The sequence below is a fragment of the Mycobacterium cookii genome (assembly GCF_010727945.1).
In the GTDB taxonomy this organism is placed as follows: Bacteria; Actinomycetota; Actinomycetes; order Mycobacteriales; family Mycobacteriaceae; genus Mycobacterium; species Mycobacterium cookii.
The window spans coordinates 57672-114351 of the sequence record NZ_AP022569.1 but is presented as its reverse complement, the minus strand read 5'-3'; the positions used below and the strand labels follow the sequence as shown (position 1 = coordinate 114351).

Genomic DNA, 56680 nt, shown 5'->3' with positions numbered 1-56680 from the left:
GGTCTTGATCTCAAAGAGCTGGGCGGTCAGTCAGCGCTGCCCGACATCTCGCCGCGTTGGCCGGCGATGAGCAAACCGGTGATCGGCGCCATCAACGGCGCCGCGGTCACCGGTGGCCTGGAACTCGCGCTCTACTGCGACATTTTGATCGCCTCGGAGCAGGCACGCTTTGCCGACACGCACGCTCGGGTGGGCCTGTTGCCGACCTGGGGGCTCAGTGTGCGACTACCGCAGAAAGTCGGCGTCGGCCTGGCCCGTCGGATGAGCTTGACCGGTGACTATCTGTCCGCGCAGGACGCGCTGCGGGCCGGCCTGGTCACCGAAGTGGTGCCGCACGATCAGTTGTTGTCCGCCGCACGCGGTATTGCGTCGGCCATCGTGGGCAACAACCAGGACGCGGTGCGCGCGCTGCTGAGCTCGTATCACCGCATCGACGCCGCCCACACCGACGCGGGCCTGTGGCTGGAAGCGACCGCGGCACGGGCGTTCCGGACCAGCGGCGACGACATCGCCGCCAACCGGGAGGCGGTGCTGCAGCGCGGACGGGCTCAGGTGCGCTGACGCAATCTGCCCCGTTTCCCAAAGGAAACGGGGCAGATCGTCAGTCCGTGATCGCAGATCAGGGCAGCGCGGCACGCACCGGGTGCGTCACTGTCCACACGGGGTGCAGCACGTCTGCGGCGTAGTGGCGAACGGGGTGCAGCGGGCCGCTCCACGGAACCCACGGGTCGGCGGACGCGATGGCTGGCGCAACGAAGGACAGACCGACCGCTGCCAGCATGGTGGCAGCCGCGACACGCACCTTCGAAGCTTTTGTGCTCTTCGTGCTCATGGTGGTGATTCCTTACCTGGCAGTGGTCCCAGGTCCGGTGTGATTCCATCGCTGGGGTCGGTTTCTGTTTTTCCGACAACATCAGTGTGCGACGGGTGCCTTGGCGCCTTCTGTACGGATTCTTGCGAAGTTCTTGCGCCGCAGTTCAGCAGGCAAAATTGGCTCAAGGACTGACGATTTCGAAGGTGAATTCGTGCCCGCCGATGCGGATGTGGTCGCCGTCGGTGAGGGTTGCGCTGCCCCGGATCCGACGGCCGTCGACCAGCACGCCGTTCGTCGAGCGCAGGTCGCTGATCACGAAAGTGCCACCGGTGTCGATGACCACCGCGTGGTATCGACTGACGTTGTCGTCGTCGATGACGATGTCGTTGTCGGGAAGCCGCCCGATCCGTGTCGACGCGTCCAGCTGAAAGTGCTGACCGTTCTGCCCCCGAAGCGCAGCGACGGGCGTCCGGTTGACCAGGGTGCCGGTCGCCGGGCTGAGATCGACGACGGCGTGCTGGGCGACGGTCTGCGCGGGACGCTTGGTCTCGAGAGGTTCCTGACGCAGGATTCGCTCGTGCAGGGCGGTGACGGTGGGACCCGGGTCGATGCCGAGATTTTCGGCGAGGTTGGTCTTCAGTCGCCGGAAGGCGTCGAGAGCGTCGGACTGACGCTCAGCAACGTAGTAGGCGGTGATCAGCTGGGCCCACAGTCGTTCCCGGAACGGATGTTGGGCGCTCAGCCGCTCCAGGCGGGGGATCAAGGCGTCGGCACGCCCACACGCGATCTCGGCTTCGGCGAGCGCGGTGTGGGCCACCACCCTGACCTCGTCCAACGCCGTGGCAAACGTGTCGACGAACGCGAATTCGCGAAGGTCGTCGAGCACCGGCCCGCGCCACTCCGCCAGCGCCGTTGTCAGATGCTTGCTGGCCTCCTCGAAGCGCCCCGCGACGGAGGCGTGCACGCCCGCGTTCTTCTCGGCGATGAATCGCCCGTGATCGCAGTCGGAATCGTCCACGCTGAGTTGGTATCCGGGCGGCGCGCTGGCCAGTACCTTGTTGGCGTCCACGCCGGCAGATCCGATCAGCCCGCGTAGTCGGGACACGTAGGAGTGAATACTTGTTCGCGCCGCCGGCACCGGCTCGGATTCCCACACCGCGTCGATCAAGGCATCGACCGACACCGGCCGATTCCGGTTGAGCACGAGCATGGCCAACACTGCGCGCTGCTTCGGCGCACCCAGCGGTACCGGACGGCCGTCGGCAAGCATCTGCAGCGGTCCCAGCACGCCGAAGTCGAGACCTGCATTCCGCATCGCGCAGTCAGCCTTTCCGGCGATCGTTGGTGTTGCCTCCCTATTGTGACCTCCTGGGGCCCAGTTGGTGTGTAGCGCTGGGCGCCAGTCACAGCCCAGCAGCCCACTGACCACCGTCGGGGTTCGCATGAATGCGGGGTCGCGTGCATCGCGTCGAGCGCGAAAAGTACTCCTGCACAGGGTAATTGAGCTACCGGGCAGTCGGCTAGGGCGGCCGGCTCAGCCCAGGGCGGCGCTCAGGGCCGCGACCGCCTCGTCGGCCGATCCGGTGGTCGAGTATCCCGCGGCTAATCTGTGGCCGCCTCCACCGAACGTCGAGGCGACGGCCGCCAGATCGACCGCGGCCTTGGCCCGCATCGAAACCGACCACTGCTGCGGTTCGATCTCTTTGAACACCGCGGCGACCTCTGCCTGCTGGGTGGTGCGGACGATGTCGACGATGCTTTCGACTTCTTCTGGGCGGGCGTTGACCCATTCCTGGTTTGTGACAACGGCATACACCAGACCACCACCACCGGCGGCGTCGGGCAACAGCTCCGCCGAGCCGAGCACACGGGACAGCATGGCGAGCCATGCGAACGGGTGGGTGTCCATCAGCGACCGCGTGATCGCGGCGTTGTCGATGCCGATCTCGACCAGTCGCGCCGCCAACCGGTAGGCCCGCGCGCTGGCCCACCGGAACGATCCAGTGTCGGTGGTCAGCCCCGCATACAAGCAGTACGCCACGTCAGCGTCGATCGGCTTGTCCCACGCGTCGAACAGTTCGGCAACCATCATCGTCGTCGAGTCCGCGGCCGGCTCAACGAAATTCACGGTGCCGAACAACTGATTGGAGGCATGGTGATCGATCACCAGCACTTCTTGCCCGTCGCCGGCCATCTCGCTCAGGTCGCCGAGTCGGTTGATACTCGGAATATCCACGGTCACAACCAGATCGACGTCACGACGAATGGCTTTCGGGTCGACCAGAAGCCGGCCGCCGGGCAGCAACCGCAACGACTCCGGAAGTACTGCGGGGGCCGCGAAGCTGACCTCGACGGACTTGCCGCAGCCATCCAGCACCAGGGCGAGGGCCAGACCAGCGCCGATCGTGTCGGCGTCGGGATGCACGTGGCACAAGACCGCGACGGTCGCGGCCGCGTCCAACACCGTGGCCGCGCCGATCGCGTCGACACGTGTAGCGCTGGAGTCAGTCTTCGAGTTGATCGTCGTCATCGGCGCCTTCCCCGTTAGCGGTTGGTGCCCCCGGATCGAATTGCCCGGTTCCTCCTCGGGCCGCTTCACGGCCCGCATCGTCGCCGACCGGATCAAACTCCCCTACTTCGTCGTCGTCATCATCGCCGGACGTCCGGTACGGATCGGCGTCGCCAGCGGGCGTGGCCCCCGCCCGAACTCGAGCCACGTCGGCGTCGGCCGCACGCGCACGAGCCAGCAATTCCTCCATCCGCTGCACGGAATCTGACACCGTGTCACGGGTGAACGTCAATGTCGGCGTGAAGCGCACACCGGTGCCTGCCCCAACTTTGCTGCGCAGCACGCCCTTTGCCCGCTCCAACGCCGCAGCGGCGCCGGCGTAGTCGGGCTCGTCGTCCAGCGTCGCGCCGAGCACGGTGTAGAACAGCGTCGCGTCGTGCAGATCCCCGGTCAGCTTGGCATCGATGATGGTGATGCCGGTCAGCCCCGGATCTTTGATCTCGTACTCGATCGCCGTTGCGACGATCTCGGAGATCCGCTTGGCCAGCCGGCGCGCCCGCGCCGGATCAGCCATGCCGCAGGCTCAGGGTGTCGGAGCTCATGGTCAGGAGCGTTCCTTCTCGACGAGCTCGTAGGTCTCGATGACGTCGCCCTCTTTGAGGTCGGAGTATGTCAACGTCAGACCGCATTCGTAACCGTCGCGGACCTCGGTGACATCGTCCTTCTCCCGTCGCAGCGAGGACACCGTGAGGTTCTCGGCCACCACGATGTTGTCCCGCAGCAACCGGGCCTTGGCGTTGCGGCGCATCACGCCGGAGGTGACCAGGCAACCGGCGATGATGCCGACCTTCGACGACCGGAACAGCGCGCGAATCTCGGCGAGGCCCAGCTGGTTCTCCTCGTAGATCGGCTTGAGCATGCCCTTCAGCGCACTCTGGATCTCGTCGATCGCCTGGTAGATGACCGAGTAGTAGCGGATGTCGACGCCCTCGCGGTTGGCCAGCTCGGTGGCCTTGCCCTCCGCACGGACGTTGAACCCGATGATGATCGCGTCCGATGCCGACGCCAGGTTGACGTTGGTCTCGGTGACGCCACCGACACCGCGGTCGATGACGCGCAGTTCCACCTCGTCGTCGATCTCGATACCCAGCAGGGCTTCCTCCAGAGCCTCGACGGTTCCGGAGTTGTCGCCCTTGAGGATCAGGTTCAGCTGACTGGTCTCCTTGAGCGCGGCATCCAGATCGTCCAGGCTGATGCGCTTGCGAGAACGTGCCGCCAGCGCGTTGCGCTTGCGGGCGCTGCGGCGATCGGCGATCTGGCGGGCGATCCGGTCCTCGTCGACAACGAGCAGGTTGTCACCGGCGCCGGGCACCGACGTGAAGCCGATGACCTGGACCGGCCGCGAGGGCAGGGCCTCGTGGACGTCCTCACCGTGCTCGTCGACCATCCGTCGAACGCGGCCATACGCGTCGCCTGCGACGATCGAGTCGCCGACCCGCAGCGTGCCGCGCTGGATCAGCACGGTGGCCACAGGACCGCGACCGCGGTCGAGGTGCGCTTCGATGGCCACACCCTGGGCTTCCATGTCGGGGTTGGCCCGCAGGTCCAGGGCGGCGTCGGCGGTCAGCAGCACCGCCTCTTCCAGTGCCTCGATATTGGTGCCGGCCTTCGCGGAGATGTCGACGAACATCGTGTCGCCACCGAAATCCTCTGCCACCAAACCGTATTCGGTGAGCTGAGCCCGGATCTTGGCCGGGTCGGCGCCCTCTTTGTCAATCTTGTTGACCGCCACCACAATTGGCACGTCGGCCGCTTGGGCGTGGTTGATCGCCTCCACCGTCTGCGGCATGACGCCGTCGTCGGCGGCGACCACCAGGATCGCGATGTCGGTGGCCTTGGCACCGCGGGCACGCATGGCGGTGAACGCCTCGTGACCCGGGGTGTCGATGAAGGTGATCAGCCGCTCGCTGCCCTCGAAATCGACGCCCACCTGGTAGGCACCGATGTGCTGGGTGATGCCGCCGGCCTCGCCCTCGCGGACGCTGGCATTACGGATGGTGTCCAGCAGGCGGGTTTTACCGTGGTCGACGTGACCCATCACGGTCACCACCGGCGGACGCTGTTCGAGGTCCTCCTCGCCGCCTTCGTCCTCGCCGTAGGTCAGGTCGAAGGACTCCAGCAGCTCGCGGTCCTCGTCCTCGGGGCTGACGACCTGGACGACGTAATTCATCTCGCTGCCCAGCAGTTCGAGCGTCTCGTCACCAACCGACTGAGTGGCGGTCACCATCTCGCCGAGGTTGAACAACGCCTGCACCAGCGAGGCCGGGTTGGCGTCGATCTTCTCGGCGAAGTCCGACAGCGATGCACCGCGGGCCAGCCGGATGGTCTCGCCGTTGCCGTGCGGCAACCGCACGCCACCGACGACCGGCGCCTGCATGTTCTCGTATTCAGCGCGTTTCGCCCGTTTCGACTTGCGACCACGCCGCGGTGCACCGCCGGGGCGGCCGAAGGCACCGGCAGCGCCGCCGCGCTGGCCTGGCCGTCCACCACCGCCGCCGCCGGGACGACCGCGGAAACCGCCGCCACCACCGCCGGGAGGGGCACCGACTCCGCCGCCACCGCCACCGCCACCGCCGCGGTAGTTACCGCCGCCACCGCCACCGCCCGGGCGTCCGCCCGCGGGAGCGCCGCCCGGCCGACCGCCGGGGCCACCGGGACGGGGACCACCGGGACGCGGCGGGCGACCGGCTGCGGCCGGACGCGGCGGCATGTTGCCTGGTGAGGCGCCGCCGGGACGAGGAGCACCAGGACGCGGCGCTTGCGGACGCGGCATGGCGGGGCGTTCGACGGGCTGCGCCGACGAGAACGGGTTGTTGCCCACCCGTGGGGTGCGCGCGGCCGGCTTGGGGGCCGCCGGGCGCGGGCCGGGCGTGGGTCCGGGACGTGCCGGGCTGGGTGCCGCACCGGCCTGCGGCTGTTCGGGCGCCGGGGCCGGTGGTGGAGCGGCCGGTTCGGGAGCCGGGGGTGCGGCCGGTTTGGGGGCGGCCGGCTTGGCCGCCGGGGCCGCACTCTTGGCGGCGGGCTTTGCGGCCGCCGCGCCGTTGCCGGAGGTTTTCTCCGGCGCAGGCTTGCCGCCGCCGAATGACTCACGCAGCCGACGGGCGACTGGCGCCTCTACCGTCGACGATGCGGATTTGACGAATTCGCCCTGTTCGCCTAGCCGGGCGAGAACTTCCTTGCTGGTTACACCGAGTTCCTTAGCCAACTCGTGCACGCGGGCCTTGCCTGCCACTACATCTCCTGTCTAAGAGGCGACAGCGGTGGTCGGCCGCGCCTCGGGTTTAGCTATGACGCATGGTCATCGGGACTTCACGGTGTGCTCATGTTCTTTGCTGCCTGTTCTGTCGGCTGGTGTGTCGGGCGCCCAGAGGCTCCTAGGAACTCTAAGTGCTCGACGACCGCTGTTGTATCCGGTGCACCGCTGATGCGCAGCGCTCGAGCGAATGCTCGCCGCCGGATTGCTTCTGTGGCGCACTGTGGAACGGGATGCAACCATGCACCCCGCCCCGGCAGAGTACCCGCTTGGTCAACGGTCACGGCGTGATTGCCGTTCCCGGTCGACACAGCTACCACTCGGAGCAGTTCGGCGGCCAACTCTCGCTTTCGGCATCCGACACACGTCCGCACCGGTCCTTCGGTGCGTCGATGGGCCGAGGCCGAAGTCTCGCGCTGGATCACGGCTCAGTTTACCTGCACTCAAGCGATGCTCAGAACCACCCGCACACCTAGTCCGATGGCTAGCCTTCGTGCGCCAGACCTTCAGTGGTGCCGTGCCGATGGTCATCGGTCTCCCCGTCGGGCGAATCCCCGCGAATGTCGATCCGCCATCCGGTGAGCCGGGCTGCCAGCCGCGCGTTCTGGCCCTCTTTGCCGATGGCCAGCGACAGCTGGAAATCGGGCACCACCACCCGCGCGGCGCGCGCGTTCTGGTCGATGACGGTTACCGACACCACCTTGGCCGGCGACAGCGCATTGGCGACGAAGCGGGCCGGATCCTCGTCGAAGTCGATGATGTCGATCTTCTCCCCGGACAACTCGCTCATCACGTTGCGCACCCGTTGGCCCATCGGCCCGATGCAGGCGCCCTTCGCGTTCAGCCCGGGCACTCGCGAGGCCACCGCGATCTTCGAGCGATGACCAGCCTCGCGTGCCACCGCCACGATCTCCACCGACCCGTCGGCGATCTCGGGGACTTCCAGCGAGAACAGCTTGCGCACCAGGTTGGGGTGGGTGCGCGACAGCGTGATCACCGGCTCGCGGGCACCGCGGCTCACTCCCACCACGTAGCAGCGCAGCCGGTCGCCATGTTCGTAGGCTTCGCCGGGGACCTGTTCAGCAGCGGGGATGACACCCTCGGATCCCTTGGTCTCACTGCCCATCCGCACGACGACCAAACCTCGCGAGTTGGCCCTGCTGTCGCGCTGGATCACACCGCCGACGATTTCGCCTTCATGGGTGGAGAACTCGCCGTAGGTGCGCTCGTTCTCGGCGTCGCGCAGCCGCTGCAACATCACCTGCCGAGCGGTGGTGGCGGCGATCCGGCCGAAGCCCTCCGGGGTGTCCTCCCACTCGCTGAGCACGTTGCCGTCCTCGTCGAGTTCGCGAGCCAGTACTTTGACCGAACCCGATTTGCGGTCGATGTCGATGTGAGCGTCCGGCTGGTGTCCCTCGGTGTGCCGATATGCGCTCAGCACCGCGGCCTTGACGTCCTCGAGAAGGTCGTCGAACGAGATCCCGCGTTCCGCGACGATCGTGTGCAGAGCGGCCATGTCGATGTTCATGCGCAGCCCTCCGCCTCAGCACTCCGATCAACCGTCGCCAGCTCCAGCTCCCGCTTCGGTGGATTCGAGAACTCAACCTGCACAACAGCTTTCACGATCTCACCGAGCGGTATCGTGCGCGTCGTCCAGTCCCGGGCCTTATCGTCGCGCAGCACCAGGCTCAGCGTCCCGTCGCGCGTTTCACCGACGCGACCGATGAGCTGAGTCCCGTCGGTCAAGGCCAGCTCGACCTTGCGACCCCGGGCACGACGAAAGTGCTTCTCGCTGGTCAGCGGTCGGTCCACCCCGGGCGAACTGACTTCCAGGACGTAGCGGCCCTCGATGCTGTTCACCGCGTCCAGCAAGCTCGACGCCGAACGCGAGAGCGCGGCGACGGTGTCCAGATCAAGTGCTGTGTCGCCGTCGGCGATCACCGTAATTCGCGGGGGGTCGACCCGCCCGTCGATGAGGACGCCCTCGATTTCGTAGCCCGCGCGTGCGAATTCGCCATCGAGCAGCTCGATCACCTGCGTCTGTGACGGTAGCCCGGTGGCCACGGCGAGCTCCTCATCTTGAGTTGTCCGGTCAGGCGGCCCAGCGAGTGCCGAATTCAGCGCCTCGAAAGAACCAGCTTTCAACGATACGCCAGGAAACGGCTGCAAGACGTGATCACAGCGAGGTCAGCCGCCGTTCCAGCGTGCTTCGAGCGCAATGGCAGGATGTTGCTGTGCCGCCCCCAGATCCTGGTTTCCGGACGACCGTCACCAGGCGACGTGTGTTGACCGGAGGTATCGCACTGGCCGTGTTCGGGGTCGCGGCGACGGCGTGCAGTTCCCCGCCCGCACCGCCTGGCGTCGACGAACTCGAAGGGCAATTGACGTTGGCGCAGCGCGACAGCGAACTGGCGAACGCGGCCGCGGTGGGTGCGCCGCAGCAGCTCGGCGCGGCTCTCACCGAAGTCGCCGCCGAACGTGCCAAGCACGCCCAGGCCCTGACGACCGAGATCGCACGGCTGGCCGTCAACCCGACGTCGACCTCCGCGCCGACCACGACGCCGACGACCAGCCGCGCCGCGGCGGCCCCACCGCCGCTGGCCGACGTGGTCAATTCGCTGAAAGCGTCGGCCGAAAGCGCCAGCCGGCTGGCGACCACGTCGTCGGGCTACCGAGCCGGGCTGCTCGGCTCCATCGCAGCGGCGTGCACGGCGTCGTACAGCGTCGCGCTGGCGTCCGAGGCGACGGCCTCATGACGTCCGTCGAGCCGTCACCGTCGAACACCGCGCTGTCCGCGGCGCTGAGCAACGAGCACGCCGTCATCTACGGCTACGGCATCGTTTCCGCGCACTGCCAGCCCGAGGTGAACAGCCTGGTGTCGTTCGCGCTGAATCAGCATCGGCAACGTCGCGATCAGCTCGTCGCGATGCTGTCCGGCCGCTCCGTCACGGCCCCGGTGGCCGCTGCGGGATACCAGCTGCCGATGCCGGTCAACAGTCCGACCGACGCGGGGCAACTGGCGGTGCAGATGGAGAAGGACACCGAGGTGGCCTGGCGTGCGGTCCTCGAGCAGGCGCAAAACGCCGACGACCGCACATTCGCCGTGACGGCGCTGACCCAGAGCGCGGTGTTGTGCGCTCGCTGGAAGCAGACGCTCGGCAGCTGGCCGATCACCACAGCCTTCCCCGGCGCCGACTAGCGCCGCGCTAGCCGGCGATCGCGGCGGTGATGCCGGTGGCCAGTCCGGCGCCCGTGGCGAGCTCCCGCGTCTCGCCGCTGAACCGGTCGCGCAACTCGACGGTGCCATCGGCCCAACCGCGGCCGACCACCACGATCCACGGCACACCGAGCAGCTCGGCGTCCTTGAACTTCACCCCGGGCGACGCCTGACGATCGTCGAGCAGCACCTCGATGCCCAGCCGGTCCAGATCGCCGGCCAGCGTTATGGCCCCGGCGCGCGCCTCGGCATCCTTGTTTGCGATCACCAGGTGCACGTCGAACGGCGACACCTCGGACGGCCATCGCAGCCCGAGCTCGTCGTGATGCTGCTCGGCGATGACCGCCACCAGCCGCGACACCCCGAGGCCGTAGGAACCCATGGTGAGCCGCACCGGTTTGCCGTCCTCGCCGAGCACGTCCACAGCGAAGGCATCGGTGTACTTGCGGCCGAGCTGGAAGATGTGGCCGACCTCGATTCCACGGGCGGCGACCAGTGGCCCGGCACCGTCGGGCGACGGATCTCCGTCGCGCACTTCGGCGGCCTCGATGGTGCCGTCGGCGGTGAAGTCGCGACCGGCGACCAGCCCGACGACATGCTTGCCAAGTTCGTCGGCGCCGGTGATCCAGCTGGTACCGTCCACGATCCGCGGGTCGACCAGGTAGCGAACACCGTTGTCCAGCAGAGCTTTCGGGCCGATGTACCCCTTCACCAGGAAGGGGTACTTGGCGAAGTCGGCGTCGTCGAGCAGCGCATATTCGGCCGGGTCGAGTGCGGCGCCCAGCCGCTTGTCGTCGACCTCCCGATCGCCAGGCACACCGATACCCAGCAGCTCCCAATCACCGTCCGGCTGGCGGACTTTGAGCAGGACGTTCTTCAGGGTGTCGGCGGCGGTGACGGCGCGACCCAGGTTGGCGCCGTTGGCCCACTCGACCAGCGTCGCAATCGTCGGGGTGTCCCCGGTGTCGTGCACGACGGCATCGGCCAGTCCGTCGGTGGGCAGGGTCTCCGGGCGCGCGGTGACGACGGCCTCGACGTTCGCGGCGTAGCCGGACTGCAGGCACCGGACATACGTGTCCTCGCCGACCGGGCTCTCGGCCAGAAACTCCTCGGACGCCGAGCCGCCCATCGCGCCGGATACCGCGGACACGATGACGTAGCGGACCGCCAGCCGGCTGAAGATCCGTTGGTAGGCCTCCCGGTGTGCGTGGTAGGCGCTTTTGAGCCCGGCGTCGTCGATGTCGAAGGTGTAGGAGTCCTTCATCACGAACTCGCGGACCCGCAGCAGGCCGGCCCGAGGTCGCGCCTCGTCCCGGTACTTGGTCTGGATCTGGTACAGCGCCAGCGGAAAGTCCTTATAGGAGCTGTACTCCCCCTTCACCGTCAAGGTGAAGACTTCCTCGTGGGTCGGCGCCAGTAGATAGTCGTTGTCGCGGCGATCCTTGACCCGAAAAATGCCGTCGCCGTACTCGGTCCACCGGTTGGTGGTCTCGTAGGGCGCACGCGGCAGCAGAGCCGGGAACAGGATCTCCTGTCCGCCAATGGCGTTCATCTCTTCGCGCACGACGCGCTCGATGTTGCGCAGCACCCGCAGCCCGAGCGGCAACCAGCTGTAGAGGCCCGGCGCGATCGGCCGGATGTAGCCGGCGCGGATCAACAGCTTGTGACTGGCGACTTCGGCTTCGGCTGGGTCGTCGCGCAGCGTGCGCAGGAACAGCTCGGACATCCGGGTGATCACAGCGGGCAAGCCTAACGGTGGAGGATTGTTGTCTGCCAAACAGCAACCACGGCTGCGATCCGCGAAGGATTACAGCCGTGGCTTCTGTCTGACGAGACGCGCCGAGCCTAGAGCTCGCCGGCGTCGATGGCGTCCTTGACTTCCTGGGCGTGCGCGACCTGTTCGGCGCTGTAGCCGATGAACAGCGACACCACGCCGACGAGGAGGGCGACGCCGGCCACCCACAGCAGCCCGTAGGTGTAGCCGTGATCCAGGGCGTGCAGTTGGGCCTTGCTCATGTACTTGACCGGACCGTTAGTGCCGCCCAGGTAAAGAGTGCGCGACGTGATGACGGCCTGGATGACTGCGAGCACCACCGGGCCGCCCAGGTTCTGCAGCATCAGCGCGATCGCCGATGTCGGACCGATCTGGTCGAAGCCGACACCCGCGATCGCCGACAAAGCGACCGGCACGACGATCATGCCGATGCCGATACCCGCGATGACGACCGGAACGATCAGGTTCGGGAAGTACGGCATGGCGCCGTTGAACGTCGATCCGTAGACCATTGCGCCCACCACCAGCGTTCCGCCGGCGATGACCACGACGCGGGGTTGGAAGCGCGACACCAGCTGCGAGGAGCCACCCAGGCCGATGCCCATAGCGATGGCGAACGGGATGAAGCCGAGACCGGCGCGCAGGGCGCTGTACCCCATGATGTCCTGCACGTAGATGGCGACCAGCACGGTCACGGTGAACAGCACGCCACCTGCCATGAAGATCGCCACGAAAGTGGCCAGCCGGTTGCGGTCGAAGAACAGATTGAACGGCACGACGGGGTTCTCGGCTGTACGTTCCACGACGGCGAAGGCGATGAAGGCGACGATCCCGACCGCAGCCGAGCCGATCGTTGTGAACGACACCCAGCCCGCTTCCGGCCCCACCGAGAAGGCGAACACCGCTGCGGTGCACCCCAGGGTGGCCAGCACAGCGCCGGCCGCATCCAGCTTCATCCGCTCGCGACTCGTCTCGCGCAGCGTCGTGCGGGCCAGGTAGATCATCACCAGCCCGATCGGCACGTTCACCAGGAAAGCCAGCCGCCAGGACACCTCGGTGAGCGCTCCGCCGACGACCAGGCCCATCACCGACCCGATGCCGGTCATCGCGCCGAACACCGCGGTCGCGGCGTTGCGCGCCGGCCCCTTGGCGAACGTCGTGGCGACCAGGGCCAGGCCGGTCGGCGCAGCGATGGCGGCGCCCACACCCTGCAGCAGCCGGGCGATCACCAGCGTGACCTCGTCCCAGGCGATACCGCACAGCGCCGACGCGATGGTGAAGAGCGTGACACCGACGATGAACGTCCGCTTGCGGCCGATGGTGTCGCCGAGGCGGCCACCGAGCAGCATCAGACCGCCGAAAGTAAGGACATAGGCGGTGATGACCCAGCTGCGACCGGCGTCAGAGAGGGCCAGCTCATTCTGGATCTTGGGAAGCGCGACGATCGCGATGGTTCCGTCCATCGTCGCCATCAGCTGCATGCCGGCGATAGCGATGACAGCGGCGAAGAACCGCCGCGTCGGTAGCCAAGTCGTAGCCTTGGCGGTCGTAGTTACGGCGGTCTTTTCTGGGTGCACTGGCGGCATGTGAACTTCTCGCTTTGAGGGTTCAGTTGTCCAACGTTGGACAGCCCGCTCTGCATCGTTGAGAGCCGTCATAAGAACTTACCCTACAGTAATCTTAGGGATCTTTTAAATCCCGAAAGCCGCCACTGAGCCGATCACAATGATCGCTGGAGGTCGAATACCCTCCGCACGAACTTTCTCCGGCGCGTCCGCCAACGTCGCCCGCAAACTATGTTGAGCCGCCGTAGTCCCCTGCTGAACGATTAGCACCGGCGTATCCGCAGGTCGGCCGCCTTTTAGCAGGACGTCGGCGAATAGTTCGATGCGTTCCACTGCCATCAGCAAAACAATGGTTCCGGTCATTGCTGCTAATGCATCCCAATTCACTAACGATTCGGGGTGTCCCGGCGCGACGTGGCCGCTGACCACGACAAATTCGTGGTTGATCGAGCGGTGGGTAACGGGAACGCCGGCCGACGCGGGGACCGCTATGGCGCTTGTCACACCAGGCACTACCGTCACAGGGACTCCGGCGTCGACACAGGCCGCCACCTCTTCATAGCCGCGGGCGAACACGAACGGGTCGCCACCTTTGAGGCGGACCACGAACTGTCCGGCTTTGGCCCGCTCGATCATCACCGCATTGATGGCGTCCTGGGCCATCGACCGGCCGTACGGGATCTTGGCAGCGTCGATCACCTCGACGCTCGGCGGTAATTCGGCGAGCAGTTCCGGCGGGGCCAGCCGATCAGCGACGACGACGTCGGCCTGCGCGAGCAGACGCCGGCCCCGCACGGTGATCAGTTCCGGATCGCCCGGCCCTCCCCCGACCAGCGCCACGCCGCCGCGCACCACGTCGCTGTTGTCAAACCTTTCTGAGGAGATAACCCCTCGCTGCAACGCCTCGCGGATCGCGGAGCGGATGGCCGCCGAGCGCCGATGTTCGCCGCCGGCCAGCACACCGACCGACAGCCCCGCGTATTCGAACGACGCCGGGGTCACCGCGCTGCCCTCGACGGCGATATCGGCGCGGACACAGAAGATCCGGTTTCGCTCGGCCTCGGCCACCACTGCCGCGTTCACCTGCGCGTCGTCGGTGGCGGCGATCGCATACCACGCTCCCGCCAGGTCACCGTCGCGATAGTCGCGCAGCGACAAGGTGATTTGGCTCATCGCCTCGACCGCGGGGGTCGCGCTGCGGGCGATGACGTGGATATCCGCGCCGCTGGCGATGAGTAACGGGAGCCGCCGCTGAGCAACACTGCCGCCCCCGACCATGACGACTTTCTTCCCGGTCAGCCGCAGGCCTACCAGGTAGGCGTTCTCCGGCGTGGTCATGGCTGCGGACCGTGTGAGCCGTCCGCCGACGATGCAGGCGGTGCAGCCGCCTGCGGAGGAGGCGGACCGTGCGACCGAAGCATCGGCACGTGCGGCACGCCGTCGTCGACGAAATCGTCGCCGTCCCGGACGAACCCGTGCTGTGCGTACATGTCTGCCAGATATACCTGAGCATCGATCCGGCACGGGTAGTCGCCGACTTCGGCCAACGCCGCGCGCAGCAGCCGGGTGGTGTGCCCCTCGCCGCGGGCGCTGCGCTTGGTGCACAGCCGCCCGAGCCGAAACGCCTTGCGACCGCCCGCATGCTCCTCCATCAACCGCAGCGTGCAGATCACCTCACCGTCGGGTGTTTCCAGCCAGAAGTGCCGCGTTTCGGCCAGCAGGTCGCGACCGTCGAGCTCGGGATACGGGATTGCCTGCTCGACAACGAACACCTCGACCCGCAATTGGAGCAACGCGTAAAGCGTTGGCACGTCAAGGTCTTTCGCCCACGAGCGATGCAGAGCGACACTCATGATCGGTTACCTCCCGGTCCAAGCTGCAGGGCCTTGGCGGTCCATGTCCGCAGTTCGTCGGCCAGAGCCGGCTCGTCGGACAAGGTGACGCCCAGCGACGGCACCATCTCCTTCAGCGTGGGCAGCCAGCCCTGGTATCGCGCGGGAAAGCACCGTTGCAGCACGCCGAGCATCGCCGACACCGCCGTCGAGGCACCCGGTGACGCCCCGAGCAGGCCGGCGATGCTGCCGTCGGCCGCAGCGAGCACGGTGGTGTCGAATTCGAGCACGCCACCTCTACGCCTGTCCCGCCGGATGACCTGGACCCGCTGACCGGCCGTCGTCAGCTCCCAATCGGAATCGACTGCGCTGGGGGCGAATTCACGCAGCGTTCGCACCCGGGCAGGCTGCGACAGCCCGAGCTGGCCCACCAGATAGCGCACGAGCTCCAGTTGGCTGACGCCCGCTCCGAGCACGGTCGTCAGGTTGCCAGGTGTCACCGAGCGCGCCAGGTCGCTGGAGCGCCCGTGCTTGAGGAACTTCGGTGACCACCCGGCAAACGGGCCGAACGACAACCAGGACTTGTTGTTGACGATTCGGGTGTCCAGGTGGGCCGCGGTCATGCCCGGTGCGCCCGGCGCCGGTAGTCCGTACACCTTGGCGCGGTGTTGGCCGACAATCGCGGAATTGGCGCTGCGCAGGAATCGCCCGCCGACCGGGAAGCCGCCGAAACCCCTGGCTTCAGTGATGCCGGACTTCTGCAACAACGGCAGCGCCTGCCCGCCCGCGCCGACGAACACGAATCTCGCTGTCAGCTTGCGGCTTTCGGCTGTGCGGCGATTGCGGATCGTCAGCGTCCAAGTGCCGTCGCGTTGACGGGACAGGTTGCTGACCTCGTGACCGAACAACACCGCGACGCCGTTGCGCACGCCGTAGCCGATCAGCTGTCTGGACAGCGCGCCGAAGTCGACGTCGGTGCCGTCGTCAGCCCAGTTGAGCGCGATCGGTTCACGAAAGTCCCGCCCGACGGCCATGTACGGCAGCCGGCGAGCGAATTCGTCGGCGTCGTCGATCCATTCGGAACCGGCGAACAGCAGGTTTCCGGCCAGTGCGGCGCGTCGGCGGCGCAAGTAGTCGACGCGCCGCGCGCCCTGCACGAAGCTGACGTGCGGCACCGAATTCAGGAAACCGGGCACATCGGACACCATGCCGCTCTCGGCGGCGTAGGCCCAAAACTGCCGGGTGACTTGGAATTGCTCGTTGACGCGCACCGCCTTGGTGATGTCGATCGAGCCGTCAGTGAGTTCCGGCGTGTAGAACAGTTCGCACAGCCCGGCGTGTCCGGTGCCGGCGTTGTTCCACGGGTCGCTGCTTTCCGCCGCAGCGCCGTCGAGCCGCTCGACGACCGTGATCGACCAGTCCGGCTGGAGCCGCCGCAACAGCGCGCACAGCGTCGCGCTCATGATTCCGGTCCCGACCAGCACGGCATCGACCTCTGGGGCTGTCCCTGCCTGCGGGTCTGACACCGAGCTGTCGTCCTCTGCGATCGAGTGGTGAGTACCGATCGTCAGGTTATCCCGGCCGGATCCGGGTCGCTGATCTGCGAGGTTTGTAAGCTGGCGGGCGTGATTGGCTGGCAGCCCGACGTCCTGCCCGGCTACTGGCAACTCAACATGCCGCTGGGCGACGACCCCGACGGCGAGGGCGCCATCGACGCCACGCTGTTGCGCCGCGGCAGTGCTGATGGCGCCGGAGGCGCCGACCACGCCGTCCTGGCCGTGCACGGCTACACCGATTACTTCTTCCACACGGCGCTGGCCGATCACTTCGACAGCCGCGGGATCGCCTTTTACGCGCTGGACCTACGCAAATGCGGGCGCTCGTCGCGCGAGGGGCAGACTCCGCATTTCACCACTGATCTGGCGCGCTACGACACCGAGCTCGAACGCGCACTACAGATCATCGGTCAGGAGACCGGTTCGGCACGGGTGCTGGTGTACGGCCATTCCGCCGGTGGGCTGATCGTCTCGCTATGGCTGGACCGGATGCGCCGCCGCGGCACTATCGCGAGCATGGGCGTGGCCGGTCTGGTGCTGAACAGCCCCTTCCTGGATCTGCCCGGCCCGATGGCGCTGCGGTGGACGGCGACCGCTGCGGTGATCGGCACGGTCGCCTGGTTCGGCGACAAACGAGTCGCCCGCTCCCCCAACGAGGGTGGCGGTGGCTACGGCGCCAGCCTGCACCGCGACTACCACGGCGAGTTCGACTACAACCTGCAGTGGAAACCGTTGGGCGGCTTCCCCATAACGTTCGGTTGGCTGTCAGCGGTGCGACGCGGGCAGGCACGGCTGCATCGCGGCCTCGACGTGGGCGTGCCCAACCTGATCCTGCGTTCAGATCGCAGCGTGACCGAGTCCGAAGACGCCGTTGCCCTGCAATGCGGTGACGCGGTGCTCGACGTCAAGCACATCGCGCGGTGGGCCGGTTGCATCGGCAACCGCACCACCATCGTTCCGGTAGCCGACGCCAAGCACGATGTGTTCTTGTCGATGCCGCAACCGCGGAAGGTCGCCTATCAGCAGCTAGATACCTGGCTGGACGACTACCTCGGCGCGGCTTCCGACGTCGCATCCCAAAACGGCTGAAGGGCTACCCGATGGAAAGCTACGACCTCGCGATCATCGGAACCGGTTCCGGCAACAGCATTCTCGATGACCGCTACGCGAAGAAGCGAGTGGCGATCTGCGAGCAGGGAACCTTCGGCGGGACGTGTCTCAACGTCGGCTGCATTCCGACCAAGATGTTCGTCTACGCCGCCGAAGTCGCCGAAACGGTCCGCAACGCAGCGCGGTACGGCATCGACGCGCACATCGACCGGGTGCGCTGGGACGACATCGTCTCGCGTGTGTTCGGCCGCATCGACCCGATCGCGATCGGCGGTGAGGATTACCGGCGCGCCCAACCCAACGTCGACGTCTACGACCGGCACACCCGGTTCGCCGCGGTACAGGACGACGGCCGCTATCTGCTGCGCACCGACGACGGTGACGAATTCACCGCTGAAAAGGTGGTGATCGCCGCGGGCGCGCGGCCGGTGATTCCGCCCGCAATCCTGGATTGCGGCGTGCGCTACTACACCAGCAACGACATCATGCGACTGCCGGAACTGCCGAAACACCTGGTGATCGTCGGCGGCGGCTTCGTGGCATGCGAATTCGCGCACATCTTCTCCTCGCTCGGTGTGCGGATCACGATGGTCATCCGCGGCGGCTCGCTGCTACGCCACTTGGACGACACCCTGTCGCGGCGGTTCACCCGTATCGCGTCGAGCAAATGGGAAGTGCGCAGCCACCGCAACATCCTCGGCTCACACGAGAACCGCTCCGGCATCGTGCTGGAACTCGACGACGGCTCGGAACTGCAGGCCGACGCCGTGCTGGTGGCCACCGGTCGACGCTCCAACGGCGATCAGCTGGATGCCGAAAAAGCCGGTATCGAGCTCGACGACCGGCAGGTCGTCGTCGACGAGTACCAACGAACCACCGCCCGAAACGTATTCGCACTCGGCGATGTGTCGTCGCCCTACGAGCTCAAGCACGTCGCGAATCACGAAGCGCGAGTAGTACAGCGGAATCTGCTGTGCGATTGGGACGACACCGAAACGATGGTGGCCACCGATCACCGCTACGTGCCCGCTGCGGTGTTCACCGATCCGCAGATCGCCTACATCGGGTTGACCGAGAACGAGGCTGTCGCACAGGGTTTCGATGTGTCCTGCAAGATTCAGGACTACGCCGACGTCGCCTACGGCTGGGCCACCGAAGACACCACCGGCATCGTCAAACTCGTCGCGGACACCGCGACCGGCCGACTGCTCGGCGCGCACATCATGGGACAGCAGGCCTCGTCGATCATTCAGCCGTTGATTCAGGCGATGACCTTTGGCCTGCCCGCGGCGGAGATTGCGCGCGGCCAGTACTGGATCCACCCGGCGCTGCCGGAAGTCGTCGAAAACGCTTTGCTGGGATTGTCTGACTGACGGCGCGACGCGTCAGGCGGCGCCGGACGCCGATGCCGCGTCCGGTTTGCTGTCGTGCGACCACAGGTGACCACACCCAGGGCACTGCAGGTGCAGCAGCCAGCCCTGATTGCTGAGCAAATATTGCCAGTGCACGTCACAATTCCGGTTGCGCCGGCAGTCGCCGCAGCCGATGCCGGAGGTGCATTGCGGGCAGTTGAACCAGGCGCGGCGAGCCCGGTCGGCGGTCGGATCAATCGGAAACACGGCCCGCCACCTGGTCTGGAAGCACCCCGGCAGCCACCAGCTCGTCGTAGATCTTCTGCTGTTCGTCGTCGAGGTTGGAGTAGAGCATCGCGGATGCGCGCTGCTCCTCGGCCAGCACCGCCACCGGGTCCCAGTCCGGTCCGATCGCCTCGAGGACGGCGGCACGCCGGCGCGCTTCGTCAAGGGTGAGGTCGTACGCGAATGTCAAGCGGTCAGGCTCCCCCACTGCACATCTCTTTCTGCACGGAATACCGATAGAGACGTCAGGGTCAGCCATGCACGTCGCGGCCGGCAATGTCGTCGGTCACAATCCGCGGTTGAGATGGGTCACAGTGTTGGCTCCCTCGGCGACCCCTCGCGGTGTAGAACTGAGCTCATGGGCCGCTCACATGGCAAGGCTCCACACTCATGACGGTGTTCGGCCGTGCATGAGTTGTCGCTGTGTGAGGCGATCGCCGGAGTGGTCCGGCCGTATGCCGACGGTCGGCACGTGGACGTGGTGCGCGTCCGGATCGGCGCGCTGCGGCAGGTTGTTCCCGAGTCGCTGTCATTTTGCTGGACGCTCGTCCGCGACTACGAGGACATGCCCGAAGCGGAGTTGGAGCTCGAATTCGTCACCGCCGAGGTGAGCTGCCGCGGCTGCGGGCGAGAGTCGACGATCACGTCGCAATGGTCGTTGCTGTGTGCGCACTGCGGCAGCGCTGACGTCAAGGTGCTGCGCGGCGACGAGTTTCTGGTGACGTCGTTGGATGTCTCGTGAAAGGTATCGGGCATGGGTAGATTCCATCGGCACGACGACGGCACGACGCATACCCACGATCACGGCGATCACCCTCATGACCACGGCGATCACAGCGGCTACCACACCGGCACCCAGCGCATCGACGTGCTCGAGGCGATCTTCGCCGAGAACGACGTTCGCGCCGATTACAACCGAAAAGCATTCAACGACAACGGCGTTCGGGCAATCAACCTGATGAGTTCACCAGGTTCCGGTAAGACGACCGTGCTGCAAGCCACGCTCGACGAATTCGCCGGCGACATCGGCCTCGGGGTGATCGAGGGCGACATCGCCACCGACCTCGATGCCGCCAAGCTCGGCGGCAGAGGCGCCCAGATATCCCTGCTGAACACCGGTAACGGATTCGGCGGCGAATGTCACCTCGACGCACCCATGGTCAACCGCGCGCTGCAAGGACTGGATCTGGCCGACCTCGACCTGGTGATCATCGAAAACGTCGGAAACCTGGTGTGCCCGGCCGAGTTTGACGTCGGTGAACATGCCAAAGCGATGGTGTATTCGGTCACCGAAGGTGACGACAAACCGCTGAAATACCCGGTGATGTTCCGCGCGGTCGACGTGGTGCTGCTCAACAAAATCGACCTGGTGCCGTATCTGGATGCCGACGTCGACTCGTACATCGCCCGGGTGCGTGAGGTGAATGCGACGACGAAGATTTTGCCAATCAGTGCCCGCACCGGTGTCGGCATGACCGAGTGGTTCGACTGGCTGCGCCAGTTCATGGCACGCGCAGCGACCTGATAGGCGACAGACGCTTTCCGGAGCACAAACTGCTATTCGGCCGGTAATCGGTTGAACCCCAACAGATGCAACTGATTTGCAAGACGCTGCGACTGCTGCTCATGGCCTCGTACCAGAGCCGGCCGACAAGGGCTGACAATACGCCGGGGCTGAACGGAATCAGACCGGAATCCGGAATCCCGTACAGAGTCTCCGGATTTGCCAGAACTTTCGTTGACAAGCAAGTTCGGCGAGAGTAAACCCAGAACCACGCGCCGCGTAAGCGGGCCGATCGTCGACTCCCGCGGTGCCAGGGACCTTAGCCCGGGCCCGGAAAGCTGCGCTATGCCAACGGAAGCAGCAGTCAAAGCAGAAGAAACCTTGATCCACGTGCTGTGGATCAATGCGGGCCTCAGTTGCGATGGCGATTCTGTGGCGCTGACTGCCGCCACCCAACCCAGTATCGAGGAGATTGCGCTGGGCGCACTCCCCGGTCTGCCCAAAGTCGCCGTGCACTGGCCGCTGATCGACTTCGAGTGCGGCCCCACCGGCGGGGCCGACGATTTCCTCGAGTGGTTCTTCAAGGCCGACCGCGGTGAGCTCGAGCCGTTCGTGCTCGTCGTGGAAGGTTCGATTCCCAACGAGGCGATCAAGAACGAGGGGTATTGGTGCGGTTTCGGGAACGACCCGGCCACCGGACAGCCGATGACGACCAGTGAGTGGCTCGACCGGCTCACCCCGAAAGCGACGGCGGTGGTCGCGGTGGGGACCTGCGCCACCTACGGCGGCATCCACGCGATGGCCGGTAACCCGACCGGCGCGATGGGCGTACCCGATTACCTCGGCTGGGAGTGGAAGAGCAAGGCCGGGATCCCGATCGTCTGCGTCCCGGGGTGCCCGATCCACCCCGACAACCTGTCGGAAACACTCACGTATCTGCTCTACATGGCCACCGGGCAAGCGCCGATGATCCCACTCGACGACGCGCTGCGCCCACAGTGGTTGTTCGGCAACACGGTGCACGAAGGGTGCGACCGGGCCGGCTACTACGAGCAGGGCGACTTCGCCACCGAGTACGGATCACCGAAATGCATTGTCAAACTTGGCTGCTGGGGCCCAGTCGTCAAATGCAACGTACCCAAGCGAGGCTGGATCAACGGCATCGGCGGCTGCCCGAACGTCGGTGGGATCTGCATCGGATGCACCATGCCCGGGTTCCCGGACAAGTTCATGCCGTTCATGGACGAGCCGCCGGGCGGCAAGGTCTCCACTACCGCATCGGGGCTGTACGGCTCGGTGATCCGCAGCCTGCGCGGCATTACCAACCGCACTCTGGACAAGGAGCCGCGCTGGCGGCACAAGGGCGACACACTCACGACCGGCGCACGCCGCACATGGTGAAGCGTGATCTCAATTCCAAGCTAGGGAGCCAAGTTCGATGACAACGATCATCCCCCAGCCGTCTCACGCGAAGCGCGAGCCCGGCCAATTAGTCGAAATGGCCTGGGATCCGATTACCCGGATCGTGGGCAGCCTCGGCATCTACACCAAGATCGACTTCGAAAACCGCGAGGTGGTCGAGTGTCACAGCACGTCGTCGATCTTCCGCGGCTACTCGATTTTCATGAAGGGCAAAGATCCGCGCGACGCGCACTTCATCACCAGCCGAATCTGCGGTATTTGCGGAGACAATCACGCCACCTGTTCGTGCTATGCGCAGAACATGGCTTACGGGGTCAAACCGCCGCATCTGGGTGAATGGATTGTCAACCTCGGCGAAGCCGCGGAATACATGTTCGACCACAACATCTTTCAGGAGAACCTGGTCGGCGTGGACTTCTGCGAGAAGATGGTCGCCGAGACCAATCCGGGTGTGCTGGCCAAAGCCGAGAACACCGCTGCCCCGCACGCCGGCGAACACGGGTACAAGACCATCGCCGACATCATGCGATCGCTGAACCCGTTCAGCGGGGAGTTCTATCGTGAGGCGCTCGCAGTCAGCCGGTGGACGCGAGAGATGTTCTGTCTCATGGAAGGTCGCCACGTACACCCGTCCACGCTGTACCCCGGCGGGGTCGGCACCGTCGCGACCATTCAGCTGATGACCGACTACATGACGCGGCTGATGCGCTACGTCGAGTTCATGAAGAAGGTCGTGCCCATGCACGACGATCTCTTCGACTTCTTCTACGAGGCGCTGCCCGGCTACGAGAAGGTCGGCCTGCGCCGCACGCTGCTCGGCTGCTGGGGTTCGTTCCAAGACCCCGACGTGTGCAACTTCGAGTACAAGGACATGGAGCGCTGGGGTAACGCCATGTTCGTCACCCCGGGCGTGGTCGTCGACGGCAAGCTCGTCACCCATTCGCTGGTCGACATCAACCTCGGCATCCGGATCCTTTTGGGTAGTTCGTATTACGACGACTGGACCGAGCAGGAGATGTTCGTCAAGACCGATCCGCTGGGTAATCCGGTGGACCGGCGGCATCCATGGAACCAGCACACCAACCCCCATCCGCAGAAGCGGGAAATGGACGGCGGCAAGTACAGCTGGGTGATGTCGCCGCGCTGGTTCGACGGCAAGGATCACCTGGCCCTGGACACCGGCGGCGGGCCGCTGGCCCGGCTGTGGTCGACCGCGTTGGCAGGCCTGGTCGACATCGGCTACGTCAAGGCGACCGGCCATTCGGTGCAGATCAACCTGCCCAAGACCGTGCTCAAGGGGCCGGTCGAATTCGAGTGGAAGATTCCCGAGCACGGCAGCAACACGATCGAGCGTGACCGGGCCAGGACGTACTTCCAGGCCTACGCCGCCGCATGCGCACTGCACTTCGCCGAGAAAGCGTTGGCGGAGATCCGCGCCGGGCGTACCAAGACGTGGGAGAAGTTCGACGTACCCAAGGACGGTATCGGGTGCGGATTCACCGAGGCTGTGCGCGGAGTGCTGAGCCACCACATGGTCATCCGGGACGGCAAGATCGCCAACTACCACCCGTACCCGCCTACCCCGTGGAATGCCAACCCGCGCGACAGCTTTGGCACGCCGGGACCGTACGAGGACGCGGTGCAGGGGCAGCCGATCTTCGAGGAGAACGACCGGGAACACTTCAAGGGCATCGACATCATGCGCACGGTGCGCAGCTTCGACCCCTGTCTGCCCTGTGGTGTGCACATGTATCTGGGCAAGGGCAAAACGCTGGAACGGCTGCATTCACCGACGCAAGCGGCAACCGGGGAGTGATGCATGGCTGATCGCCCTGAGGAGTTGGCGGGGGAAGCACAGTGGCGCTCGGCGGGTGATCGGATCCAGACGCTGTTGGACGCGACGTCGACCGGCGGGGCGGCGGCACGGGAGCGCGCCGAGCAGTTGGTCCGCGAAGTAGTCGACCTCTACGGGGCGGGTCTGGCCCGGGTCGTAAGCACCATCGCTGATCAGACCGACTCCGGCATGCTGGACCGTCTGGTCGCCGACGACTTGGTGGCCAGCCTGCTGCTCGTGCACGGCCTGCACCCGCACGACGTACATCGCCGGGTTGGCGATGCACTCGACCAGGTCCGGCCCTATCTGGGCTCGCATGGCGGCGATGTGCACCTGCTCGACATTGTCGGTGAGACCGTGCGACTGGAGTTCGCCGGCAGTTGTCAGAGCTGCCCGTCATCGGCGGTGACGCTGGAGCTTGCTGTCGAAGACGCGATTCGGGCCGCCGCGCCGGAGATTTCGTCGATCGAACTGGTCACGCCCGACACCACGTCGGCGGTGATCCCCGCGGATTCGCTGCTGGCTCAACTTCATTCCCGTGGGCAGCCCAGCGGCGGGGCCGCCTGGCACCCAGTGCCCGACCTGGCCGACCTGGCTCCCGGCGAAGTCGGCGGCTTCGCGGTCGGCGGCGTCGTGGTGCTGGCCTGCCGGGTCGGCGACGAGTTGTACGCCTACCGTGACCACTGCCCCGCCTGCGACGGATCGCTGGCGGGCGCGGCGCTGCACCGGCGACTCGCGGGTGGGGATCCGGTGCTGCGGTGTCCGCGCTGTCGCGCCCACTTCGACGTCGTGCACGCCGGGGCCGGGCTCGACGACGACGCGCATCACCTCGATCCCATCCCGCTGCTGTTGCGCGACGGCGTGCTGTCGCTAGCCGTGCCCGCCGAGCCGATGGGGGCGTCGGCATGAGCACCCCGTACGACGTCCTGACCCGCATCACCGGCAATCGGCGCGCGCCGCAACCGATGGGTGAACGATGCGAAATGTGTTCCGAGGCCATCGCCGAAGAGCACCAGCATGTGGTGAATGTGGCTGCACGACAACTCATGTGCGTGTGTCGGGGCTGCTATCTGTTGTTCACCGACAGCCACGCGCAGCTGCGCTACCGCGCGGTTCCGGACCGCTACCTGTCTTTTCCCGACTTCGCGCTGGATCGACTCAGCTGGGAAGGGCTGCAGATCCCGGTCGGCCTGGCCTTCTTCTTTCGCAACTCGGCGCTGGATCGCACGGTCGCGTTCTACCCGGGGCCGGCAGGGGCAACCGAATCCGAACTGGACCTCGCGGCCTGGAACGCGATCAGCGCGGCCGACCCTCGGGTAGGGCTGCTCACCGACGACGTCGAGGCGCTGCTGGTGCGAGTGAGCCCCGACGAACAACCCGTGTGCTTCCTGGTCCCGATCGACGCCTGCTACGAATTCGTCGGGGGGCTGCGGATGCTGTGGCGCGGCTTCGACGGAGGCCAGGACGCACGCGAATACATCGACAACTTCTTTGCCGCCCTGGCCGAACGCAGCGAGGAGCGGCGTCTATGACGACTGGCCCAGGCACCTCTTTCACCGTCATCGACGTGACGCCCGAGCCGTATGCCGTCACCCCGACGCTGACCGCACGCATCGGCGTCTCGGTAGCCGGCGACGAGCCGGTGCATGCGATCGCCTTACGCTGCCAGATTCGCATCGACCCGTTGCGACGCGGCTATTCCGACGACGAGGCCGCTGCATTGACCGATCTGTTCGGGCCGCGGGAACGCTGGGCAACCACGCAGCACACGTTTCTCTGGCAGCATTGCGCGGCGATGGTCCCGGGCTTCACCGACACCACCGAGGCCGTGCTGCGGTTGGAGTGCACCTACGACTTCGAGGTCACGGCGGCCAAGTATCTGCACGCGTTGCGGTCCGGGTCGATCCCACTCCAGTTCTTGTTCAACGGAACGATTTTCACGGCGGGCCAGCACGGATTCTCGGTCCAGCAGATACCGTGGGACTGCGAGGACCGCTACGACATGGCGGTGTCGGTGTGGCGGGATCTGATCGGCCAGCACTACCCGAACAGCGGCTGGCTGCGGTTGGGCCACGACACCCTGGCCGCACTGAGCGCTTATAAATCCGCCCGCGGACACCTGGGTCTCGACGACGCTGTGACGGAGCTGCTGGCCCAGGCTCGCGAGGAGGTTCGATGACCGCGAACTGGGACCGGGCCCGCGCCGTCGCCGACGCCGTGCTCTACGAGGGCTACCTGCTCTACCCGTACCGCGCGTCGTCGTGCCGGAACCAATCACGTTGGCAGTGGGGCGTTGTGAGTCCTGCCGGCGCGGCCGCGGCAGGGATCGGCGAGGACGACACCATCGCAGCGCAGTTTCTCGTCGACGGAGCGCGGGCGATCACCTTGACGGTGCGTTTCCTGCAACTCCAGCACCGCCGCGCCGAGCGCGACGCCGGCGGCGGGCGCTACGAACCCGTCGACGAGCTGATCACACCGACCGGTTCGTGGCTGACGTGGGACGAGGCCGTCGAGATTGAAGAGTCCTTCGGCCCTGTTGCGTTCGACGGTGCGGCCGAAGCATGGACGCTGTCGTTATCCGCCCCGGCAGCAACCGTTATCGAACCGGTCGAAGGCGGTCGACTGGTTCGGCAGCGGCAGGAGGTGAACGCCACATTGACGGTACGGGTGGAGTCGGACGCTGGGTTGGATCGTGTATCGGTATGCGTCACCAACACCGGCGCTGCCGCCGTCGACAAAGGCGATGCGATCGCGCGGTCGCTGATCGGCACCCATGTCATCGCGGAAGCCATTGGCGGCGAGTTTGTTTCGCTCCTCGAGCCGCCACCGTCCGCGAGCGACGCGGTGTCGCGATGCAGCCGGCATCGCTGCTTCCCGGTGCTGGCCGGTGCGCCCGGTAGTACCGATCTGCTGTTGATCTCCCCGATCATTCTGTACGACCACCCCGAGGTCGCTGAGCAGAGCGAGACCGCCTTATACGACTGTACCGAGATCGACGAGATCCTCACGCTGCGCGTGCTGACGATGACCGACGACGAGAAGGCGCAGGCCCGGGCGACCGATCCGCTGGCCGCACAGATCATCGACCGGTGCGAGTCGATGTCCCCGGAGGCCATGACGCGGCTGCACGGCGCACTGCGTGACCCACGTGAGCCCGCGGGTCTCATTCCAGAGATACCCGACGGCGTCGACTGGTGGGATCCGCTGGCCGACAACGCAGTACAACCCGACATCGACGCCGTGTTGGTGAACGGTGTCCGAGTCGCACGGGGCAGTCGCGTGCGTCTGCATCCGGCGCGCCGCGCCGACGCGCAGGACCTGTTCTTCGCGGAGAAGACAGCTCGTGTCACCTCGATCCACGAAGACGTCGACGGCAACCAACACGTCGGTGTCGTCGTCGAAGACGATCCGGCCGCCGACCTGCACGAGTGGTACGGCCGCTATCTGTACTTCTCCCCCGACGAAGTCGAGCCACTGGAAACCAGCACAACAGAAGGGAGTTCGACATGGAGGTCGTAGGATGGGTGTTCATCGGCATCTTGGCGATGATCACACTGGCCGGAGTCGTGGTAGGGCTGATATCCCTCCCAGATGCACGGCGGTATCTCAAGATCCGGCACATGTAACGGCGCCAGTGCGCATCCTGGTAGCCGGCATCGGCAATATCTTCCTCGGCGACGACGGGTTCGGCTCCGAGGTGGTCCGGCACGTCCCGGTCCAGCAGGACAATTCGGGCGTGCGGGTTGTCGACTACGGCATTGCGGGCATGCATCTGGCTTACGACTTGCTCGACGACTGGGACGCGCTGGTCATCGTCGACGCCATACCCAGCCGGGGCAACCCGGGCGCACTGCACATTTTCGAGGCCGACCACGAATCAGATTCGACGACTGCCACTCTGGACTGTCACAGCATGGACCCCGCCGCGGTGTTCGCCAGCCTGCGGGCACTGGGTGGCACACCGCCCTACACGGTGGTCGTCGGCTGCGAGGCCGGCAGCGTCGACGAGGACATCGGACTCACCGAGGCCGTCGCGCGCGCCGTGCCACGGGCCGTCCACGCGGTCACGGAGGTCATCGCGGGCTTGCGGTCACGATCGCCAGCGGTCGAACGGCAGGGCTGAACCATGTGTCTGGGCATACCCGGCCAAGTCGTCGAGATGGTGGAGGGCTACGAAGGGCAACTCGCGCTCGTCGACGTCGCCGGGCAGCAGCGCAAAGTCAATGTCGGCATGCTGCCCGAGGAAACGTTCGCACCCGGTGACTGGGTGATCATCCACATGGGTTTCGTCGTCGACAAGACAGACCGAGCCGGTGCCGAGGAAGCGATGGCCGGTCTGGAGTTGATGGGTTCGGGTCGCGACGATGACTGACACGCTGGTCCAATTCGATTCCGTGCGAAAGCATTGCAAAGTAACCGGTGTTGTTCAAGGGGTGGGTTTTCGTCCGTTCGTGCACCGGCTCGCCACCGAGCTCGGGCTCGGCGGCTTCGTCGGCAACGACTCGGGCGCGGTCTTTCTCGAAGTGCAGGGACCAAGCGCACGCGTCGACGAATTCGTACGACGACTGCGCGCCGAGGCACCGCCGTTGGCAGCGGTCGGTGCTGTCTCTGCCGTCGATGTCGCCGCCGATCGCGGCTCCGACAGCACCTTTCGTATCGTGGAGAGCACCACGGCCGGCGGCGCCACCACCCCGATTCCACCCGACATCGCCGTGTGTGACGACTGCGTTGCCGAGTTGTTCGACCCCGGCGACCGCCGCCACCGGCACCCGTTTGTGACGTGCACCAACTGCGGTCCGCGGTTCACCATCATCCGAGCCTTGCCCTACGACCGTCCGACGACCACCATGTCGACATTCACCATGTGCGAGCGGTGCGCCACCGAATACCGCGACCCGGTCAACCGCCGTTTTCACGCGCAGCCGATCGCCTGCCCGGACTGCGGACCGTCGCTGTGGTTCACCACGGGGGCCGGACGCGTCGACGGATCCGACGCCGCGATCGGTGCCACCCAACGCGCGCTGGCAGCAGGCGCGGTCGTCGCGATCAAGGGTATCGGCGGCTATCACCTGGCCTGTGGAGTCCACGACGATGCGGCGGTCGGAGCGCTGCGCGCACGAAAAGCGCGGGGCGCCAAGCCGTTCGCCGTGCTGGTGCGCGATCTCGCGGTCGCGCGGCGCTACGCGGATATTGATGAGACTGAAGCCGCGGTGTTGTCGAGTGCGGCCCGGCCGATCGTGTTGCTGCGGCGCCGTCACGACGCGCCGATCGCCGACGCCGTCGCGCCCGGCAACCCGCTGATCGGTCTGATGTTGCCGTACTCGCCGATCCATCACCTCTTGCTCGCCGCTGTCCCGCACATCGACGCCCCGATTCCCGACGCGGTCGTGCTGACCAGCGCCAACCGCTCCGATGAGCCCATCTGCTTCACCGAAGACGATGCCGCGCAGAGACTTCCACCCTTGTGCGATGCCGTCCTCGACCACGACCGGCCGATCCACGTGCCCTGCGACGACTCGGTCGTGCGTGTCGTTGACAGCCGCGAACTGCCGATCCGCCGATCCCGCGGCTACGCGCCGCTGCCGGTAGCCCTCGACTGCGACGGGCCGTCGGTGCTGGCCGTCGGCGGCGAACTGAAGAACACCTTCTGTCTCACCGACGGTGCACGGGCCTACATGTCCGGCCACGTCGGCGACATGGCGACGCTGGAGACTTTGCAGGCGTTCGAGCGTGCGGTCGACCAGCTCAGCGAAATCCGGCAGCAGCCGGCACGATTGGCCGCAGACCTTCATCCCGGATATCACACCCGCAGCTGGGCCGAGCGCCACGCCGGCGATCGGCCACTCGACCTGATTCAGCATCACCACGCTCACGTGGTGTCACTGCTGGCCGAACACGGACGCATCGGTGAGCCGATCATCGGGGTCGCGTTCGACGGCACCGGCTACGGCTGCGATCACACGATCTGGGGCGGCGAGATCCTCCGACTCGGGCCCGAAAGCCACCGTTTCGCGCGAGTCGGACATCTGTTACCGGCACCGCTCCCGGGTGGCGATGCCGCCGTGCGCAATCCGTGGCGGATGGCGCTGGCCCAATTGCGGTTGGCCGACGTCGACTGGACACCGGATCTGCCCCCGGTTGCCGGGGCCACATCCGCCGAATTGCAGCTCACCCGTTCACAATTGGACAATAACGTCGGCTGCGTGCCGTGCTCCAGCATGGGCCGCCTGTTCGACGCCGTCGCGTCGCTACTGGGCGTGCGGCATCGGATCGACTACGAAGGCCAGGCCGCCATCGAGCTCGAGGCGCTGGCCGACTCGGTCGGCGACGCGGGCGGACCGCAGCTGCGACTAGCGGTACACGGCGACGGGATGATCGACCCCACCGGCATGGTGCGCACGATGGTGTCGGCCCTGCGTGCCGGTGTGCGACCGGCACTGCTGGCGGCTGAATTCCACCGTGCCGTCACGATCGCCGTCGCGGAGGTCGTCGCGCTGGTCGCCGGGCCGGTGCGGCTGGTGGGGCTGACCGGCGGGGTGTTCCAAAACGTTCTCCTGCTGCAGGGCTGCCGACAACGGTTGCAGCAGGCCGGATTCGAGGTACTCACGCATCAGACGGTCCCGCCCAACGACGGCGGGCTGGCGCTGGGTCAGGCCACCATCTCCCTGCTCACCGCACTGGACGAGGTCGCGTCATCATGACGTCCACTGCGATCGATCGCGGCCTCGACACCGAACTGGCCGCTGATCTGGCCGGGGCGGCGTTCACATTGGCCAAGCGGTTCGCGGCGGGCGCGACGATGTGGTCTATCGCGCCGTCGTGGGAGCCGCATGCACAGCACATCGCGGTGGAGTTCGTGCATCCGGTCATCATGGGAAAGCGCGCGTTGCCGGCCGTCGCGTTGACCGGACCCGAGCTCGTGGATCTAGTGCGGGTGTCGGTGCGGCCCGGCGACATCGTTGTCGCGGTGTCCGGCGCGGACGACGCGCAGGTGCGTTCGGTGATGCGCCGCAGCCCGGCATGGGGGGCCACCACGATCTGGATCGGCAGCGGAGAGCGGCCCGATGCCGGCATGGCCGATCACGTTCTGTGGCTGGACGATCCCGATCCGCGGGTACCGGCGACGGGTGGCTTCGTGCTGTTCTATCACCTGCTGTGGGAGCTCACCCATGTGTGTTTCGAACACTCCGGGTTGCTCACGACGCCGCAGTGCACCGAGGACGTGTGCGTCACATGTAGCGACGAGGGACGCCTTGGTGAGGTGGTGACGGCGTCGGCCGACGGGACGGCCGTGGTGCGCACCGCGCGAGGCCTCGAGGACGTGGTGACGACACTGGTCGAGCCGGTCGGTGCGGGCGAGTTGGTCGTTGTGCACGCCGGGACGGCGATCAGCCGGGTCGAGGGGGACAAATGAGTCAAGACGAGCCGACTAACTTCCTGTATCCGTTCATCGATGCGCAGCAGGAGAATCCGGAGTCGCTGCTTGCCGATCTCGCCGCGTCGGCGCAGGCGAAGGCCGCCGAAAGCCTGGCGCTGCGGCGCAGCACGCTCGACGCGAACGCCGCGCTGCTGGAGGAGGCCGCCGCGCAGCTGGCCGCCCGCTTCGCGGCCGGAGGCCGACTGTTCACCTTCGGAAACGGTGGCAGCTGCACCGATTCCGCGACGTTGGCCGCCTTGTTCTCCCGCCCGCCGACCGGAAAGCCGCTACCCGCATGGTCATTGTCGGCCGATCAGGCGATCGTCACCGCACTGGGCAACGACGTCGGCTTCGACCTGGTGTTCGCCCGCCAGTTGATCGCCCGCGCGAAGGCCGGTGACATCGCGATCGCAATGTCCACCAGTGGCAACTCGTCCAACCTGCTCGCCGCACTGGCCGAGGCGCGCCGGCGCGGTTTGTACACCATCGGTTTCGCCGGCTACGACGGTGGTGCCTTCGCGGACAACGCCGATGTGGACGTCTGCTTCGTGGTTCGCTCGCAGAGCGTGCATCGTATTCAGGAATCGCAGGCGCTGCTGAGTTACCAGCTGTGGCTGGCCACTCAAGACCGCGTTGCCGCTCAAGGTGTGGGGGTCGTATGAGCAAATCGACGGGTGAATACCTCTCGTCGGGGCCACAATTCGCCGAGGGTGAGGTCATCGAGCGGATCGAGGTGTTCCGCCGGCGTCGTCCCCGGTTGCTGGATGACCACGTCACGCTGGCGCATGGTGCGGGCGGCAAGGCCTCGGCGGCACTGGTGGACGCGGTATTCCTGGAGGCATTCCGCAACCCCTTGCTGGAGTCGCTCGGCGACGGCGCAATCCTCACCCTGCCCGGTGGTGAGCGACTGGCGATGTCAACCGATTCATTTGTGGTGCAGCCCAGGCGCTTCCCCGGCGGTTCGCTGGGAGAGCTCGCCGTGCACGGCACCTGCAACGACCTCGCCATGGCCGGTGCACTGCCCCAATGGATCTCGGCGGCGTTCGTTCTGGAAGAGGGTTTTCCGATCGACGAGCTCAAGCAGATCGCCGCCGACATGGCCGCCGCCGCGGTCGCAGCGGGCGTGCAGATCGTCACCGGCGACACCAAGGTGGTGCCCAGGGGCGCCGCCGACGGCATATTCATCACGACCACGGGCGCCGGTGTCATTCCTGCGGACCGCACATTTTCCGCGACGGCGGTACGCGCCGGCGACAAGCTCCTGCTGTCCGGGTCGATGGGCGATCACGGTATGGCGGTGATGCTCGCCCGGGGTGACCTCGCCATCGAGGCCGACATTCACTCCGACACCGCGAGTCTGTCCCCGCTGGTGGAATTGCTGATGGCGGCCGCGCCGTCGACCCGCTGGCTGCGGGATGCGACCCGGGGCGGGGTCGGAACGGTCTGCAACGAACTGGCTCAGTCATGCGGCCTCGGCGTGCTACTCGACGAGGAGCGGTTACCGGTGCAGCCCATGGTGAATGGCGCATGCGAGATGCTCGGCATCGATCCCCTCTACGTTGCCAACGAGGGCAAGTTCGTCGCCGTCGTCGCACCCGACGAAGCGGCGGCCGGCCTGGCCGCGCTGCGGTCACATCCGCTGGGCGCCGACGCGGCCGAGGTCGGCGAGATCGTCGCCGCGCCGGAAGAAACTGTTGTGTTGCGTACCGGATTCGGCGGCACCCGAATCGTCGACATGCTCGTCGGCGACCCACTACCGCGAATCTGCTGAGCTGAGAGAGGAGACCACCGATGTGCCTGGGGATTCCGGGCCGGATCGTTGAGATCACCGATCCGGCAAACTATTTGGCGAAGGTTGACGTCAGCGGGGTGCAGCGGACGATCAGTGTGCGACTGCTGGAAGACGACCTGCCCGAGCCCGACGACTGGGTTCTTGTCCATGTCGGCTTCGCGATGGCCAAGATCGACGAGACCGAGGCGCTGTTGACTCTGGCCGCCGTCAAGAAGCTCGGCGAGGCCTATACGACCGAGTTGGAAGCCTTCGACTCCTCGGCGATCGTCTAAGGGGGACGGTGATGAAATTCGTTGACGAATTCCGCGATCCGGCGGCAGCGCGCAAGCTGCTGACCGCCATCGCGCACTTGGCGGGCAACGGCCCCGACCACTTCAAGTTCATGGAGGTGTGCGGCGGGCACACCCACACCATCTACCGGCACGGCATCGAACACCTGCTGCCCGATAACGTCGAATTGGTGCACGGTCCCGGATGCCCGGTCTGCGTCATTCCGATGGGCCGCATCGACGACGCGATGTGGCTGGCCCGTCAGCCCGACGTGATCTTCACCTGCTTCGGCGACATGATGCGGGTCCCAGGCTCCGGCGGCAGCCTGCTCGACGCCAAAGCGCGTGGCGCGGATGTGCGGTTCGTCTATTCGCCGCTGGATGCGCTCAAGATCGCCGTCGAGAAACCGGATAAGCACGTGGTGTTCTTCGCGATCGGATTCGAGACCACCGCACCGTCGACGGCGGTGACACTGGTGCGGGCACGCGAATTGGGTCTGCGCAATTTCAGCGTCTTCTGCAACCACGTCACGATCGTGCCGCCGATCAAGGCCATCCTGGAGTCACCGGACCTGCGGCTATCCGGCTTCATCGGCCCGGGACACGTGTCGACGGTGGTGGGCAACCGGCCATACCGGTTCGTCCCCGAGGTGTACCGAAAGCCGTTGGTCGTGGCCGGGTTCGAGCCGCTCGACATTCTCGCGTCGGTTGCCATGCTGCTGCGCCAGATCCGCGAAGGCCGCTGCGAGGTGGAGAACCAGTACAAGCGCGTGGTTCCCGAGGACGGCAACCCGGCCGCGCTGGCGCTGATGGGCAAGGTCTTCGCGCTGCGTCCACACTTCGAATGGCGCGGGCTCGGTTTCATCTCGCAGAGCGCGTTGCGGCTGCACGACGACTTCGCGGAGTTCGACGCCGAGCTGCGCTACGCGATGCCCGGCGTACGGGTCGCCGATCCGAAAGCATGCCAGTGCGGTGAGGTGCTGAAGGGTGTTCTGAAGCCTTGGGAATGCAAGGTTTTCGGTACCGCGTGCACCCCGGAAACTCCGATCGGGACGTGCATGGTGTCGCCCGAGGGAGCATGCGCGGCGTACTACAATTTCGGCCGCATGCACCGCGACGCCGCGAAGCTGGTGGGATCCTCCGGGCAGGCGTGACCATTGGACCCAGTCGACCGCGGGCCGGAGATGTTCGCCCGCTTCGCATATGCGCCCAACGCGCTGGGTTATTGCGGTCCACCGCTCGGAGCGACGTTGCGCGACGGCTCCGTCGACGAGGTGCGCGGCGCCGCGACGCAGTTTTCCGGCGCCTGGCCCTACCTGCAAGTGCTCGCGAAGATGACCGGCATCACCGACCCGCTGGACTACCGGCTCGTCGAGTCGTACTGGCTGGGCGGCGGAATCGGCCACGCGCTCGATCGCGATGAGTTCGTCGCTGAGCTGCTCGCCATCATCGGCCCCAAAGCCGGCCGCTACTGGGGGCACCTCACCGCGGACTTGGCATGCGAAGCCGCGGCCAATCACTGCTTCCACGTGTTCGGCGTCTATCCGTGGTCGCGACTGTTGAGTCGTGGCCTAGGCGAACAACCCTTGAACGTACTGGATAATTGCCGAATCACCTGGGGCACAGTCGTTTCCCGCAACGGTGACGAGCTCGAGGTGTCGTGTCGTCGCTTGGTGTGGGACGGACACACGCTGCGCCTGTCCGAGCCGTCCACGCGCCGGCTCGACGTCTGGGTCGACGGCTACAGCGCGCTGCCCGACGTGACCGTCGGAGAGGATGTCGCGATCCACTGGGACCGGCTATGCGGTCGATTGCAACCCGAGCAGATCCGCGCGCTGGACGACAGCACAACCCGGCAGCTGCACGTGACCAATCAGCGGCTGGAGCGGCCGGTGTCCCCTAGCGCCTGACACCGCGGGCATAGTCCGTGCAGGGTGAGACCGGCGCTCTCGGACAGCGTGAACGAGCTGCCCGCCATCGCGTGTTCCAACGCCGCGGCCAGTCGTCCTGCCGGAACTTCGATGATCGAGCCGCATTCCGTGCACACCGCGTGGTGGTGCGGATCGGCGGCCAAGCCGTAGGTGGTGACCCCGTTCTCGAGGGTCAGCGCATGCAGAACACCCTGCTCGACCAGGGTGGTCACCGTGCGATAGATCGTCGCCAAGTCCGGCGGGTGGTCGTCGGTCGGCAGGCACTCGTGCAGCCGGTGGTCGATCTCGGCAACCGATAGATGTCCGTGAACCGGCTCGAGCATCGCCAAGACCGCGATGCGGGAGGCCATCCGGCGCAGACCATGGGCCCGTAGCAACTCGCCGATTCGTTCGGTGACGACGGGATCCAAAGCCGAGGGGCTGGCCACCCGTCCAGTATCACGCAGTCGGCGGCCGGTTCGCAGCCATTGCCCGGATCGGTTACCCGGATGCCAGACTGACGTCGTGGCCGATTTGTCGCGCGACGACCCGCTGCGCCCGGCTTCGCCGCTCTCGCGATCGTCGCGGTCAATCTGCGACGTGCTGCCCGCCGCGGCAGCGCTGCTCGCTGTCGCGGGAGCGACCGACGCGCTGGGACTGACCGAGTCGCTCGTTGATGTACGCGGAGTCGGGGTCGTTCTCGTCGACGGGATGGGCTTTCACCTGTTACCGGAATTGGCCGCCGACGCCCCGCTGCTGGCCTCGGTGCTGGCCGGTCGCGCCGGCCGGCTCGACGAACTCGCCTGCACCTTCCCTTCCACTACACCGACGAGCCTGGCGTCGTTGACCACCGGGGTCGCTGCGGGCCAGCACGGAATTCTGGGCTTCACCGTCAAGCTGCCCAGCACTGACCGGGTGCTCAACCACATCTTTTGGTACGGCGATCCCCCGGCGGCCCAATGGCAGCCTGTCCCAACCTGGTTCGAGCGAATGCAGCGGGCCGGTATCGACGCCCGGGCGGTGCTGCCCGCGAAATTCCTCGGCAGCGGCCTGACCGAGGCCGCATACCGCGGCGCCGATCTCCACGCCGCGACCGACGGCGACGACTATGCCCGGCTCGTCATCGACCAGATCCGCGCGACACCAGGACTGGTCTACGCCTACACAGCCGAACTCGACACTGCCGCACATGTGTTCGGCATCGGTTCACCCGAGTGGCACGCCGCCGCGGCGCGGGTCGATGCGTTGCTCACCCAACTGGTCGAAGCGTTACCCCCGGATGCGGCGTTGTTGATCACCGCGGACCATGGCGGGTTGAATGTGCCGCAGGACAAGCGGATCGACGTCGACGCCGATCGGCGGTTGGGCGCAGGAGTGCGGGTGGTCGCCGGCGATCCGCGAGTGCGCTACTTGTACACCGAGCCGGGCGCGGCGTCCGACGTGATCGCGACGTGGAGCGAGCTGCTGGATGGCCGGGCAGACGTGCGCAGCCGCGACGACGCCGTCGCGGCCGGACTCTTCGGATCCGTTCGTCCAGAGCACCTCCCCCGGATCGGTGATGTCGTTGTCACCTGTCTCGGCGACACGGCGGTGCTGGCCACCGGCCATGAGCCGCCAGAAGCAGCTCGGCTGATCGGCTTCCACGGCGCGGCGACGCCCGCGGAGACGGCAATCCCGCTGATCGCCTTCCGAGGCTGATCGCAGAATTCTTGCGAATCGTCTGCATGACGCTCGCCAGGGGTCTAGCGTCGAAAACGGCCGGGGCTGCATATCCAGATGGGACGCGACATGGCCGCTGACACCCTCAGCAGGCAACCTCCGTCGCGGTTTTCCCGGCTACGCGGCAGTCTGACAGCCGAGGAATGGCTGCGCCTGGGATCGATGTTCACGATCATCGTCGCTTTGCACGTAATCGGTTGGGGCACATTGATCCTCGTGGTCGAACCGGCACACCTCAGCGTCGGCGACAAGGCGTTCGGCATCGGCATCGGGCTGACCGCCTACACGCTGGGGTTGCGCCACGCATTCGACGCCGACCACATCGCCGCGATCGACAACACCACCCGCAAACTGATGAACGACGGACGGCGGCCGCTTGCGGTCGGGTTCTTCTTCTCCCTCGGCCACTCCTCAGTCGTATTCGGGTTGGCCCTGCTCATCGCATTCGGGCTCAAGGCGATAATCGGGCCGGTCGAGCAGGATTCGTCGGCCCTGCATCACTACGCAGGACTGATCGGAACCAGTGTCTCGGGCGTGTTCCTGTATCTGATCGCCATCATCAACCTGGTCATTTTGGTGGGCATCCTGCGGGTGTTCACGCAGATGCGCCGCGGCCACTACGACGCCGATGAACTCGAAACTCAGCTGAACAATCGCGGACTGCTGAATCGGGCGCTCGGCCGCTTCACCAGATCGGTGAGTGCGTCGTGGCATATGTATCCGGTCGGGGTGCTGTTCGGTCTCGGATTCGACACCGCAACCGAAGTCGCGCTGCTGGTACTGGCCGGCACCAGCGCCGCAGCCGGTCTGCCCTGGTACGCCATCTTGTGCCTGCCGGTGCTTTTCACCGCGGGCATGAGCCTGCTGGACACCATCGACGGCTCGTTCATGAATTTCGCCTATGGCTGGGCGTTTTCCAACCCTGTTCGCAAGGTTTACTACAACATCACCATCACCGGCCTTTCGGTGGTGGTCGCCCTGCTCATCGGAAGCGTCGAATTGCTCGGGCTGCTCGCCCAACAGCTGGGTTGGACCGGTGGATTCTGGGGCTGGCTGGGCGGAGTGGACCTCAACGCGATCGGCTTCGTCATCGTCGGCCTGTTCGTCGCGACTTGGGCCGTCGCCGTGCTGATCTGGCGCTATGCGCACATCGAGGAGAGGTGGACGGTGCAGGCCGGACGCGTCGGCTGAAACGCGTAGCTGAATCGACCTGGGTTCACCCCAGGTCGCGATCACCGCCATGCCGAATCCGGGGTCCGACGTGACAGCACGTTAGGGGCACCCAAGATCGTTACAGCCCAACACGTTCCGTGTGTTGAGCCGGCGGCTCAGGCCGCGCAGAGCTTCAGCGGTGCTTCGCGTCTGCAATAACGCTGCGCCAAAACAATTTTCACGCACTTCGGCACGCCGACGTGTGCTGCCGTCGTGCGCCCTGAAGAAGAGGAATATCAAATGTCGTTCGTATCGATCCTACCGGACACGCTATCCGCCGCGGCGGACAACCTTCACTCTGTCGGCTCGCGCATTCAAGCGCAGAACACCGCCGCGCTACCACCCACCACAGGCCTGATCCCGGCCGCATCCGACGAGGTATCCGCCTTGGCGGCAATGCAATTCGCTGCACACGCACACGCATATCAGACAGTCAGTGCACAGGCCGCGGCGATTCACCAGATGTTCGTGACGATGTTGGCGTCCGCGGCCGATTCGTATACAACCACCGAAGCCGCCAACGCGGTCTGCGCAAGCTGAGGAGTGTCAGTCCATGGATTTCGCAGTCTTACCCCCAGAAGTCAACTCCGGGTTGATGTATGCCGGCCCCGGCCCTGGTCCGATGATCACGGCCGCAGCCGCCTGGGACAGCCTGGCCGCCGAGATGTTCTCGACGGCGGGCGATTACGGTGCGGTGGTCTCCGGACTCACCGATGGCCCGTGGCAAGGCCCGGCATCTATGTCGATGGCCGGCGCCGCCGCACCCTACGTGTCGTGGATGAATGCCACCGCCGCACAGGCCGAACAGACCGCGGATCACGCCAACGCGGCCGCCAGCGCCTACGAGACCGCGTTCACGGCGACGGTGCCCCCGCCGGTCATCGTCGCCAACCGTGCGCTGTTGGCATCGCTGGTCTCGACCAACGTCCTCGGCCAGAACACGCCGGCGATCGCGGCCACCGAAGCCCACTACGCCGAGATGTGGGCCCAAGACGCCGCCGCGATGTACGGCTACGCCGGATCCTCCGCCGCCGCATCGACATTGACGCCGTTCGCCGAGCCACCTGCGACCACGGTAGGTCAGGCCACCGGTACCCCGACGGCGATGTCGCAGCTGGCGTCCGCGGTCCCGGCCGCCCTGCACGGGCTCGCTTCGCCGGCGACGTCGACGTCGTCGGGATCGGGGTTCGCCGGACTCGTCGACCTGCTGACCGGCAACGCATCGGGGTCGGAGTTGTCGACGCTGTTCAACGAAATCTTCGGGTCGACCGGCCTGGGTTTGAACAACAACATGTGGAACACCCTGTTCTCGTCGGGCTTCTACATGCCGGGCAACTGGTTGGGCACGATGACGGATCTCGTCGGCATGCAGGGTGCCGCGGGTGCGGCCGCGGCCGGGGAATCGGCAGCAGCAGACGGAATCGGCAGTGCGGTGGCGGCCCCCGCCGCCGCGGATCTAGGTGAGCTGGGCAGTGTGAGCGGGGCGGCGTCGGCCGCTCTCGGTCGTGGTGCGGCAATCGGAGCGCTCAGCGTGCCGCCAAGTTGGACGGAGATCGCCCCGGCGGTGAGTCCACCGCGCACGTTCTTGGACGAGGTGCCGCCGCTCGCTCCCTCGCCCGCGGGCGCGGCGGGCATGCCCGGGATACCGTTCGCCAGCGCGGCCGCAAACCGCTTCAACACCATGACGCCCCGATACGGGTCGCGCCTGACGGTGATGGCGCACCCTCCGGCCGCGGGTTGACCGACAGTCGCTACAGCGGGGTGGTGTACGCGGCGCTGATGCCGCCGTCGACCAGGTAGGTCGCCGCGGTGATGAACGATGCGTCGTCGCTGGCCAAAAACGCCACGACGGCAGCGATTTCGTCGGCTTCACCGAATCGGCCCATCGGGACGTGCACCATCCGCCGGGCCGCGCGTTCGGGATCCTTGGCGAAAAGTTCTTGCAGCAGCGGGGTATTCACCGGGCCAGGGCACAGCGCGTTGACCCGGATCCCTTGGCGGGCGAACTGCACACCGAGTTCGCGTGACATCGCCAACACCCCACCCTTGGACGCGGTGTAGGAGATCTGTGAGGTCGCCGAGCCCATCACCGCGACGAACGACGCGATGTTGACGATCGAGCCGCGGCCGGCAGGGGCCATGTGCCGCAACGCAGCCCGGCAACACAGGTACACCGATTTCAGGTTGACGTCCTGCACCCGCTGCCACGCCGGCAGCTCGGTGTTCTCGATCAAATCGTCATCCGGGGGTGAAATGCCGGCGTTGTTGATCGCGATGTCGACCGACCCGAAATCGCCCGCTGCAGTGTCGAACAGCGCATTGACCGATGACTCGTCGGCGACATCCACCGGCACGAACAGGCCACCCACTTCGTCGGCGGCCGCCGCGCCGGACCGCTCGTCGATGTCACCGATGACGACGGTCGCGCCTTCGGCGTGCAGCCGGCGCGCCGACGCCAGCCCGATGCCGCCGCCGCCACCGGTCACCACGGCGATCTTGCCGCCGAGTCGTTGAGTCAGATCAACAGCCATATGCCCGCCCAGCCTCCACAATCGCCGTGAATAGTCGAAGGTCGTCCAGACTCTCTTCCGGATGCCATTGCACCGCGAGCACGAAATTCTGCCCGGGCAGCTCCAACGCCTCAATCACACCGTCGGCATCCCACGCGCTGACCACAAGGCCCTCGCCGAGTTCGGCAATGGCCTGATGGTGATAGCACCTCGCGTTCACGGAGTCGCCGACCAGCCCGGCCAGCCGGGTTCCCGGCACCGTGCGCACCGGCAGCGTGCTGAACACCGCATTGCCGGCCCGATGCCCGCTATGCCCGATGACGTCCGGCAGGTGCTGGTGCAGCGTCCCGCCGCGCGCGACATTGAGCACTTGGGCGCCGCGACAGATACCCAAGACCGGCAGACCCCGCTCGAGCGCAGCGTCTAGCAACGCAAACTCCCACGCGTCGCGCTGCCGGCCAGGCTTGTCCGTGTCCGGATGCGCCGCCTGGCCGTAGACGGCTGGGTCTACGTCATTGCCGCCGGTGATCAGCAGCCCGTCGAGGCCATCGACCACCCGTTCGGCGATAGCCGCGTCCACCGGCTGTGGTGGCAGCAACGTCGCCACGCCACCGGCCGCCGTCACGCCCTGGAAGTAGACCGCGGGCAGAAAGCTGGCGGGCACGTCCCAGACGCCCAACCGGGCTTGAGCGAGATAGGTGGTCAGGCCGATCACAGGCGGTTTCGAGCTCGATCGCCCGTTGTCAGAACCGCTCAAACCCGCGAACCCTCTCCCAGTCCGTCACTGCCGCATTGAACGCGTCAACCTCGACGCGGGCGTAGTTGACGTAGTGGTTCACCACCGCGTCCCCGAATGCCTCTCGGGCGACTGCTGACGCGTCGAACAGCGTCATCGCTTCGGCCAGCGTAGCGGGCAACCGCTCGACGTCGCTTGTCGCTTCGTACGCATTGCCGGTGCACGGCTCCGGTAGCTCCAGGGCCTTGTCGATGCCGTGCAGTCCGCCGGCGATGAGCGCCGCGACGGCCAGGTACTGGTTGACGTCGCCGCCGGGCACCCGGCATTCCACCCGCAAGTTGTCGCCGTGACCGACGACGCGCAATGCGCAGGTCCGGTTGTCCACGCCCCAGGCCACCACCGTGGGCGCGAAGCTGCGGTCGGCGAACCGCTTGTAGGAGTTGATGTTCGGCGCATATTGCAGCGTCAACTCCCGCAACGTGGCCAACTGGCCCGCGACAAAGCTGCGAAACGTGGGCGACATGCCGAATGGCTGACCGTCCTCGGCGGCGATCGCAGCACCATCGGTCGACCGCAGCGACATGTGGATGTGGCAGCTGTTGCCTTCGCGCTCATCGTATTTCGCCATGAACGTCAGCGATTTACCATGCTGGTCGGCGATTTCCTTCGCGCCGTTCTTGTAGACGCCGTGGTTGTCACAACTGACCAGTGCCTCGTCATAGCGAAACCCGAGTTCCTGCTGTCCGTGGTTGCACTCCCCCTTGACCGCCTCCCAATGCAGTCCGGCGCCCTGCATGTGCTGGCGGATGTCGCGCAACAGCGGCTCGAGGCGGCTCGACGCCATCACCGCATAGTCCAGGTTGTAGTCGCTGGCCGGCGTCAGTTCGCGATATCCGCTCGCCCAGGCTTGACGGTAGGTGTCGTCGAAAACCATGAATTCCAGTTCAGTGGCGACGTAAGCCCGCAGACCGCGCTGGTTCAAGCGGTCCAACTGGCGGCGCAAGATTTGACGCGGTGCGGGTTCGATGGGACTGCCGTCGTGCCACACCAAGTCGGCGAGCACCAGCGCCGTGCCCGGCAGCCACGGCGCCCGCCGCAGCGTCGACAAGTCCGGCCGCATCACCATGTCGCCGTAACCGCTGTCCCATCCGGACATCTTGTATCCGGCGACCGTGTTCATGTCGACATCGACCGCGAACAGGTAGTTGCAGCATTCGGCGCCGGACTCGATCACCTCGTCGAGGAAGAACCGCGCCGACACCCGCTTGCCCATCAGCCGGCCCAGCAAGTCGCTGAAGGCGACGATGACCGTATCGACATCACCGGCAGCGACGAGCCGTTCGAGTTCGTCTCGCGACAAGCTCACTCTCGTGTCCGGGTCCGTCACCAGGTGCTGGTGCGAAGGACGATCTCGGCGGCCAATTGCGCGGTCGACTCGTGCGCGTTGCGCCGGCCGAGTAATTCCACCACGCGGTAGTCGCCGTAGACGTAGCGCTGGCTGGCCTGCGCCACGGAGTGCGCGGCCGGCGTGCTGACCAGTGCGGTGGTGTTGATCTCGACCGGGGGGCAGTCCCGGTCGCGGATCACGCCGGCCTGGTCGGCGACGCGCGGGTGGCCGCGGTCGATGACGACCAGACCGGTGAAGCGGTCCAATCGCGTCGCCGCCAGTTCCCAGGCCACCTCACCGCCGGTGCGATCGCCCACCAGCACGCCCCAGCTGATGTCGAGCACGTCGAGAATGCCCACCACGGACTTCGGCGTCAGCTGCGGGTCGGGCCCGACGACGATTGTGCGCAACGACGCCGTGTGCAGCCGTTCGCACACCGCTTCATACGCGCCCGGCGCCCGCTGGGCCGCGCAGAGCAGCACGACGACGGAGCCCTGCTCCGGACCCGTGTCGCAGACCTGGATGGGAAACCCGTCGACGGTCGTCATCATCGTCGAAGGCACATCAGCAAATTACAGTGAAATAGCCCGCGCGCGGGGTGTTTTCGTGCGGATCGTGAACGAAGTTGAAATTGGAAACGTTCCGGCAACATCGATCTGGTGCCCATCGATGCGACGACGATGATGACAATAGGGAACGGTTTTCACGAAAGCCCTTGCTTGGACGGCTTTTAGCCTCGCCACAGATGTGATGAGCTCAGCGCAGTGCGGTGGCGATCGTCGGCCGACGGGGCGGCCCGTCGTCGAGCAACGCCGTCACCGCATCGACGTCAACATGAACGTCCAATAAATCAGCCATGACGTCGAGTTGAGCATCACGGCGCGCCGCAACGTCGACGTCGTCAGCTACCACGAATCCGTACCGGCCCGAAACAGATGCAGCCTCGGTCAACCACTGTCGCCGGAAGTCGTCGTTGTCGAACAGGCCGTGCCAGTGGGTGCCGAAAATCTGGCCGCGACGGTATCCCTCCGGGTGCCCGTCCGCCTCGAACCAGGTGGCCTCCGTGCAGCGGATCACCCGCCCGTGACGGATCTCGTAGCCGCGCAGCGACCCCTCGTGGCGGCGCAGCACCTTGTCCGACCCAAACTCGATGTCGACGTCCAGCATTCCCATCGCCTCGGTTCGGCCGGACCGGCTTTCGAACACGTCGTCGATCGAACGGCACAGCATCTGGAATCCGCCGCAGATACCGAGGACCGGACGACCGGACGCGGCATGCGTGGCGATGGCCCGGTCCAGCCCGCGTTCGCGCAGCCAGCCCAGGTCGGCGACGGTGGACTTGGTGCCCGGCAGCACGATCAGGTCGGTATCGGCCAGGTCGGCGGGCTCGCGGACCCAGCGCACCAGCACGCCCGGTTCGCAGGCCAGCGCTTCGACATCGGTGGAGTTGGAGATTCGCGGCAGCCGCAGCACTGCGACCCGAAGCCACTGCGAACCACGCGGCGACCGCGGTGTGCCCAGGACGCGGTGGGCCAGCACCGGGACCGCGTCCTCGGTGTCGAGCCACAAGTCGTCGGCATACGGCAATACCCCGTAGGTGGGACGGCCGCTGATCTCGGCGAGTTGGCGCAGGCCCGGCTCCAGCAGCGAGACGTCGCCGCGGAATTTATTCACGATGAACCCAGCGATCAACGCCTGGTCCTCGGGCTCGAGCACCGCCACCGTGCCGAAGAAGTGCGCGAGCAGACCGCCGCGGTCGATGTCGCCGACCACCACCACCGGCAGATCCGCCGCGCGGGCCAGACCCATATTCACCAAGTCCGTTGCCCGCAAGTTGATTTCGGCCGGCGACCCGGCACCCTCGCAAATCACCGCGTCGAATTCGGTTCTCAAGTTTGCCAATTCGTCTTGCACCAGGGTGGCCAGCCGATTGCGGTCCGACCAGTACTCGGCCGCGGTCGCCATTCCCGTCACCTGCCCCCGGATCACCAGCTGGGAGGTTGTGTCGCTGCCGGGTTTGAGCAGAATCGGGTTGAACCGCACGCTGGGCGCCAGCCCGGCGGCGCGGGCCTGCATCGCCTGCGCCCGACCTATTTCACCGCCCTCGACGGTGACCGCGGAATTGTTCGACATGTTCTGCGCCTTGAACGGAGCGACCCGAATTCCTTTGCGCGCCAACAGTCGGCACAGCCCGGCGACCACCATCGATTTGCCGGCATCGGAGGTGGTGCCGGCCACCAGCAGTGCGCCGCTCACGGCGTTGCCGTCACGCCAGCGTGAGGATGTCCGCGCCGGACTCGGTGACCAGCAAAGTGTGCTCGAATTGCGCGGTCCATTTGCGGTCTTTGGTCACGACTGTCCAGTCGTCGTCCCAGATCTCGTAGTCCAGCGTGCCGAGGTTGATCATCGGTTCGATGGTGAACGTCATGCCCGGTTCGAGGACGGTGGTGACGGCAGGCTGATCGTAGTGCAGCACCACCAGCCCGTTGTGAAAGGTGGTTCCGATGCCGTGACCGGTGAAGTCGCGAACCACGTTGTAGCCGAATCGATTTGCATACGATTCGATGACCCGGCCGACGACCGAGAGTGCACGACCCGGCTTGACGGCTTTGATCGCCCGCATCGTCGCCTCGTGCGTGCGCTCGACGAGCAGCCGGTGTTCATCGGAGACGTCGCCGGCAAGGAACGTCGCGTTGGTATCGCCATGCACACCGTCGATGTAGGCGGTGACGTCGATGTTGACGATGTCGCCGTCCTCGATCACCGTCGAATCGGGGATGCCGTGGCAGATGACCTCGTTCAGCGAGGTGCAGCACGATTTCGGATAACCCTTGTAGCCCAACGTCGATGGATAGGCGCCGTGGTCGACCATGTAGTCGTGCGCGATCCGGTCCAGCGCGTCGGTCGTGACACCGGGCGCGACGGCCTTGCCCGCCTCGGCGAGCGCTCCGGCCGCGATTCGCCCGGCGACCCGCATCTTCTCGATGACGTCAGGCGTCTGCACCCACGGTTCGGAACCCTCCCGCGCCGTCGGCTTGCCGACGTATTCGGGGCGCGGAATCGAGTTGGGCACCGGCAGCGTGGGCGACAGCGCACCGGCGGACAGGGCGGAACGAACAGGCATGCTCACCAGGGTATCGAGTTAAGTCGATCGACCGGGACCACGCAGCAGCGACCGCCGGCGGGGTCCCTTGATCTTCACCGAGCCGCACACCACGCGACCGGTCAGCACGACATGCGGTCGACCCTCGGCGGGCGGAGCCTTTCGGCGATCGATCGCGCTGCCGCCGTAGACCTCCACGTCGTCGACCGACGCGCTGGCACCCTCGGGCAGCCGGATCTCCACCGACCCGAACCTCATGTCCAGCTCGATGACGACCACCGGGCCCGCGAATCTGGCCTTGACCAGGTCCAGCTCGACTGATCCCATGCGGCGCACCAGAGCCAGCCGCGTCGGGACCATCCACTCGCCGTGACGCTTGAGGGAGCCGGCCCACCCGCGCAACTCGACACGGTCCGCCGCGGACGTGACTATTGCGCCAGGTCCGGGCAGATCGCCGACGAGGCTGTCCAGCTCGTTGCGGGTCCGGGCGTACGACACCTGCGACGAACGCTCTTCGAACTCGGTGATGTCGATCAACCCGAGTGCGACCGCGTTGTGCAGGCGGCGCAGCGTGCCGTTGCGGTCGGCGTCCGACACCCGCAGTTCGGACAGTTCGTCGGGACGAGTCATAGCCACACCAATCTACCGTGCGGACACACCGATGCACCCACGGCGAAAGCCGTCCCACGGACAACCCACCGCGGCGGCCTAGTGATGCCAGCGGTACGAAAACCACCACCGCCCGAAACCGGCCTCCTCGCTGATTCGAACGAAGCGATCCCGTTTTATGACTTCTACCGAACTGATCATGCCTACTTAAATAAATGGCCCGGGAATCGCTGCCAGCACTTCTCAGACAGACAGTTCGATCAACCGGAATTAAAGTCCAATTTGTCGGACTTATTCAAGATCATCAGTGGAATGATGGCCCCGATGCGCGTACGGGCGCCAATACCCGTCGATCTGAATCAATCCCGCCTCATGCCGTTGACCTGCTACTTGATGCCCGATTCGTTATCAACGTGCAGCGCTGATAAGGGCCGCCATGAGGTGGAGCAGCCACACAATTGGCGGTGTCAATGGTCGAATGACGCCTAAGAAGAGACTTAAGGGCGTCAAAAGTTCACCTGAGTTTTTAATTAGAAATTTGCTTAACAGCCGGTCCGACTTGTTATATGCTTCGACCCGTCGAGGGCTCGTCCGCCATGAGGGGGAGAAGGACTCATGTGCGAGCCAACGGCTGTGGGGCGGCAACCCCACAATCCACATCGAGAGAAACCGAGATTGGAGGCTCGCACATGAGTCAGACAGATTCTAACGGACAGCGGCGTCGCGCCGGCTTCACTTTGGTAACAGCTGCAGGGGGCGCAGTGGCCGCCGCAGTGTTCGGCATGGGCACCGCCCACGCCACCCCTGTCGTCGACATCTACTCCGACACCGCCGGCGTCTATGCCGCTGGCGACCACGTCCTGCCGAATGACGCGTACGACATGTTGTTCGGCTCCTTGGGCAGCCAGGGCATAGCAAACAGCACGCTCGACATCTCGGATGCTCAGGCGAACCTCCCCGGCTACGAGTCGTTTACGACCGACGTCGTCGCCTTCGAGCAGACCGCGGGTGACCACGCGCTGGAGAACCTGATCAACGCGATCGACCCCAGCGCGTTCTACGAGCAGACGACGGCCGGTGTCACGGGCACCCTGATCGACAGCGGTGGCGCGTACCTGGTTCCGGACAGCTTCCTTGGTTACCTGGCCACCGGCCTTGACTACGGTCTGCTAACCCCGACGGGCCTCGACTACGTGCTCACCCCGCTGATCGACATTCTGACGGGCACGCCGTTCGGCTGATCGGCGATTTAAGCCACCTCGACAAGAGGTGTATGTCCGAACCGGTGGGGCGGGGGCCTAGACCCCACCGGTTCGGACACCCAGACGTCGGGCCAGCAGCGAAATACGCCGGAGCCCCCGGATCATCGCTCGCTCGGCGAGAACCCTGTGGCCATGGGTGCCCCTCGCGCCCATGGCCACAGGCTTTTTTATGCCTAAAGCCCTGCGGCAGAATCCTTTTCAGGCCAGATAGTCGGCGGGCATCGATTCGAACATGAACTTGGTCATCCGCACCGCGTATTCCGAACTGCCGCCGCCGACGATCAGCGCGGCGAACGCCAGGTCGCCGCGGTAGCCGGCGAACCAGGAATGCGACCCGCCCGGGAATTCGGCCTCCCCGGTCTTTCCGTACACCTCGCCGCAGCCCGCGATCTCCTTGCCGGTGCCATTGGTCACCACCAGTCGCATCATCGGGCGCAGGCCCTCGATCATCTTGTCGCTGATCGGCGTCGTGTCACCTGTGATGTTCGTCGGTTTGCCCTCGATCAGCCTGGGCACCGGCGTCTTTCCGGCGGCCACGGTGGCCGCGACCATTGCCATGCCGAACGGAGAGGCGAGCACCTTGCCCTGGCCGAAGCCGTCCTCGGTGCGCTCGGCCAAATCGACCGTGGGCGGCACCGATCCGGTGACCGTGCTGAGCCCGTCGATCTGGTAGTCGAGCCCCATGCCGTACTGGTGGGCGGCTTGTGTCAGCCCGCGCGGTGGCATCTGGCTGGCCAGCTCGGCGAACGTGGTGTTGCACGAACTGGCGAAGGCCCGCGACATCGGCACCGTCCCGAGGTCGAAGCCGCCGTAGTTGGGCACCACGCGCTGTCCGATGTCGAGATGGCCGGGACAACCCAAAAGCGTATTCGGACTTGCCATGTCGCGTTCGAGCGCCGCACCCGCGGTGACCATCTTGAACGTCGACCCCGGCGGATAGAGGCCGGTGGTGGCGAGCGGGCCGATGGCGTCCGCCGCGGCGTTCTGCGCGACCGCGAGGATCTCCCCCGTCGACGGCTTGATCACCACGATCATCGCCTGGCGCCCCTGGTTGTCGACTGCGTGCTGCGCGGCGTTCTGCACGGCGCGGTCCAGGCTGATCGAGACCGACGGCGCCGGCGACGGCTCGACCTCGTGCAGCACCGCCAGATCGACATTGTTCTGGTTCACGCTGACCACCCGCCAGCCCGCCTGGCCGTCGAGTTCGTCGATCACGGCTTTCTTCACCTGATTGATCAGGGCCGGCGCGAAATGATAGTCCGTGGGCAACAATTCGGCCTGCGGTGTGATCACCACACCCGGCAGGGTGCCGATCGCCGGCGCCACGTTGTTGTTGTCGTCGACGCGCAAGGTGATCAGATCGACCGGCTTGCCGGTACCGCTGGCCTGCTCGGCCAGCAGTTGCGGGTCGAGGGTGTTGTCGAACGGGCGAAGCGCGTCGACGACGGAGCGAGCGGTGCTGATCAGGAAGGCGCCGGCCTTCGACGCGTCGAGTGTGTAGTGATACAGATAGCCCGGTGCCAGCACATCGGTGCCGCCGACCTCGTTGACCGAGGCGCGCTTGGGCGGGTCGGCCCGCAGTTCCAGCCGCTGGTGCTCACCGAGTCGGGGATGCAAATCGGTGCTGTTCCAGCGAATCTGCCAATGGCCTTCGTAGCGAGCCATTTTCAGCTTGCCGTCGTAGGTCCAGGTCCGGTTCTTCGGCAGATGCCAGGTGTAGCGGTAGTTGACCCAGCCGGTGTCTTCGGTGTACTTGGACCCCAGAATCTGGGTGTCGAGGTGGGTGGCTTGCAGGCCGGCCCACGCCGAGTTGAGCGCTTCGCGTGCATCGCTGGGGTTGTCGCTGAGGTCGGCGGCCGCTCCCGTGTCGCCGGTGGCCAGCGCAGCGAAGAACTTATCGGCCGAGGGCGCGGGGCCATCTGGGCGCGGCGTGCACGCCGACACCATTCCGGTCGCGACGAGCGCCGCCAAAGCGAGATGTGTGGTTGTTGCCACTGTGACTCTTGTTGTCATTGTGGCTGATGTTAGAAAACAGCGACGCCTAAACGGCGGAGGCGCACCGAGACCGAACCGTGACGTCCAACCGAAATCGACGGGGACGCGCGAAAGTACGAGTGAAGACCGCAGCGACGTCGATCTCGACGAACTGGTCAGTCCAGCAGAATCGTGGCGAAGGTGCCGACCTCCGCAAACCCGATCCGGTCGTAGGTGGCCCGCGCGACCGTATTGAAGCTGTTCACGTACAAGCTGGCAATCCGCCCGGTTCCGACGATCACCGCCGACAGTGTGGCCGTGCCCGCCGTGCCCAGGCCCTTGCCCCGCCACTCGGGATGCACCCACACGCCTTGGATCTGGCTGACCGTCGGCGACTGCGATCCGACCTCGGCCTTGAAAACCACTTCGCCGTCCTCGAAGCGGGCCCAGGCCCGGCCGGCCGCGATCAGGCCGGCGACCCGACGCCGGTAACCGCGGCCGCCGTCGCCCAGCCGCGGGTCAACGCCGACCTCTCCGATGAACATGTCCACTGCCGCCACCAGATAGGTGTCGATTTCGTCTGGCTCGACCTGCCGCACGCCGGGATCGATCGCACAGGTCGGCATCGTGGTCAGCGACATCAACGGTTGGTTGTCGCGCACATCGCGCGCCGGTCCCCAGGCCGGCTCGAGCCGCTGCCACATCGGCATCACCAGCTCCGCCCGCCCGACCAGGGACGAGCAGCGTCGCGAGGCGGTCATCGCCGCGTCGCCGAACGCGTACAGATCACTGAGCTTGCCGCGCAACGGAATCAGGTTCGCCCCGGCGTAGCAGAGCGACTCGTCAGGTCCGCGGCGCGTCCACAGTTCTCCGCCGATCGCGTTGGGGTCCATGCCGTGATCGGCGACTCGGGCGGCGACCATGCACGACCCGACCGGATCGTCGTCGAAGACACGACGCACCGCCGTGCCGTCGCGCACTACCGACACCCGTCGTTCGCTGACTATGCGGCGGAGGGGCGGAGCCGACATACTGACCCTCTTCTGGGGACTGACCGTTAGCCCGATTGGACCACTGTCAGCTTACGGTTACAACCGGCGAACCGCTCGACGTTGTACCGCCGGCCCCTTCGCTTTCTGCGGCCAATCGCATCGCTTCTTCGATCAGCGTCTCGACGATCTGCGCTTCGGGCACGGTCTTGATCACTTCGCCGCGGACGAAGATCTGGCCCTTGCCGTTTCCCGACGCGACGCCGAGGTCTGCTTCGCGAGCCTCCCCCGGACCGTTGACCACGCAACCCATCACGGCCACCCGCAGCGGCACGTCGAGTCCTTCGAGCCCGGCGGTGACTTCGTTGGCCAGGGTGTAGACGTCGACCTGAGCCCGCCCGCACGACGGGCAGGACACGATCTCCAGCCCGCGCGGCCGCAGGTTCAGCGATTCGAGAATCTGAGTGCCGACCTTGACTTCCTCGACCGGTGGCGCTGACAGCGACACGCGGATGGTGTCGCCGATGCCGCGGGACAGCAGCGCGCCGAATGCGACCGCGGACTTGATGGTGCCCTGGAACGCCGGACCGGCCTCGGTGACGCCGAGGTGCAGCGGGTAGTCGCATTGCGCGGCGAGCTGCTCGTAGGCCTCCACCATGACGACCGGGTCGTTGTGCTTGACGCTGATCTTGATGTTGCCGAAGCCGTGCTCTTCGAACAGCGAGGCCTCCCACAACGCCGACTCGACCAATGCTTCGGGTGTCGCCTTGCCGTACTTCTCCATGAACCGCTTGTCCAGCGACCCGGCGTTGACGCCGATACGGATCGGGATACCGGCGGCGCCCGCGGCTTTGGCGACCTCAGCCACCCGTCCATCGAATTCTTTGATGTTGCCGGGGTTCACCCGCACCGCGGCGCAGCCGGCATCGATCGCGGCGAAGATGTACTTCGGCTGGAAGTGGATGTCGGCGATGACGGGGATCTGGCTCTTCTTCGCGATCACAGCTAGCGCGTCGGCGTCTTCCTGACGAGGGCACGCCACCCGGACGATGTCGCAACCTGTCGCGGTCAACTCGGCAATCTGCTGCAAGGTCGCGTTGACGTCGTGCGTTTTGGTGGTGCACATCGACTGCACCGAGATCGGGTGATCACTGCCCACACCCACGTCGCGGACCATCAGCTGTCGCGTCTTGCGACGCGGGGCCAGCGTGGGCGCCGGCGCCGCCGGCATACCCAGACCTGTGGTCACTAGTTGCCTTCTCTCGCGTTCTTTACTGGAACAGTCGGATCGGGTTGACCACATCGGCGGTCACCGTCAACAGCATGTAACCGACGACCAGGACCAACACGACGTACGTCGCGGGCATCAACTTGAGGTAATTCACCGGCGCCGCGGCAACCTTGCCGCGTGCCGACCGGACCATATTGCGCAGCTTTTCGTACACCGCGATGGCGATGTGCCCGCCGTCGAACGGCAGCAGCGGCACCAGATTGATGGCACCCAAAATGAAGTTCAGCTGCGCCAGGAACAGCCAGAACGCCATCCAGACGCCGTGGTCCACGGTGTCACCGCCGATGATGCTCGCGCCGACGACGCTGATCGGGGTATCGAGCGAACGCTCCCCGCCGCCGATCGCATGGACGAGGGCACCGATCTTCGTCGGGATGGCCAATAGCGACTTGCCCAGCAGCACAGACAAATTGCCGGTGAAGCTGAAGGTGCCGGGCACCGCGCTGATCGGGTCGTAGTGGATGGGTCCGCTCGGGGTGCCGACCACTCCCATCACGCCGATCGTCGCCGGTTTGGGGTTGCCCTTGCCGCTGGTCACCCAGCGCTGCCGCTGGGCGATGTCGACGTACGTGGTCATCGTCTGGCCGTCGCGCTTGATCACCACCGGAACGACACCGTGCAGCTTCTGCACGGCCGCGGCCATGTCGGAGAAGTCGGACACCGGTGTGTCGCCGACCTTGACCACCACATCGCCGGCCCGGATGCCTGCGGTGGCGGCGGGCCCTTCGCCGGTGCACTTGTCGAACTGGCCTTGTTTGGATTCCGAAGCGGCGCAAGCGGTTTGACCGATGACCGCGGTGGGATGCAGATTGGGCAGTCCCCAGATCACTGCGATGGCGTAGATCAGCACCAAGCCGATGACGAAATTCGCGCCCGGCCCGGCGAACAGCACCGCGACGCGCTTCCATACCTTCTGCTTGTACATCGCCCGGTCGTGCTCATCGGGCCGCAGTTCTTCGACAGAGGTCATGCCGGCGATGTCGCAGAAGCCGCCGGCTGGAATGGCCTTGAGGCCGTACTCGGTTTCGCCACGCCGCGTCGACCACAACGTCGGACCGAAGCCGACGAAGTAGCGGCGCACCTTCATGCCAGTGGCCTGTGCGACCCACATGTGGCCGCACTCATGCAGCGCCACCGAGATCAGAATGGCCAGCGCGAACAGCACGATGCCGATAACGAACATCATCGAGTCTGCAGAACCTCCTGTGTGACCGCCCGCCGGGCCTTGTCGCGGGCCCAACGCTGCGCGTCGAGTACGTCTTCCACGGTACCGGGGTCAGCGCCCCACTGGTCGGCGGCGCTCAGGACGTCGGCGATTGTTCGCACGATGGCCGGGAAGCTGATCCGCCCGGCCAGGAATGCCTCGGCGGCCTCTTCATTGGCGGCGTTGTAGACGGCGGTCATGCAACCGCCGGTCTCACCGGCCCGTCGGGCCAGCGCGACCGCCGGAAAGACCTCGTCGTCCAGCGGCTCGAAGTCCCAGCTCGACGCGGTGGAGAAGTCGCACGCCGCGGCTACCGCGGGCACGCGGGCCGGCCAGCCGAGCGCCAGCGCGATGGGCAGTTTCATGTCCGGCGGGCTGGCCTGCGCGATCGTGGAGCCGTCGGTGAACGTCACCATGGAATGCACGATCGACTGCGGGTGCACGACGACCTCGATGCGGCGGTACGGGATGCCGAACAGCAGATGGGCCTCGATGAGTTCCAAGCCCTTGTTGACCAGCGACGCCGAGTTCAACGTGTTCATCGGCCCCATCGACCAGGTCGGATGCGCGCCGGCCTGCTCCGGAGTGACGTGCTCGAGCTCCGCCGCCGTCCGGCCGCGGAACGGCCCGCCGGAGGCGGTGAGCACCAGCTTGGCGACCTCGTCGGCGCTGCCGCCGCGCAGGCACTGCGCGAGCGCGGAATGTTCGGAGTCCACCGGCACGATCTGGCCGGGCTGTGCGGCTGCGAGGACCAATGGTCCGCCGGCGATCAGCGATTCCTTGTTCGCCAGCGCCAGGCGGGCCCCCGATGCCAGCGCCGTCAGCGTGGGCTGCAGCCCCAGCGCGCCGACCAGCGCGTTGAGCACGACATCGGCCTCAGTGTTCTCGATGAGCCGGATGACCGCATCGGGTCCGCTGTAGGCCACGTCGCCGATGGACTGCGCGGCGCGCTCGTCGGCGACGGCCACATTGCTGACGCCGGTCTCGGCACGCTGCTGGGCAAGCAGCTCGGGATGCGCGCCACCGGCGGCGAGCCCGACCAGCTCGAAGCGGTCCGGGTTGGCGGCGATGACATCGAGCGCTTGGGTGCCGATGGACCCAGTGCTCCCCAGCACCAGGGTCTTCAGGCGGCGGCTGCTCACCCTGACATTGTGCCGCGCCACCGACGCGCCCGACGAATCCTCATATGCCAGAATGTGCAGGCATCCCAATCCCGACCCAAGGAGTTGCCGTGGCCAGCACCGAGGTGGAGCGCCACAGCGCTCACGTCAACGGCGTTGACATCGCTGAAGTGCCGTCGGCGGCGTGGGGCTGGAGCAAGATCAACCACTTCAACTGGCGGGTGACCGGCCTCCTGATTGCTCTTCTTCTGCTGGCCTTCATACGCGGAAACCACGTCGGCCACGTCGAGGATCTGTACTGCATCGGCATTGCGCTGCTGGTCCTGTTCTTCGTCGTGCGCGACTGGTGGGGCCGGCGCCGCGGCTGGCTCAGGTAGCTACCCGCCTTCGGCGGCCAACTGGCCGCACGCTCCGCCCAATGCGCGTGCGCTCCAGCTACCCGCCTTCGGCGGCCAACTGGCCGCACGCTCCGCCCAATGCGCGTGCGCTCCAGCTACCCGCCTTCGGCGGCCAACTGGCCGCACGCTCCGCCCAATGCGCGTGCGCTCCAGCTACCCGCCTTCGGCGGCCAACTGGCCGCACGCGGCGGCAATCTCACGACCACGGGTATCGCGCACCGTGCACGCGACGCCGCCGCCGCGGACCCGTCGAACGAACTCTCGCTCCGCGGGCTTCGGGCTGGCGTCCCAGTCGCTGCCGGGCGTGGGGTTCAGCGGAATCACATTCACATGCACCAGCGGGCCCAGCGCCCGGCGCAGCCGCTTGGCCAGCAGGTCCGCCCGCCACGGCTGATCGTTGACATCGCGGATCAGCGCGTATTCCACTGACACCCGCCGACCGGTCTGATCGGCGTAATAGCGGGCCGCGTCGAGCGCTTCGCTCACCTTCCACCGGTTGTTGACCGGCACCAAGGTGTCGCGCAGTTCGTCGTCCGGAGCGTGCAGTGAGAGCGCCAGCGTGACACCGAGTCGCTCGTCAGCCAGCTTGCGAATGGCCGGCGCCAGGCCGACCGTTGACACGGTCACCGACCGCGCCGAGATGCCGAATCCATCCGGCGACGGTTCGGTGATACGCCGCACCGCGGCCAGCACGCGGGCATAGTTGGCCAGCGGCTCCCCCATGCCCATGAACACGATGTTGGACAGCCGGTCGCCCCACTCGTCGCGCAGCGTCGCGGCCGCGGCGCGCACCTGCTCGACGATCTCGGCGGTCGAGAGGTTGCGAGTCAGTCCGCCTTGGCCGGTCGCGCAGAACGGGCACGCCATGCCGCAGCCCGCCTGCGACGAGATGCACACCGTGTTGCGCTTCGGGTAGCGCATCAGCACCGACTCGAAGGTGGTGCCGTCGACCGCCCGCCACAACGTCTTCCGGGTTTCGCCGGCGTCACAGGTGACCTCGCGGGCAGCGGTCAGCAGCGTCGGGAACAGCGCCTCAGCCACCTGACCGCGGACCGCGGCCGGCAGGTCGGTCATCAGCTGCGGGTCGGCGATCAGCCGTCCGTAGTACTGGTTAGCCAGCTGCTTGGCCCGAAACGCCGGCAGGCCCAGCGCCGTGACGGCCTCGGCCCGCCCGGCCTCGTCGAGGTCGGCCAAATGACGGGGCGGCAGCGCACGGCGCGGCGCTTCGAAAACCAACTCCTGCTTCACTTTTCGGGTGACCTCAGCGCAGCAATGTCAGGACGATCCAAGTGGCGACCGCCGACGGCAGCGCCCCGTCCAGCCGATCCATCAGTCCGCCGTGGCCGGGCAGGATCCGGCCCATGTCCTTGATGCCCAAGTCGCGCTTGATCTGCGATTCCACCAGGTCACCCAGCGTTGCGGTGGCCACGATCATCAGGCCAAGCAGCAGGCCGACCCACACCGGCCGGTGGGCCAGCTGGGTCGCGGTCAAGGTGACCGCGGTGATCCCGAAGAACAGCGAGCCGGCCAGGCCTTCCCATGACTTCTTCGGGCTGATCGTCGGGACCATCGGGTGCTTACCGAACAGCACGCCGACCGCGTACCCGCCAACATCGGATGCGACGACGCCGATCATCAGGCAGAACACCCGGCCAGAGCCGTCCGACGGAAAGGCCAGCAGCACGCTGAA

At 66.3% G+C, this 56680-nt stretch carries 58 protein-coding genes and 1 pseudogene (2 of these 59 only partly in view); 29 read left to right on the top strand and 30 right to left on the bottom strand.

The annotated features are described in order from the left end of the window. Nucleotides 1-561, top strand: partial view of an enoyl-CoA hydratase gene (locus tag G6N27_RS00575; RefSeq protein WP_163774375.1) — the 3' portion only. It extends 189 nt beyond the left edge of the window; 561 of the gene's 750 nt are visible here — the last part of the coding sequence; its start codon lies beyond the left edge, outside the window; its stop codon occupies nucleotides 559-561. A gap of 58 nt (nucleotides 562-619) precedes the next feature. On the opposite strand, the gene G6N27_RS00570 is transcribed toward G6N27_RS00575, so the two are convergent. The 8 genes and pseudogenes from G6N27_RS00570 to rimP all read right to left on the bottom strand — a co-directional run bounded on the left by G6N27_RS00570 (nucleotide 620) and on the right by rimP (nucleotide 8700). After that, on the bottom strand, nucleotides 620-832 hold the full coding sequence (locus tag G6N27_RS00570) for a hypothetical protein (RefSeq protein ID WP_163774373.1): 213 nt from the start codon (nucleotides 830-832) through the stop codon (nucleotides 620-622). A 163-nt stretch (nucleotides 833-995) separates the two neighbouring features. After that, a complete protein-coding gene (locus G6N27_RS00565) occupies nucleotides 996-2129 on the bottom strand; it encodes a BTAD domain-containing putative transcriptional regulator (protein WP_163774371.1) in 1134 nt (377 codons plus the stop codon). Between the two features lie 219 nt (nucleotides 2130-2348). Further along, a complete protein-coding gene (locus G6N27_RS00560) occupies nucleotides 2349-3344 on the bottom strand; it encodes a DHH family phosphoesterase (RefSeq protein ID WP_163774369.1) in 996 nt (331 codons plus the stop codon). 76 nt (nucleotides 3345-3420) lie between these two features. Further along, a pseudogene (rbfA, locus tag G6N27_RS00555) lies at nucleotides 3421-3897 on the bottom strand (30S ribosome-binding factor RbfA); the annotation flags it as partial. A 30-nt stretch (nucleotides 3898-3927) separates the two neighbouring features. Then, the gene (gene infB / locus G6N27_RS00550) at nucleotides 3928-6615 is read right to left on the bottom strand and encodes a translation initiation factor IF-2 (protein WP_163774365.1); all 2688 of its coding nucleotides are present in this window, start codon (nucleotides 6613-6615) and stop codon (nucleotides 3928-3930) included. A gap of 77 nt (nucleotides 6616-6692) precedes the next feature. Then, complete coding sequence (locus G6N27_RS00545; RefSeq protein ID WP_332103100.1) at nucleotides 6693-6947, bottom strand: DUF448 domain-containing protein; 255 nt, start codon at nucleotides 6945-6947, stop codon at nucleotides 6693-6695. A gap of 173 nt (nucleotides 6948-7120) precedes the next feature. Then, complete coding sequence (gene nusA, locus G6N27_RS00540) at nucleotides 7121-8164, bottom strand: transcription termination factor NusA (protein ID WP_163774363.1); 1044 nt, start codon at nucleotides 8162-8164, stop codon at nucleotides 7121-7123. Beyond that, nucleotides 8161-8700, bottom strand: coding sequence for a ribosome maturation factor RimP (gene rimP, locus G6N27_RS00535; protein WP_163774361.1), 540 nt, complete (start codon nucleotides 8698-8700; stop codon nucleotides 8161-8163). The genes nusA and rimP overlap by 4 nt, the downstream gene beginning before the upstream one ends. A gap of 221 nt (nucleotides 8701-8921) precedes the next feature. Between rimP and G6N27_RS00530 the strand changes: the two genes are divergently transcribed. Further along, entirely contained in the window at nucleotides 8922-9392 is a 471-nt protein-coding gene (locus G6N27_RS00530) for a hypothetical protein (protein ID WP_276045073.1), read from the top strand. Further along, nucleotides 9389-9835 carry a ferritin-like domain-containing protein gene (locus tag G6N27_RS00525; protein WP_163774359.1) on the top strand — a complete coding sequence of 149 codons (447 nt, stop codon included), beginning with the start codon at nucleotides 9389-9391 and terminating at the stop codon, nucleotides 9833-9835. The genes G6N27_RS00530 and G6N27_RS00525 overlap by 4 nt, the downstream gene beginning before the upstream one ends. Before the next feature lie 7 nt (nucleotides 9836-9842). Here the strand turns inward: G6N27_RS00525 and G6N27_RS00520 are convergent, their stop codons facing one another. From G6N27_RS00520 to mqo, 5 genes are all read right to left on the bottom strand, one after another. After that, entirely contained in the window at nucleotides 9843-11591 is a 1749-nt protein-coding gene (locus G6N27_RS00520) for a proline--tRNA ligase (RefSeq protein ID WP_163774357.1), read from the bottom strand. Nucleotides 11592-11698: 107 nt separating this feature from the next. Then, on the bottom strand, nucleotides 11699-13213 hold the full coding sequence (locus tag G6N27_RS00515) for an MFS transporter (protein WP_372513044.1): 1515 nt from the start codon (nucleotides 13211-13213) through the stop codon (nucleotides 11699-11701). Nucleotides 13214-13318: 105 nt separating this feature from the next. Further along, a complete protein-coding gene (gene cobA, locus G6N27_RS00510) occupies nucleotides 13319-14530 on the bottom strand; it encodes a uroporphyrinogen-III C-methyltransferase (protein ID WP_163774353.1) in 1212 nt (403 codons plus the stop codon). Beyond that, nucleotides 14527-15045, bottom strand: coding sequence for a GNAT family N-acetyltransferase (locus G6N27_RS00505; protein ID WP_163774350.1), 519 nt, complete (start codon nucleotides 15043-15045; stop codon nucleotides 14527-14529). Before G6N27_RS00505 ends, cobA begins: the two co-directional genes overlap by 4 nt. Continuing rightward, nucleotides 15042-16487: a malate dehydrogenase (quinone) gene (mqo, locus tag G6N27_RS00500; protein ID WP_179963375.1), complete on the bottom strand. Its 1446-nt coding sequence runs from the start codon at nucleotides 16485-16487 to the stop codon at nucleotides 15042-15044. The genes G6N27_RS00505 and mqo overlap by 4 nt, the downstream gene beginning before the upstream one ends. 162 nt (nucleotides 16488-16649) lie before the next feature. Here mqo and G6N27_RS00495 point away from each other — a divergent pair, with 162 nt between their 5' ends. Together G6N27_RS00495 and mtr are read left to right on the top strand one after the other, a co-directional pair. Next, nucleotides 16650-17669: an alpha/beta hydrolase gene (locus tag G6N27_RS00495; RefSeq protein ID WP_232064814.1), complete on the top strand. Its 1020-nt coding sequence runs from the start codon at nucleotides 16650-16652 to the stop codon at nucleotides 17667-17669. An 11-nt stretch (nucleotides 17670-17680) separates the two neighbouring features. Beyond that, a complete protein-coding gene (gene mtr / locus G6N27_RS00490; RefSeq protein ID WP_163774344.1) occupies nucleotides 17681-19063 on the top strand; it encodes a mycothione reductase in 1383 nt (460 codons plus the stop codon). Nucleotides 19064-19075: 12 nt separating this feature from the next. On the opposite strand, the gene G6N27_RS00485 is transcribed toward mtr, so the two are convergent. Further along, nucleotides 19076-19309, bottom strand: a complete 234-nt coding sequence (locus G6N27_RS00485; RefSeq protein WP_163774342.1) for a hypothetical protein — start codon at nucleotides 19307-19309, stop codon at nucleotides 19076-19078. Next, complete coding sequence (locus G6N27_RS00480) at nucleotides 19296-19517, bottom strand: DUF6400 family protein (RefSeq protein ID WP_232064813.1); 222 nt, start codon at nucleotides 19515-19517, stop codon at nucleotides 19296-19298. The genes G6N27_RS00485 and G6N27_RS00480 overlap by 14 nt, the downstream gene beginning before the upstream one ends. Before the next feature lie 216 nt (nucleotides 19518-19733). Here G6N27_RS00480 and G6N27_RS00475 point away from each other — a divergent pair, with 216 nt between their 5' ends. The 18 genes from G6N27_RS00475 to G6N27_RS00395 all read left to right on the top strand — a co-directional run bounded on the left by G6N27_RS00475 (nucleotide 19734) and on the right by G6N27_RS00395 (nucleotide 35475). Beyond that, on the top strand, nucleotides 19734-20069 hold the full coding sequence (locus tag G6N27_RS00475) for a hydrogenase maturation nickel metallochaperone HypA (protein ID WP_163774338.1): 336 nt from the start codon (nucleotides 19734-19736) through the stop codon (nucleotides 20067-20069). 12 nt (nucleotides 20070-20081) lie between these two features. Then, nucleotides 20082-20852 carry a hydrogenase nickel incorporation protein HypB gene (gene hypB / locus G6N27_RS00470; protein WP_163774336.1) on the top strand — a complete coding sequence of 257 codons (771 nt, stop codon included), beginning with the start codon at nucleotides 20082-20084 and terminating at the stop codon, nucleotides 20850-20852. A 324-nt stretch (nucleotides 20853-21176) separates the two neighbouring features. Then, a complete protein-coding gene (locus tag G6N27_RS00465) occupies nucleotides 21177-22232 on the top strand; it encodes an NADH-quinone oxidoreductase subunit B family protein (protein WP_163774335.1) in 1056 nt (351 codons plus the stop codon). 37 nt (nucleotides 22233-22269) lie between these two features. Continuing rightward, the gene (locus G6N27_RS00460; protein ID WP_163774334.1) at nucleotides 22270-24069 is read left to right on the top strand and encodes a nickel-dependent hydrogenase large subunit; all 1800 of its coding nucleotides are present in this window, start codon (nucleotides 22270-22272) and stop codon (nucleotides 24067-24069) included. Nucleotides 24070-24072: 3 nt separating this feature from the next. Beyond that, nucleotides 24073-24996, top strand: coding sequence for a NifU family protein (locus G6N27_RS00455; RefSeq protein ID WP_163774332.1), 924 nt, complete (start codon nucleotides 24073-24075; stop codon nucleotides 24994-24996). Beyond that, on the top strand, nucleotides 24993-25619 hold the full coding sequence (locus G6N27_RS00450) for a DUF5947 family protein (protein WP_163774330.1): 627 nt from the start codon (nucleotides 24993-24995) through the stop codon (nucleotides 25617-25619). The genes G6N27_RS00455 and G6N27_RS00450 overlap by 4 nt, the downstream gene beginning before the upstream one ends. Beyond that, a complete protein-coding gene (locus tag G6N27_RS00445; RefSeq protein ID WP_163774328.1) occupies nucleotides 25616-26266 on the top strand; it encodes a DUF6084 family protein in 651 nt (216 codons plus the stop codon). Before G6N27_RS00450 ends, G6N27_RS00445 begins: the two co-directional genes overlap by 4 nt. Continuing rightward, the gene (locus G6N27_RS00440; RefSeq protein WP_163774325.1) at nucleotides 26263-27606 is read left to right on the top strand and encodes a hypothetical protein; all 1344 of its coding nucleotides are present in this window, start codon (nucleotides 26263-26265) and stop codon (nucleotides 27604-27606) included. Before G6N27_RS00445 ends, G6N27_RS00440 begins: the two co-directional genes overlap by 4 nt. Further along, nucleotides 27594-27713, top strand: a complete 120-nt coding sequence (locus tag G6N27_RS25640; RefSeq protein WP_372513045.1) for a DUF6893 family small protein — start codon at nucleotides 27594-27596, stop codon at nucleotides 27711-27713. Before G6N27_RS00440 ends, G6N27_RS25640 begins: the two co-directional genes overlap by 13 nt. An 8-nt stretch (nucleotides 27714-27721) precedes the next feature. Further along, the gene (locus tag G6N27_RS00435) at nucleotides 27722-28210 is read left to right on the top strand and encodes a hydrogenase maturation protease (protein WP_232064808.1); all 489 of its coding nucleotides are present in this window, start codon (nucleotides 27722-27724) and stop codon (nucleotides 28208-28210) included. A gap of 3 nt (nucleotides 28211-28213) precedes the next feature. Next, nucleotides 28214-28459 carry a HypC/HybG/HupF family hydrogenase formation chaperone gene (locus tag G6N27_RS00430; RefSeq protein WP_163774316.1) on the top strand — a complete coding sequence of 82 codons (246 nt, stop codon included), beginning with the start codon at nucleotides 28214-28216 and terminating at the stop codon, nucleotides 28457-28459. Then, nucleotides 28452-30788, top strand: a complete 2337-nt coding sequence (gene hypF / locus G6N27_RS00425; RefSeq protein WP_163774315.1) for a carbamoyltransferase HypF — start codon at nucleotides 28452-28454, stop codon at nucleotides 30786-30788. Before G6N27_RS00430 ends, hypF begins: the two co-directional genes overlap by 8 nt. Further along, nucleotides 30785-31501, top strand: a complete 717-nt coding sequence (locus tag G6N27_RS00420) for a hydrogenase assembly protein HupF (protein WP_163774314.1) — start codon at nucleotides 30785-30787, stop codon at nucleotides 31499-31501. The genes hypF and G6N27_RS00420 overlap by 4 nt, the downstream gene beginning before the upstream one ends. Beyond that, nucleotides 31498-32166: a D-sedoheptulose-7-phosphate isomerase gene (locus G6N27_RS00415; protein ID WP_163774313.1), complete on the top strand. Its 669-nt coding sequence runs from the start codon at nucleotides 31498-31500 to the stop codon at nucleotides 32164-32166. The genes G6N27_RS00420 and G6N27_RS00415 overlap by 4 nt, the downstream gene beginning before the upstream one ends. Next, nucleotides 32163-33275, top strand: coding sequence for a hydrogenase expression/formation protein HypE (gene hypE / locus G6N27_RS00410; RefSeq protein WP_163774312.1), 1113 nt, complete (start codon nucleotides 32163-32165; stop codon nucleotides 33273-33275). The genes G6N27_RS00415 and hypE overlap by 4 nt, the downstream gene beginning before the upstream one ends. 20 nt (nucleotides 33276-33295) lie before the next feature. Next, entirely contained in the window at nucleotides 33296-33568 is a 273-nt protein-coding gene (locus G6N27_RS00405) for a HypC/HybG/HupF family hydrogenase formation chaperone (protein WP_163774311.1), read from the top strand. Nucleotides 33569-33579: 11 nt separating this feature from the next. Continuing rightward, entirely contained in the window at nucleotides 33580-34719 is a 1140-nt protein-coding gene (gene hypD, locus G6N27_RS00400; protein WP_163774310.1) for a hydrogenase formation protein HypD, read from the top strand. 30 nt (nucleotides 34720-34749) lie between these two features. Beyond that, on the top strand, nucleotides 34750-35475 hold the full coding sequence (locus G6N27_RS00395) for a DUF6390 family protein (RefSeq protein ID WP_163781139.1): 726 nt from the start codon (nucleotides 34750-34752) through the stop codon (nucleotides 35473-35475). On the opposite strand, the gene G6N27_RS00390 is transcribed toward G6N27_RS00395, so the two are convergent. Further along, nucleotides 35439-35924, bottom strand: coding sequence for a Fur family transcriptional regulator (locus G6N27_RS00390; protein ID WP_163774309.1), 486 nt, complete (start codon nucleotides 35922-35924; stop codon nucleotides 35439-35441). The two genes, G6N27_RS00395 and G6N27_RS00390, sit on opposite strands and share 37 nt — an antisense overlap. A gap of 85 nt (nucleotides 35925-36009) precedes the next feature. On the opposite strand from G6N27_RS00390, the gene G6N27_RS00385 reads away from it, so the two are divergent. The 4 genes from G6N27_RS00385 to G6N27_RS00370 all read left to right on the top strand — a co-directional run bounded on the left by G6N27_RS00385 (nucleotide 36010) and on the right by G6N27_RS00370 (nucleotide 40147). Further along, nucleotides 36010-37173 (top strand): alkaline phosphatase family protein, encoded by a 1164-nt coding sequence (locus G6N27_RS00385; protein ID WP_232065199.1) that lies wholly within the window; start codon nucleotides 36010-36012, stop codon nucleotides 37171-37173. Between the two features lie 90 nt (nucleotides 37174-37263). After that, entirely contained in the window at nucleotides 37264-38385 is a 1122-nt protein-coding gene (nicT, locus tag G6N27_RS00380; protein WP_163774307.1) for a Nickel transporter NicT, read from the top strand. Nucleotides 38386-38646: 261 nt separating this feature from the next. Then, the gene (locus tag G6N27_RS00375) at nucleotides 38647-38946 is read left to right on the top strand and encodes a PE family protein (RefSeq protein ID WP_163774306.1); all 300 of its coding nucleotides are present in this window, start codon (nucleotides 38647-38649) and stop codon (nucleotides 38944-38946) included. Between the two features lie 13 nt (nucleotides 38947-38959). Continuing rightward, on the top strand, nucleotides 38960-40147 hold the full coding sequence (locus tag G6N27_RS00370) for a PPE family protein (RefSeq protein WP_163774305.1): 1188 nt from the start codon (nucleotides 38960-38962) through the stop codon (nucleotides 40145-40147). Nucleotides 40148-40157: 10 nt separating this feature from the next. Here G6N27_RS00370 and G6N27_RS00365 read toward each other — a convergent pair whose 3' ends face one another. From G6N27_RS00365 to G6N27_RS00335, 7 genes are all read right to left on the bottom strand, one after another. Continuing rightward, nucleotides 40158-40937, bottom strand: a complete 780-nt coding sequence (locus G6N27_RS00365) for a 3-oxoacyl-ACP reductase (protein ID WP_163774304.1) — start codon at nucleotides 40935-40937, stop codon at nucleotides 40158-40160. Beyond that, complete coding sequence (locus G6N27_RS00360) at nucleotides 40927-41631, bottom strand: gamma-glutamyl-gamma-aminobutyrate hydrolase family protein (protein WP_163774303.1); 705 nt, start codon at nucleotides 41629-41631, stop codon at nucleotides 40927-40929. The genes G6N27_RS00365 and G6N27_RS00360 overlap by 11 nt, the downstream gene beginning before the upstream one ends. Nucleotides 41632-41659: 28 nt before the next feature. After that, the gene (locus tag G6N27_RS00355) at nucleotides 41660-43018 is read right to left on the bottom strand and encodes a glutamine synthetase family protein (RefSeq protein ID WP_232065197.1); all 1359 of its coding nucleotides are present in this window, start codon (nucleotides 43016-43018) and stop codon (nucleotides 41660-41662) included. A gap of 17 nt (nucleotides 43019-43035) precedes the next feature. After that, nucleotides 43036-43587 (bottom strand): alpha/beta hydrolase, encoded by a 552-nt coding sequence (locus G6N27_RS00350; protein WP_163781135.1) that lies wholly within the window; start codon nucleotides 43585-43587, stop codon nucleotides 43036-43038. A gap of 208 nt (nucleotides 43588-43795) precedes the next feature. After that, the gene (locus tag G6N27_RS00345) at nucleotides 43796-45295 is read right to left on the bottom strand and encodes a cobyric acid synthase (protein ID WP_163774302.1); all 1500 of its coding nucleotides are present in this window, start codon (nucleotides 45293-45295) and stop codon (nucleotides 43796-43798) included. 10 nt (nucleotides 45296-45305) lie between these two features. Beyond that, entirely contained in the window at nucleotides 45306-46163 is an 858-nt protein-coding gene (gene map, locus G6N27_RS00340) for a type I methionyl aminopeptidase (RefSeq protein WP_163774300.1), read from the bottom strand. Between the two features lie 18 nt (nucleotides 46164-46181). Further along, nucleotides 46182-46772: a DUF1707 SHOCT-like domain-containing protein gene (locus tag G6N27_RS00335; protein WP_163774298.1), complete on the bottom strand. Its 591-nt coding sequence runs from the start codon at nucleotides 46770-46772 to the stop codon at nucleotides 46182-46184. Between the two features lie 740 nt (nucleotides 46773-47512). Here G6N27_RS00335 and G6N27_RS00330 point away from each other — a divergent pair. Further along, a complete protein-coding gene (locus G6N27_RS00330) occupies nucleotides 47513-47992 on the top strand; it encodes a hypothetical protein (RefSeq protein ID WP_163774296.1) in 480 nt (159 codons plus the stop codon). 219 nt (nucleotides 47993-48211) lie between these two features. Here the strand turns inward: G6N27_RS00330 and G6N27_RS00325 are convergent, their stop codons facing one another. The 5 genes from G6N27_RS00325 to dxr all read right to left on the bottom strand — a co-directional run bounded on the left by G6N27_RS00325 (nucleotide 48212) and on the right by dxr (nucleotide 54634). Continuing rightward, complete coding sequence (locus tag G6N27_RS00325) at nucleotides 48212-50026, bottom strand: penicillin-binding transpeptidase domain-containing protein (protein WP_163774294.1); 1815 nt, start codon at nucleotides 50024-50026, stop codon at nucleotides 48212-48214. A gap of 137 nt (nucleotides 50027-50163) precedes the next feature. After that, the gene (locus tag G6N27_RS00320) at nucleotides 50164-51018 is read right to left on the bottom strand and encodes a GNAT family N-acetyltransferase (RefSeq protein ID WP_163774292.1); all 855 of its coding nucleotides are present in this window, start codon (nucleotides 51016-51018) and stop codon (nucleotides 50164-50166) included. A 46-nt stretch (nucleotides 51019-51064) separates the two neighbouring features. Further along, the gene (gene ispG / locus G6N27_RS00315; protein ID WP_163774291.1) at nucleotides 51065-52225 is read right to left on the bottom strand and encodes a flavodoxin-dependent (E)-4-hydroxy-3-methylbut-2-enyl-diphosphate synthase; all 1161 of its coding nucleotides are present in this window, start codon (nucleotides 52223-52225) and stop codon (nucleotides 51065-51067) included. Nucleotides 52226-52247: 22 nt separating this feature from the next. After that, nucleotides 52248-53453: a M50 family metallopeptidase gene (locus G6N27_RS00310; RefSeq protein ID WP_163774288.1), complete on the bottom strand. Its 1206-nt coding sequence runs from the start codon at nucleotides 53451-53453 to the stop codon at nucleotides 52248-52250. After that, the gene (gene dxr, locus G6N27_RS00305) at nucleotides 53450-54634 is read right to left on the bottom strand and encodes a 1-deoxy-D-xylulose-5-phosphate reductoisomerase (protein ID WP_163774286.1); all 1185 of its coding nucleotides are present in this window, start codon (nucleotides 54632-54634) and stop codon (nucleotides 53450-53452) included. The genes G6N27_RS00310 and dxr overlap by 4 nt, the downstream gene beginning before the upstream one ends. A gap of 68 nt (nucleotides 54635-54702) precedes the next feature. Between dxr and G6N27_RS00300 the strand changes: the two genes are divergently transcribed. Continuing rightward, entirely contained in the window at nucleotides 54703-54969 is a 267-nt protein-coding gene (locus G6N27_RS00300) for a DUF2631 domain-containing protein (protein WP_163774283.1), read from the top strand. A 174-nt stretch (nucleotides 54970-55143) separates the two neighbouring features. On the opposite strand, the gene rlmN is transcribed toward G6N27_RS00300, so the two are convergent. Both rlmN and G6N27_RS00290 read right to left on the bottom strand, forming a co-directional pair. Continuing rightward, nucleotides 55144-56238 carry a 23S rRNA (adenine(2503)-C(2))-methyltransferase RlmN gene (gene rlmN, locus G6N27_RS00295; protein ID WP_163774281.1) on the bottom strand — a complete coding sequence of 365 codons (1095 nt, stop codon included), beginning with the start codon at nucleotides 56236-56238 and terminating at the stop codon, nucleotides 55144-55146. A 13-nt stretch (nucleotides 56239-56251) separates the two neighbouring features. Beyond that, nucleotides 56252-56680: the final stretch of a phosphatidate cytidylyltransferase gene (locus G6N27_RS00290; protein WP_163774279.1), read on the bottom strand. 471 nt of this gene lie beyond the right edge of the window; only the last 429 of its 900 coding nucleotides appear in the window; its start codon lies off the right edge, out of view — the gene reads right to left on this strand; its stop codon occupies nucleotides 56252-56254.

Bases quoted from the DNA above. Each gene is read 5' to 3' on its own strand.
- G6N27_RS00570 (WP_163774373.1), bottom strand. From the start codon at position 832: ATGAGCACGAAGAGCACAAAAGCTTCGAAGGTGCGTGTCGCGGCTGCC.
- G6N27_RS00565 (WP_163774371.1), bottom strand. From the start codon at position 2,129: ATGCGGAATGCAGGTCTCGACTTCGGCGTGCTGGGACCGCTGCAGATG.
- G6N27_RS00560 (WP_163774369.1), bottom strand. From the start codon at position 3,344: ATGACGACGATCAACTCGAAGACTGACTCCAGCGCTACACGTGTCGAC.
- nusA (WP_163774363.1), bottom strand. From the start codon at position 8,164: ATGAACATCGACATGGCCGCTCTGCACACGATCGTCGCGGAACGCGGG.
- G6N27_RS00525 (WP_163774359.1), top strand. From the start codon at position 9,389: ATGACGTCCGTCGAGCCGTCACCGTCGAACACCGCGCTGTCCGCGGCG.
- G6N27_RS00515 (WP_372513044.1), bottom strand. From the start codon at position 13,213: ATGCCGCCAGTGCACCCAGAAAAGACCGCCGTAACTACGACCGCCAAG.
- cobA (WP_163774353.1), bottom strand. From the start codon at position 14,530: ATGACCACGCCGGAGAACGCCTACCTGGTAGGCCTGCGGCTGACCGGG.
- G6N27_RS00505 (WP_163774350.1), bottom strand. From the start codon at position 15,045: ATGAGTGTCGCTCTGCATCGCTCGTGGGCGAAAGACCTTGACGTGCCA.
- mqo (WP_179963375.1), bottom strand. From the start codon at position 16,487: ATGAGCGCGACGCTGTGCGCGCTGTTGCGGCGGCTCCAGCCGGACTGG.
- mtr (WP_163774344.1), top strand. From the start codon at position 17,681: ATGGAAAGCTACGACCTCGCGATCATCGGAACCGGTTCCGGCAACAGC.
- hypB (WP_163774336.1), top strand. From the start codon at position 20,082: ATGGGTAGATTCCATCGGCACGACGACGGCACGACGCATACCCACGAT.
- G6N27_RS00465 (WP_163774335.1), top strand. From the start codon at position 21,177: ATGCCAACGGAAGCAGCAGTCAAAGCAGAAGAAACCTTGATCCACGTG.
- G6N27_RS00460 (WP_163774334.1), top strand. From the start codon at position 22,270: ATGACAACGATCATCCCCCAGCCGTCTCACGCGAAGCGCGAGCCCGGC.
- G6N27_RS00455 (WP_163774332.1), top strand. From the start codon at position 24,073: ATGGCTGATCGCCCTGAGGAGTTGGCGGGGGAAGCACAGTGGCGCTCG.
- G6N27_RS00450 (WP_163774330.1), top strand. From the start codon at position 24,993: ATGAGCACCCCGTACGACGTCCTGACCCGCATCACCGGCAATCGGCGC.
- G6N27_RS00445 (WP_163774328.1), top strand. From the start codon at position 25,616: ATGACGACTGGCCCAGGCACCTCTTTCACCGTCATCGACGTGACGCCC.
- G6N27_RS00440 (WP_163774325.1), top strand. From the start codon at position 26,263: ATGACCGCGAACTGGGACCGGGCCCGCGCCGTCGCCGACGCCGTGCTC.
- G6N27_RS25640 (WP_372513045.1), top strand. From the start codon at position 27,594: ATGGAGGTCGTAGGATGGGTGTTCATCGGCATCTTGGCGATGATCACA.
- G6N27_RS00430 (WP_163774316.1), top strand. From the start codon at position 28,214: ATGTGTCTGGGCATACCCGGCCAAGTCGTCGAGATGGTGGAGGGCTAC.
- hypF (WP_163774315.1), top strand. From the start codon at position 28,452: ATGACTGACACGCTGGTCCAATTCGATTCCGTGCGAAAGCATTGCAAA.
- G6N27_RS00420 (WP_163774314.1), top strand. From the start codon at position 30,785: ATGACGTCCACTGCGATCGATCGCGGCCTCGACACCGAACTGGCCGCT.
- G6N27_RS00415 (WP_163774313.1), top strand. From the start codon at position 31,498: ATGAGTCAAGACGAGCCGACTAACTTCCTGTATCCGTTCATCGATGCG.
- hypE (WP_163774312.1), top strand. From the start codon at position 32,163: ATGAGCAAATCGACGGGTGAATACCTCTCGTCGGGGCCACAATTCGCC.
- G6N27_RS00405 (WP_163774311.1), top strand. From the start codon at position 33,296: ATGTGCCTGGGGATTCCGGGCCGGATCGTTGAGATCACCGATCCGGCA.
- hypD (WP_163774310.1), top strand. From the start codon at position 33,580: ATGAAATTCGTTGACGAATTCCGCGATCCGGCGGCAGCGCGCAAGCTG.
- G6N27_RS00395 (WP_163781139.1), top strand. From the start codon at position 34,750: ATGTTCGCCCGCTTCGCATATGCGCCCAACGCGCTGGGTTATTGCGGT.
- nicT (WP_163774307.1), top strand. From the start codon at position 37,264: ATGGCCGCTGACACCCTCAGCAGGCAACCTCCGTCGCGGTTTTCCCGG.
- G6N27_RS00375 (WP_163774306.1), top strand. From the start codon at position 38,647: ATGTCGTTCGTATCGATCCTACCGGACACGCTATCCGCCGCGGCGGAC.
- G6N27_RS00370 (WP_163774305.1), top strand. From the start codon at position 38,960: ATGGATTTCGCAGTCTTACCCCCAGAAGTCAACTCCGGGTTGATGTAT.
- G6N27_RS00365 (WP_163774304.1), bottom strand. From the start codon at position 40,937: ATGGCTGTTGATCTGACTCAACGACTCGGCGGCAAGATCGCCGTGGTG.
- G6N27_RS00350 (WP_163781135.1), bottom strand. From the start codon at position 43,587: ATGACGACCGTCGACGGGTTTCCCATCCAGGTCTGCGACACGGGTCCG.
- map (WP_163774300.1), bottom strand. From the start codon at position 46,163: ATGCCTGTTCGTTCCGCCCTGTCCGCCGGTGCGCTGTCGCCCACGCTG.
- G6N27_RS00335 (WP_163774298.1), bottom strand. From the start codon at position 46,772: ATGACTCGTCCCGACGAACTGTCCGAACTGCGGGTGTCGGACGCCGAC.
- G6N27_RS00325 (WP_163774294.1), bottom strand. From the start codon at position 50,026: ATGACAACAAGAGTCACAGTGGCAACAACCACACATCTCGCTTTGGCG.
- G6N27_RS00320 (WP_163774292.1), bottom strand. From the start codon at position 51,018: ATGTCGGCTCCGCCCCTCCGCCGCATAGTCAGCGAACGACGGGTGTCG.
- G6N27_RS00310 (WP_163774288.1), bottom strand. From the start codon at position 53,453: ATGATGTTCGTTATCGGCATCGTGCTGTTCGCGCTGGCCATTCTGATC.